58 protein-coding genes and 1 riboswitch (2 of these 59 running past the window's edge) are annotated in these 57,671 nt (G+C 36.5%); of the genes, 51 read left to right on the forward strand and 7 right to left on the reverse strand.

Annotated features, from left to right (window positions below; genetic code table 11):
- The 3 genes in view from IGJ66_RS04445 to IGJ66_RS04455 are tightly spaced (at most 14 nt apart) and all read left to right on the forward strand, a layout consistent with a single transcriptional unit that may run on beyond the window.
- Window positions 1-469 carry the 3' end of an ABC-F family ATP-binding cassette domain-containing protein gene (locus IGJ66_RS04445; RefSeq protein ID WP_430616871.1) on the forward strand. Its footprint begins 1,418 nt before the window's first position, so 469 of the gene's 1,887 nt are visible here — the last part of the coding sequence; its start codon lies beyond the left edge, outside the window; it ends in the stop codon at window positions 467-469.
- 11 nt (window positions 470-480) lie between these two features.
- Entirely contained in the window at window positions 481-1,428 is a 948-nt protein-coding gene (locus IGJ66_RS04450) for a thymidylate synthase (RefSeq protein ID WP_067484961.1), read from the forward strand.
- 14 nt (window positions 1,429-1,442) lie between these two features.
- Window positions 1,443-1,937, forward strand: coding sequence for a dihydrofolate reductase (locus tag IGJ66_RS04455; protein WP_067484963.1), 495 nt, complete (start codon window positions 1,443-1,445; stop codon window positions 1,935-1,937).
- A 95-nt stretch (window positions 1,938-2,032) separates the two neighbouring features.
- Here the strand turns inward: IGJ66_RS04455 and trhA are convergent, their stop codons facing one another.
- Window positions 2,033-2,686: a PAQR family membrane homeostasis protein TrhA gene (gene trhA, locus IGJ66_RS04460; protein ID WP_067484965.1), complete on the reverse strand. Its 654-nt coding sequence runs from the start codon at window positions 2,684-2,686 to the stop codon at window positions 2,033-2,035.
- Window positions 2,687-2,815: 129 nt separating this feature from the next.
- Here trhA and IGJ66_RS04465 point away from each other — a divergent pair, with 129 nt between their 5' ends.
- The 8 genes from IGJ66_RS04465 to IGJ66_RS04500 all read left to right on the forward strand — a co-directional run bounded on the left by IGJ66_RS04465 (window position 2,816) and on the right by IGJ66_RS04500 (window position 9,022).
- Window positions 2,816-3,658, forward strand: coding sequence for a DegV family protein (locus IGJ66_RS04465; RefSeq protein ID WP_067484967.1), 843 nt, complete (start codon window positions 2,816-2,818; stop codon window positions 3,656-3,658).
- A 169-nt stretch (window positions 3,659-3,827) separates the two neighbouring features.
- On the forward strand, window positions 3,828-4,721 hold the full coding sequence (locus tag IGJ66_RS04470; protein ID WP_095803526.1) for an SGNH/GDSL hydrolase family protein: 894 nt from the start codon (window positions 3,828-3,830) through the stop codon (window positions 4,719-4,721).
- Window positions 4,718-5,398 (forward strand): YpmS family protein, encoded by a 681-nt coding sequence (locus IGJ66_RS04475; RefSeq protein ID WP_082904106.1) that lies wholly within the window; start codon window positions 4,718-4,720, stop codon window positions 5,396-5,398. The genes IGJ66_RS04470 and IGJ66_RS04475 overlap by 4 nt, the downstream gene beginning before the upstream one ends.
- Before the next feature lie 36 nt (window positions 5,399-5,434).
- The gene (gene msrA / locus IGJ66_RS04480; protein WP_067484972.1) at window positions 5,435-5,953 is read left to right on the forward strand and encodes a peptide-methionine (S)-S-oxide reductase MsrA; all 519 of its coding nucleotides are present in this window, start codon (window positions 5,435-5,437) and stop codon (window positions 5,951-5,953) included.
- Window positions 5,950-6,177, forward strand: a complete 228-nt coding sequence (locus tag IGJ66_RS04485; RefSeq protein ID WP_067484975.1) for a YozE family protein — start codon at window positions 5,950-5,952, stop codon at window positions 6,175-6,177. Before msrA ends, IGJ66_RS04485 begins: the two co-directional genes overlap by 4 nt.
- Window positions 6,178-6,276: 99 nt before the next feature.
- Window positions 6,277-6,831 carry a signal peptidase I gene (lepB, locus tag IGJ66_RS04490; RefSeq protein WP_067484978.1) on the forward strand — a complete coding sequence of 185 codons (555 nt, stop codon included), beginning with the start codon at window positions 6,277-6,279 and terminating at the stop codon, window positions 6,829-6,831.
- A 240-nt stretch (window positions 6,832-7,071) separates the two neighbouring features.
- Window positions 7,072-7,983, forward strand: a complete 912-nt coding sequence (locus IGJ66_RS04495) for an RICIN domain-containing protein (RefSeq protein ID WP_430616872.1) — start codon at window positions 7,072-7,074, stop codon at window positions 7,981-7,983.
- Window positions 7,984-8,110: 127 nt separating this feature from the next.
- Window positions 8,111-9,022, forward strand: coding sequence for an RICIN domain-containing protein (locus tag IGJ66_RS04500; RefSeq protein WP_430616873.1), 912 nt, complete (start codon window positions 8,111-8,113; stop codon window positions 9,020-9,022).
- A gap of 146 nt (window positions 9,023-9,168) precedes the next feature.
- On the opposite strand, the gene IGJ66_RS04505 is transcribed toward IGJ66_RS04500, so the two are convergent.
- A complete protein-coding gene (locus IGJ66_RS04505) occupies window positions 9,169-9,567 on the reverse strand; it encodes a VOC family protein (protein ID WP_430616874.1) in 399 nt (132 codons plus the stop codon).
- Window positions 9,568-9,823: 256 nt separating this feature from the next.
- Between IGJ66_RS04505 and ylqF the strand changes: the two genes are divergently transcribed.
- The 10 genes from ylqF to IGJ66_RS04555 all read left to right on the forward strand — a co-directional run bounded on the left by ylqF (window position 9,824) and on the right by IGJ66_RS04555 (window position 20,776).
- On the forward strand, window positions 9,824-10,684 hold the full coding sequence (ylqF, locus tag IGJ66_RS04510) for a ribosome biogenesis GTPase YlqF (protein WP_067484988.1): 861 nt from the start codon (window positions 9,824-9,826) through the stop codon (window positions 10,682-10,684).
- A complete protein-coding gene (locus tag IGJ66_RS04515) occupies window positions 10,677-11,441 on the forward strand; it encodes a ribonuclease HII (RefSeq protein WP_067484993.1) in 765 nt (254 codons plus the stop codon). The genes ylqF and IGJ66_RS04515 overlap by 8 nt, the downstream gene beginning before the upstream one ends.
- A 58-nt stretch (window positions 11,442-11,499) precedes the next feature.
- Window positions 11,500-12,357, forward strand: a complete 858-nt coding sequence (gene dprA / locus IGJ66_RS04520; protein WP_430616875.1) for a DNA-processing protein DprA — start codon at window positions 11,500-11,502, stop codon at window positions 12,355-12,357.
- 129 nt (window positions 12,358-12,486) lie between these two features.
- A complete protein-coding gene (gene topA, locus IGJ66_RS04525; RefSeq protein WP_067484998.1) occupies window positions 12,487-14,565 on the forward strand; it encodes a type I DNA topoisomerase in 2,079 nt (692 codons plus the stop codon).
- An 18-nt stretch (window positions 14,566-14,583) separates the two neighbouring features.
- A complete protein-coding gene (gene trmFO, locus IGJ66_RS04530; protein ID WP_071869355.1) occupies window positions 14,584-15,906 on the forward strand; it encodes an FADH(2)-oxidizing methylenetetrahydrofolate--tRNA-(uracil(54)-C(5))-methyltransferase TrmFO in 1,323 nt (440 codons plus the stop codon).
- A 233-nt stretch (window positions 15,907-16,139) separates the two neighbouring features.
- Window positions 16,140-17,039 (forward strand): tyrosine recombinase XerC, encoded by a 900-nt coding sequence (gene xerC, locus IGJ66_RS04535; protein WP_430616876.1) that lies wholly within the window; start codon window positions 16,140-16,142, stop codon window positions 17,037-17,039.
- Window positions 17,040-17,071: 32 nt separating this feature from the next.
- Window positions 17,072-17,620 (forward strand): HslVU peptidase proteolytic subunit, encoded by a 549-nt coding sequence (gene hslV / locus IGJ66_RS04540; RefSeq protein WP_067485006.1) that lies wholly within the window; start codon window positions 17,072-17,074, stop codon window positions 17,618-17,620.
- 12 nt (window positions 17,621-17,632) lie between these two features.
- On the forward strand, window positions 17,633-19,030 hold the full coding sequence (hslU, locus tag IGJ66_RS04545) for an ATP-dependent protease ATPase subunit HslU (RefSeq protein WP_067485008.1): 1,398 nt from the start codon (window positions 17,633-17,635) through the stop codon (window positions 19,028-19,030).
- A 16-nt stretch (window positions 19,031-19,046) separates the two neighbouring features.
- Entirely contained in the window at window positions 19,047-19,838 is a 792-nt protein-coding gene (gene codY / locus IGJ66_RS04550; protein WP_067485011.1) for a GTP-sensing pleiotropic transcriptional regulator CodY, read from the forward strand.
- A 62-nt stretch (window positions 19,839-19,900) separates the two neighbouring features.
- Complete coding sequence (locus IGJ66_RS04555; RefSeq protein WP_071869353.1) at window positions 19,901-20,776, forward strand: aldose 1-epimerase family protein; 876 nt, start codon at window positions 19,901-19,903, stop codon at window positions 20,774-20,776.
- 55 nt (window positions 20,777-20,831) lie between these two features.
- On the opposite strand, the gene plsY is transcribed toward IGJ66_RS04555, so the two are convergent.
- A complete protein-coding gene (plsY, locus tag IGJ66_RS04560; RefSeq protein ID WP_430616877.1) occupies window positions 20,832-21,467 on the reverse strand; it encodes a glycerol-3-phosphate 1-O-acyltransferase PlsY in 636 nt (211 codons plus the stop codon).
- Between the two features lie 95 nt (window positions 21,468-21,562).
- On the opposite strand from plsY, the gene IGJ66_RS04565 reads away from it, so the two are divergent.
- The 7 genes from IGJ66_RS04565 (at window position 21,563) to IGJ66_RS04595 (ending at window position 32,000) form a co-directional block, all read left to right on the forward strand.
- The gene (locus IGJ66_RS04565) at window positions 21,563-21,991 is read left to right on the forward strand and encodes a CoA-binding protein (protein WP_067485020.1); all 429 of its coding nucleotides are present in this window, start codon (window positions 21,563-21,565) and stop codon (window positions 21,989-21,991) included.
- A 184-nt stretch (window positions 21,992-22,175) separates the two neighbouring features.
- Window positions 22,176-24,221 carry a DNA topoisomerase IV subunit B gene (parE, locus tag IGJ66_RS04570; RefSeq protein WP_430616878.1) on the forward strand — a complete coding sequence of 682 codons (2,046 nt, stop codon included), beginning with the start codon at window positions 22,176-22,178 and terminating at the stop codon, window positions 24,219-24,221.
- Window positions 24,222-24,232: 11 nt separating this feature from the next.
- Window positions 24,233-26,680 (forward strand): DNA topoisomerase IV subunit A, encoded by a 2,448-nt coding sequence (gene parC, locus IGJ66_RS04575; protein WP_067485026.1) that lies wholly within the window; start codon window positions 24,233-24,235, stop codon window positions 26,678-26,680.
- Between the two features lie 278 nt (window positions 26,681-26,958).
- The gene (gene pflB / locus IGJ66_RS04580; RefSeq protein WP_430616880.1) at window positions 26,959-29,187 is read left to right on the forward strand and encodes a formate C-acetyltransferase; all 2,229 of its coding nucleotides are present in this window, start codon (window positions 26,959-26,961) and stop codon (window positions 29,185-29,187) included.
- A gap of 81 nt (window positions 29,188-29,268) precedes the next feature.
- Window positions 29,269-30,030 (forward strand): pyruvate formate-lyase-activating protein, encoded by a 762-nt coding sequence (pflA, locus tag IGJ66_RS04585; RefSeq protein WP_067485032.1) that lies wholly within the window; start codon window positions 29,269-29,271, stop codon window positions 30,028-30,030.
- Window positions 30,031-30,116: 86 nt separating this feature from the next.
- Window positions 30,117-31,043 (forward strand): manganese-dependent inorganic pyrophosphatase, encoded by a 927-nt coding sequence (locus IGJ66_RS04590; RefSeq protein WP_071869348.1) that lies wholly within the window; start codon window positions 30,117-30,119, stop codon window positions 31,041-31,043.
- Between the two features lie 90 nt (window positions 31,044-31,133).
- A complete protein-coding gene (locus IGJ66_RS04595; protein ID WP_430616881.1) occupies window positions 31,134-32,000 on the forward strand; it encodes a DUF1803 domain-containing protein in 867 nt (288 codons plus the stop codon).
- A 37-nt stretch (window positions 32,001-32,037) separates the two neighbouring features.
- Here IGJ66_RS04595 and IGJ66_RS04600 read toward each other — a convergent pair whose 3' ends face one another.
- Together IGJ66_RS04600 and IGJ66_RS04605 are read right to left on the reverse strand one after the other, a co-directional pair.
- Window positions 32,038-32,652, reverse strand: a complete 615-nt coding sequence (locus tag IGJ66_RS04600) for a hypothetical protein (protein WP_067485039.1) — start codon at window positions 32,650-32,652, stop codon at window positions 32,038-32,040.
- Between the two features lie 159 nt (window positions 32,653-32,811).
- Window positions 32,812-33,354, reverse strand: coding sequence for a DUF2179 domain-containing protein (locus IGJ66_RS04605; RefSeq protein WP_430616882.1), 543 nt, complete (start codon window positions 33,352-33,354; stop codon window positions 32,812-32,814).
- Between the two features lie 137 nt (window positions 33,355-33,491).
- Between IGJ66_RS04605 and IGJ66_RS04610 the strand changes: the two genes are divergently transcribed.
- The 5 genes from IGJ66_RS04610 (at window position 33,492) to IGJ66_RS04630 (ending at window position 38,226) form a co-directional block, all read left to right on the forward strand.
- A complete protein-coding gene (locus IGJ66_RS04610) occupies window positions 33,492-33,890 on the forward strand; it encodes a hypothetical protein (RefSeq protein ID WP_067485042.1) in 399 nt (132 codons plus the stop codon).
- Window positions 33,887-34,663 carry an alpha/beta fold hydrolase gene (locus IGJ66_RS04615; RefSeq protein ID WP_430616883.1) on the forward strand — a complete coding sequence of 259 codons (777 nt, stop codon included), beginning with the start codon at window positions 33,887-33,889 and terminating at the stop codon, window positions 34,661-34,663. Before IGJ66_RS04610 ends, IGJ66_RS04615 begins: the two co-directional genes overlap by 4 nt.
- A 273-nt stretch (window positions 34,664-34,936) precedes the next feature.
- Window positions 34,937-35,884 carry a LacI family DNA-binding transcriptional regulator gene (locus tag IGJ66_RS04620; protein WP_075491188.1) on the forward strand — a complete coding sequence of 316 codons (948 nt, stop codon included), beginning with the start codon at window positions 34,937-34,939 and terminating at the stop codon, window positions 35,882-35,884.
- Window positions 35,885-36,001: 117 nt separating this feature from the next.
- On the forward strand, window positions 36,002-36,763 hold the full coding sequence (locus tag IGJ66_RS04625) for a hypothetical protein (protein ID WP_430616884.1): 762 nt from the start codon (window positions 36,002-36,004) through the stop codon (window positions 36,761-36,763).
- 434 nt (window positions 36,764-37,197) lie between these two features.
- Window positions 37,198-38,226 carry a zinc-binding alcohol dehydrogenase family protein gene (locus IGJ66_RS04630; protein WP_430616885.1) on the forward strand — a complete coding sequence of 343 codons (1,029 nt, stop codon included), beginning with the start codon at window positions 37,198-37,200 and terminating at the stop codon, window positions 38,224-38,226.
- A 115-nt stretch (window positions 38,227-38,341) separates the two neighbouring features.
- On the opposite strand, the gene IGJ66_RS04635 is transcribed toward IGJ66_RS04630, so the two are convergent.
- On the reverse strand, window positions 38,342-39,022 hold the full coding sequence (locus tag IGJ66_RS04635; RefSeq protein WP_071869388.1) for a YitT family protein: 681 nt from the start codon (window positions 39,020-39,022) through the stop codon (window positions 38,342-38,344).
- Between the two features lie 137 nt (window positions 39,023-39,159).
- Here IGJ66_RS04635 and IGJ66_RS04640 point away from each other — a divergent pair, with 137 nt between their 5' ends.
- The 11 genes from IGJ66_RS04640 (at window position 39,160) to IGJ66_RS04690 (ending at window position 51,033) form a co-directional block, all read left to right on the forward strand.
- Window positions 39,160-39,447, forward strand: a complete 288-nt coding sequence (locus IGJ66_RS04640) for a hypothetical protein (protein ID WP_067485057.1) — start codon at window positions 39,160-39,162, stop codon at window positions 39,445-39,447.
- Window positions 39,448-39,593: 146 nt separating this feature from the next.
- Window positions 39,594-39,974, forward strand: a complete 381-nt coding sequence (locus IGJ66_RS04645) for a hypothetical protein (RefSeq protein ID WP_071869390.1) — start codon at window positions 39,594-39,596, stop codon at window positions 39,972-39,974.
- A gap of 754 nt (window positions 39,975-40,728) precedes the next feature.
- The gene (locus IGJ66_RS04650; RefSeq protein ID WP_071869391.1) at window positions 40,729-42,270 is read left to right on the forward strand and encodes an ABC transporter permease/substrate-binding protein; all 1,542 of its coding nucleotides are present in this window, start codon (window positions 40,729-40,731) and stop codon (window positions 42,268-42,270) included.
- Complete coding sequence (locus IGJ66_RS04655; RefSeq protein ID WP_071869392.1) at window positions 42,267-43,211, forward strand: ABC transporter ATP-binding protein; 945 nt, start codon at window positions 42,267-42,269, stop codon at window positions 43,209-43,211. Before IGJ66_RS04650 ends, IGJ66_RS04655 begins: the two co-directional genes overlap by 4 nt.
- A gap of 6 nt (window positions 43,212-43,217) precedes the next feature.
- On the forward strand, window positions 43,218-44,540 hold the full coding sequence (locus IGJ66_RS04660; protein WP_430616886.1) for a dihydrolipoyl dehydrogenase family protein: 1,323 nt from the start codon (window positions 43,218-43,220) through the stop codon (window positions 44,538-44,540).
- 67 nt (window positions 44,541-44,607) lie between these two features.
- Window positions 44,608-44,712: riboswitch (TPP riboswitch) on the forward strand.
- A gap of 84 nt (window positions 44,713-44,796) precedes the next feature.
- Window positions 44,797-45,543, forward strand: coding sequence for an ABC transporter permease (locus IGJ66_RS04665; RefSeq protein ID WP_071869393.1), 747 nt, complete (start codon window positions 44,797-44,799; stop codon window positions 45,541-45,543).
- Between the two features lie 13 nt (window positions 45,544-45,556).
- Entirely contained in the window at window positions 45,557-46,552 is a 996-nt protein-coding gene (locus IGJ66_RS04670; RefSeq protein ID WP_075491180.1) for an ABC transporter substrate-binding protein, read from the forward strand.
- A gap of 11 nt (window positions 46,553-46,563) precedes the next feature.
- A complete protein-coding gene (locus IGJ66_RS04675; protein ID WP_067485077.1) occupies window positions 46,564-47,301 on the forward strand; it encodes an ABC transporter ATP-binding protein in 738 nt (245 codons plus the stop codon).
- Window positions 47,291-48,010 carry a TatD family hydrolase gene (locus tag IGJ66_RS04680; protein ID WP_430616887.1) on the forward strand — a complete coding sequence of 240 codons (720 nt, stop codon included), beginning with the start codon at window positions 47,291-47,293 and terminating at the stop codon, window positions 48,008-48,010. The genes IGJ66_RS04675 and IGJ66_RS04680 overlap by 11 nt, the downstream gene beginning before the upstream one ends.
- A 279-nt stretch (window positions 48,011-48,289) precedes the next feature.
- Window positions 48,290-48,724: a hypothetical protein gene (locus tag IGJ66_RS04685; RefSeq protein WP_067485083.1), complete on the forward strand. Its 435-nt coding sequence runs from the start codon at window positions 48,290-48,292 to the stop codon at window positions 48,722-48,724.
- A 797-nt stretch (window positions 48,725-49,521) separates the two neighbouring features.
- Window positions 49,522-51,033 (forward strand): helix-turn-helix domain-containing protein, encoded by a 1,512-nt coding sequence (locus tag IGJ66_RS04690; RefSeq protein WP_430616888.1) that lies wholly within the window; start codon window positions 49,522-49,524, stop codon window positions 51,031-51,033.
- Window positions 51,034-51,103: 70 nt separating this feature from the next.
- On the opposite strand, the gene IGJ66_RS04695 is transcribed toward IGJ66_RS04690, so the two are convergent.
- The gene (locus IGJ66_RS04695; protein ID WP_071869456.1) at window positions 51,104-51,715 is read right to left on the reverse strand and encodes a LysM peptidoglycan-binding domain-containing protein; all 612 of its coding nucleotides are present in this window, start codon (window positions 51,713-51,715) and stop codon (window positions 51,104-51,106) included.
- Between the two features lie 350 nt (window positions 51,716-52,065).
- Between IGJ66_RS04695 and IGJ66_RS04700 the strand changes: the two genes are divergently transcribed.
- From IGJ66_RS04700 to IGJ66_RS04730, 7 genes are all read left to right on the forward strand, one after another.
- Window positions 52,066-53,124, forward strand: coding sequence for an acyltransferase (locus IGJ66_RS04700; RefSeq protein WP_430616889.1), 1,059 nt, complete (start codon window positions 52,066-52,068; stop codon window positions 53,122-53,124).
- The gene (locus tag IGJ66_RS04705; RefSeq protein WP_430616890.1) at window positions 53,102-54,313 is read left to right on the forward strand and encodes a glycosyltransferase family 2 protein; all 1,212 of its coding nucleotides are present in this window, start codon (window positions 53,102-53,104) and stop codon (window positions 54,311-54,313) included. The genes IGJ66_RS04700 and IGJ66_RS04705 overlap by 23 nt, the downstream gene beginning before the upstream one ends.
- A gap of 1 nt (window position 54,314) precedes the next feature.
- The gene (locus tag IGJ66_RS04710) at window positions 54,315-54,596 is read left to right on the forward strand and encodes a hypothetical protein (RefSeq protein WP_067484153.1); all 282 of its coding nucleotides are present in this window, start codon (window positions 54,315-54,317) and stop codon (window positions 54,594-54,596) included.
- On the forward strand, window positions 54,593-55,474 hold the full coding sequence (locus IGJ66_RS04715) for a polysaccharide deacetylase family protein (RefSeq protein ID WP_067484154.1): 882 nt from the start codon (window positions 54,593-54,595) through the stop codon (window positions 55,472-55,474). Before IGJ66_RS04710 ends, IGJ66_RS04715 begins: the two co-directional genes overlap by 4 nt.
- A 120-nt stretch (window positions 55,475-55,594) precedes the next feature.
- Window positions 55,595-57,064, forward strand: a complete 1,470-nt coding sequence (locus IGJ66_RS04720; RefSeq protein ID WP_430616892.1) for a helix-turn-helix domain-containing protein — start codon at window positions 55,595-55,597, stop codon at window positions 57,062-57,064.
- Window positions 57,054-57,398: a hypothetical protein gene (locus IGJ66_RS04725; RefSeq protein WP_067484157.1), complete on the forward strand. Its 345-nt coding sequence runs from the start codon at window positions 57,054-57,056 to the stop codon at window positions 57,396-57,398. The genes IGJ66_RS04720 and IGJ66_RS04725 overlap by 11 nt, the downstream gene beginning before the upstream one ends.
- Window positions 57,398-57,671: the 5' end (the start) of an MSCRAMM family protein gene (locus IGJ66_RS04730; RefSeq protein ID WP_430616894.1), read on the forward strand. The gene runs 473 nt beyond the window's last position; the window shows 274 of its 747 coding nt (coding positions 1-274); the start codon lies at window positions 57,398-57,400; its stop codon lies beyond the right edge, outside the window. Before IGJ66_RS04725 ends, IGJ66_RS04730 begins: the two co-directional genes overlap by 1 nt.

Consider the following 57,671-nt stretch of genomic DNA (forward strand, 5'->3'; position numbering starts at 1 on the left):
TTTAGACATTGCAACATTAACTATTTTAGAAGATTATTTTCGAACATTTCCAGGTGCAGTTATCACTGTGTCCCATGATCGTTATTTCTTAGACAAAGTAGTCGATAAGTTACTTGTTTTTCAAGGCAACGGCAAGCAAGAGCTTTTTTACGGAGATATGTCTGACTATTTACAAAAGCAAAAAGAAGAAGATAAAGTAGTCATTGCTAAAGCAAAGCCAAAAGCTACACCAAAAGACGAAGCCAAAAAGAAAAAGCTCTCTTACATGGAACAAAAAGAATGGGCAACCATTGAAGATGATATCGCAGAGTTGGAAAATAAACTGGATGAACTGCAAGAAGAAATGAACCATCAAGGAGATGACTTTACACGTCTCCAAGAATTACAAAAAGAAGTGAGTTTGACAGAAGGACAACTGGAAGAAAAAATGGCTCGCTGGGAGTATCTTAGTGAGTGGGCCGATAATTAGGAGGAGAATGAATGGAACAAGCTTATCTTGATTTAGGAAAAAAGTTGTTAGAAGAAGGAAACCAAAAAGGTGATCGAACAGGGACAGGTACGCTTAGTACTTTCGGCTATCAAATGCGCTTTGATTTACAAAAAGGCTTTCCTTTATTAACAACCAAAAGAGTCCCATTTGGTCTCATTAAAAGTGAGTTACTCTGGTTTTTAAAAGGAGATACGAATATCCGTTATCTTTTAGAAAATAATAATCACATTTGGGATGAATGGGCGTTTGAACGCTACATCAAAAGTGAGGACTACACTGGTCCAGATATGACAGACTTTGGTCATCGAAGCTTAGTTGATGAAGCATTTAATGAACTTTATCAAGAACAAAGTAAACTATTTTGCGAAAAAATTATTAATGATCCAGAATTTGCAGCTGAATATGGCGACTTAGGTCATATTTACGGGTACCAATGGCGTCATTGGGAAACAAAAGATGGTCGTTTTATTGATCAGATTAAAGAAGTAATCGAAGCAATCAAAACAACACCAGATTCTCGACGTTTAATTGTTTCGGCGTGGAATCCTGAAGATGTTCCAAGTATGGCGTTACCTCCTTGCCATACCATGTTTCAGTTTTACGTCTTTGAAGGTCGTTTAAGTTGTCAATTATATCAACGAAGTGGTGATGTATTCTTAGGTGTTCCATTCAACATTGCTAGCTACGCGTTGCTTACTCATTTGATTGCACATGAAACAGGATTGGAAGTCGGAGAGTTTGTTCATACGCTAGGCGATGCGCATTTGTATTCTAATCACGTAGAACAAATGAAAGAACAGTTAAGTCGTGAAGTACGTGAGTTTCCAACATTAAGTCTGAATCCAGAAAAACAATCTGTATTCGATTTTGAAATGGATGATATCCAATTGGAAGGATACCAACCACATCCAGCAATTAAAGCACCGATTGCTGTGTAAGAAAGGATGAGAAGATGCTAGCTGCAATTTGGGCACAAGATGAAAATGGATTGATTGGTAAAAATGATCAACTTCCTTGGCGATTACCGAATGATTTGAAATTTTTTAAACAAACAACTGAATCAAATATTTTAGTAATGGGAAGAAAAACGTTTGAAGGTATGGGCAGTCGACCATTGCCAAATCGCCAAACAATTGTCCTTACGCATGATAAAAATTATCAAGCAGAGGGCGTAACCATCATGCACGAGTTAGAAGAAGTCCTTGCTTTTGAAAAAGAAGCAGACGGAATCGTCTTTATCGCTGGTGGTGCTGCTATTTACCAAGAATTTTTACCTTACTGTAGTATATTGTATCGCACCGTGATTCAGCACGCATTTGAGGGTGATACTTATTTTCCTGCCGTTAATTGGGAAGACTGGTCACTAATCAATGTCAGCACAGGTGAAGTGAACGACGTCAATCCGTATGCACATCAATTTGAAACGTACCAACGAAACGAAAAATAATGTCGACAAGCAAATTTAATTTTGTTTGTACGCATAAAAAAAGAACTTTACGCGAATTAGGCGCAAAGTTCTTTTTTTTTACCTATTTTAAAAAATCAAGTGAAAAATAAAACAGAAAAGTACATAAAGCCTGCACCTAACATAACAAAAAGGTGCCATACGACGTGCATGAAGCGAACGGATTTCAAACTATAGAAGAAGGCACCCACTGTATAAGAAAGTCCACCTAAAACCATTAGCGAAATTCCTACTAAACCTAGTGAATGGTAAAGGGGAACTGCAGCAATCAAACAAAGCCAACCCATCACGATATAAATAAAGGTTGAAACTTTTGATACCGTTTCCTTTTTGTGTAAGGTTAGTGACTTATAGACGATTCCTGCAATCGCGAATACCCAAATCAAACCAAAAAGCGTCCAACCTAGCCAACCCTTAACACTTAGGAGGCAAAATGGTGTATAGCTTCCGGCAATCAATAGGAAAATGGAGCTATGATCAAAGACCTGAAAAACACCTTTTGCTTTGGTAAAAATCAATGAATGAAACAACGTTGAAGTTAAAAATAAAAGAATCATCATTGATCCGTAAATCGCATAAGTGACAACATGAAGGGGAGAATGAAGATGCGCGCCTTTGACGAGTAAAATGACTAAGCCAGCGATACTTAGTCCAGCACCAATTCCGTGAGTGATTGCATTAAAAACTTCGTTGACAATCAAGTAACTGCGACTAAATTTTGTTTTTTCCATGAAAACGGCTCCTTTGTTTGACGTATTTAATGAAAAATCATTGTTTGTCTGTTATACTAAAAAAAGAAATTGCCTTGAATGTAAGTTTAACATGAATAAGGCAGCTGTTAAAGGAAGAGTGAGAAAACAATGACAAATGTAAAAATTGTAACAGATTCTTCTTGTACAATGGAAAAAGATGTACGAGACACTTTAAATATTCATGTCATGCCACTATCAGTAATGATTGATGGCGTTATGTATCCTGATGACGATCAGTTAGATGGAGAAACATTCATGCAGATGATGTCTACTGCTAAAGCTTTACCAAAAACGAGCCAACCACCAATTGGCGAATTTGTTTCATTATATGATGAATTGGGTAAAGATGGTAGCGAAATTATTTCCATTCACATGACAAAAGGATTAAGTGGAACTGTGGAAGCTGCGCGTCAAGCGAGCAATTTAACTAAAAGTAAAGTAACAGTTATTGATAGCGATACAACAGATCAAGGTTTGTCTTTCCAAGTCATTCAAGCAGCAAAATTAGCAAAAGAAGGCAAATCTTCAACTGAAATTTTAGCTGAAATCAAAAAAATTAGCGACAACACCAAATTATATATTGGAATTGCTACCTTAGATAACTTAGTCAAAGGTGGACGAATCAGTCGTGCGACAGGGCTGCTGTCAAGTATGTTGAATATTCGTGTGGTCATGAATTTTACTCATGGAGATTTGATTCCAGTTGCCAAGGGCCGAGGAAAGAAAACTTTTGACAAATGGTTTGATAGTTTGAAAAAAGAACTAAAAGAGTTACCTAATGTTCATCAAATTGCGATCTCCCACGCTGATGCAAAAGAATTAGCATTAGAGTTCAAAGAAGGTCTACAAGAACTATTTCCTGAAATGCATATCCCAGTTTTACAGACAAATCCAGTAATTGCTACACATGCGGGTAAAGGTGCTTTTGCGATCATGTATTATGTCGATTAACAACTTATAGAGTAAGAAAAGAACTAGTTGAGTGGCATGTTCATTTCACTAGTTCTTTTTGTGTGCATTTTTTGAAAAAAAGATAAATTCCTATGATTTGTTTCGAAAGACTACCTTTTTCAAATAACTTTTGATAAGATTAGACACAATTGAAGACAGAGGTGAGAAAATGAAATTACTCAAGAGATATGGATTATTTTTTATTCCAATCGTCATTGCAGTCATCGTTTTCGCTGGATTATCACTGAGTATTCCGAAAGCAGAACCCTTAGTAAAGCCATCAGTTGCGACTAAAAAAACGTCGAACATGAAAAGTAAACTTCATTATGTAGCGATTGGTGATTCTTTAACCGAGGGAGTGGGAGACCAAACCAAACAAGGTGGTTTTGTTCCGCTAGTTGCAAATGATTTACGAGAAGATTATCAGCTGAAGACTGTTGAAACAGAAAATTATGGTGTCAATGGCGAACGAAGTGACCAGATACTTAAGCGAGTGAAGGAAAAAGAAACAATTCAAACAAATATTAAGACCGCTGACATTATCACATTGACTGTGGGTGGAAATGATTTGATGAAGGTGATTCAAAATAATTTTTTTGGGTTAACAACACGATCTTTTAAAAAACCTTTAAAAAACTATCAAGAAAATGTGACTGAACTTTTAGCAGAGATTCGAGAGCTAAACCCAAATGCGCCAATCTATGTTCTAGGTATTTACAATCCTTTTTATTTGAACTTTCCAGAAATCACAGATATGCAAACGATTGTAGATAATTGGAATCAAGGAACAGAAGCCATAGTCAAAGAAACGGATCACTGCTATTTTATTCCAATCAACGATTTACTATATCAGGGGTTAGATCAAAAAGTTGGTGTAGCTGAAGAACAAACAAATACAACAGATAGTATGGCAGAAAGCTTGAATGATATAAAAAATAATGTTTTGTATGAAGAGGATCATTTTCATCCAAACAACTTGGGCTATCAATTGATGGCAAATGCAGTAAAAGAAAAATTAGTTGCAACCAAAGAACAGTGGCTGATAAAGGAGGGTGACAAATGACAGAATCAGAAAATCCAAAGAAATCAGAAGTAGAAGTGAAAGAACCCTTGAACGAAAAACAAAGTCAAGCATCGAATTATTGGCGAATGGCTTTCTTGATTCTATTAGGTGTCGTGGTTGGTATCACCATTTTTCTAGGCGTTCGAATTTTTTCGAGCCAACCTGAGTACAAAAACATGCCAGAAATTACGGCAATCGAAGGCGAACCAGTCCTGACAATTAATTCAAATAAAGAAAAAGTCAATCAGTTGATTAGTTTTTTCTTAAGTGATTTTCAAAAAGAAGGCGACATTGAGTATAAATTTTATTTAGAAAATGAAGCCATGTTAAATGGTCAGTTTGAAGTATTAGGTTTTCCAGTGAATTTTTATCTCTATTTTGAACCTTATGTTATGGAAAATGGAAACGTTCAGCTGAAAGCAAAAAGTTTATCCATCGGCACATTAAGTTTGCCAATCAAAGATGTGATGAACATGGTTAAACGTAATTATAATTTACCTAAATGGGTCGAGATTGATACGAAAGACTTAACAGTCATGCTTCGACTAGATAAATTTAGAATGCAAAATGGCATGTATATCAAAGCAGATAAAATAAATTTAGTAGACGATGATATTCGTTTTAGTCTATACTTACCCGCAAGTGAAGAAACAACAAAAGAAAGTTCAAATCAATAAGTGAAATCAAAATAGATAAATAAAAGGAGGGCTTTGATGGAACGTGCAATTTTTGCAGGTGGCTGCTTTTGGTGTATGATTCAGCCATTTGACAGTTTACCAGGTATCTACTCAATTATGTCAGGATATACTGGCGGACAACTGGCTAATCCAACCTATGAACAAGTGAAGAGCCAAACAACTGGCCATACAGAAGCAGTTGAAATCATTTATGATCCACAAGTGATTTCCTATCAAGAATTAGTCGAGCTTTATTGGGAACAAACCGATCCAACTGATGCGTTTGGACAGTTTGAAGACCGAGGAAGTAGTTATCGACCTGTCATTTTTTATTCAACAAAAGAGCAACAAACGATTGCAGAAAAAAGCAAACAACGCTTAGCTGAGAGTGGTCGTTTTACAGAAAAAATTGTGACGACCATTGAGCCAGCACAGCCATTTTATTTGGCTGAAGTTGATCATCAAGACTACTATAAAAAGAATCCAGAAAACTTTGCACGCAATCATGCAAGAAGAGCGGCTTTTGTCGAGGAAAATTGGGGGAATCATCAGTGAATCGAAGTTTTTACCATTATTTAATGACTCTTCGTGGACCAAATCAGCTAGATCAAGTGACTGAATTTGCAAATGAAGCAGGAAAAGATATTCAATTTCCAAAACATAGTTCAGACTATGAAGAACTCTCTGATTATTTGGAAATGAATGTGGACTATTTAACTTCCATGGATGTATTTGATGCGGCTTGGGAACAATATTTGGAAAACAATCATGCTTCTTAAGCTTTTGTTTGTCTTTGAAAAAAAGATTAATTTCATCTCTTAGTCGCAATTTGTTTGAAATTTTTCTATAATAAAAGCAGAACTACAAATGAGGGATGAATGTTGACAACAAAACAGAAGTGGACGAATCGTTTTTGGTTAGCTGTGAAATATTTACTGATTTCGATTTTTCTGGCATTTATTTTACGTGGCTTTCTTTTTATTCCAGTACCGGTTGAAGGAAATTCAATGGAAAATACGTTGAGTCAAGGAAATATGACGGTGATGGAGAAATTTACCGAGATCAAACGATTTGATGTCGTCGTTTTTCAATTGGCAGATGGCACGATTTATATCAAACGAGTGATTGGCTTACCAGGTGAAACGATCAGCTACCAAAATGATACATTACAAATCAATGGAAAAGATATCAAAGAACCATTTTTAAGTAAAAATATCCAATCAGATCATGAGACTGCACCGTATACGACCGATTTCACCTTGCAAGGATTGACTGGGGAAGAAAAATTAGCTGAAGATAATTATTTCGTAATGGGGGACAATCGACGAATTTCAAAAGACAGTCGTTCTTTTGGTACGATTTCTCGTGAAGATATCTTGGGTAAGGCACGTATGGTGTACTATCCTTTAAGTGAAATCAAATGGATCAAATAATTGATGGCTTGAAATAGTATCAGTCAAAAAGACAATTGAATGAGATCAATTGTCTTTTTTTTGTTTTTTTAAATATAGCTAAAGTTATTTTTTGACAGCTGATAGCTGAGTGTGTTAACGTTTTCTTAGAGGGATAAAAAAATTTTTTGTTGTTTTATCTTATCTTTTTTAGAGGAGGTGAAAGTTGAAAAGAAAGACGAGAAAATTTGTTAAATAATAAAACAAAAAAGGAGTAAGAAAATGAAAAAGATTATTGTAGTATTTTTTGCTTTGTTCCTATTGCTTCCTCAAACAATGGTAAATGCAAATGAAATGGAACAAACAGCAGTAGGAACAAGTAGTATGGCAAATAACCAAATGGAATATGAAATTACTAGAAATATTTTGGTAAGTTCATTTACCGAGGATTGGAAAGTCGAAAGAATGAGAGTAACCAATTATGCAATTGAATTTGATGCTAATATGTGGGATTTTGGAGAATATAGTAATCAAGTACGAGAGACACAGACTTTATCCAGTGGACCAGAAGGTAAATATAAAACAGATGGAGAACGAATCCTTCGTGAAAAGAAAAATGGTCGAAACTACTACACCTTTCGATTTAAAAGAAACCAATACATAAACGGTTCTAATACAGTTATCCATATCAAGTCAATTGTAGATTTTGACTTTTTGTACAACGAGCTGATTATTAAGCTAGATACAAAAATACCAGAAAATTATAATGACTTACTGGTTTCCATTCAAAGTAAAATTGATCCTTGGAAGGTCGTTGATTGGGATTTAACACATAATAAAGCAATTAGCTACCACAACAATGGCAATAACAATCAAAAATGGTACCTCAAATATAATGAAGCGAAAAATGCGTATAGTATTCATAGCTATAAACAAACTACTTATAGCTTAATAGAAAATAGTAATGGCGCAGTTGTTGTCCAAGCAAATGTTAGCAATAATGATAGCGCACTCTGGCAGTTGATTTTGGAAAGCACTCATACAAATGGAAAAACTTACTTTTTGAAGAATCTAAAAAGTGGACATGTAATGGATATTCAAAAAAGCAATCTAGATGGTGGAAATATCATCACCTTTAATAAGACAGGGACAGAAAACCAAAAATTTATTTTACACATTGAGGGGAGAAAGTAATTTCTGGATAAGCTGGAAAATTGAAAAATTTGTATTTAAAAGAGAAGATGCAAGTAAGGTATCTCCTCTTTTGCTACTTGAACATTTAGTTGGTCGGTAGAAAAAAACTAAAAAAAGGAGAAAGAAAATGAAAAAGATGATTGGATTGTTTTTTACTTTATTTTTATTGTTTCCTCAAGTAATGGTTCACGCAAATGAAGCAAGTCAAGTAGTTGACGCAAAAAGTAGTGAGAAAAACCAACAAATGGAATATACAATTACTAGAAATATTATGGTAAGCTCATTTACTGAGGGGTGGGGAGTCGAGGGCATGAGAGTAACAGAAGATGCAATTGAATTTGATGTTAACATGGGAGACGAACTTTACCAGTTTGGGAACCCAAGTGAGGTACAGACTTTGTCCAGTGGACCAAGAGGTCAGTATCAAGTGGATGGCAAACGAATTCTTCGCGAAAAGAAAAATGGGAAACGCTATTACACGATTCGATTTGACAAAAGCCAATACATAAATGGTTCTAATACAGTTATCCATATAAAGACAATTGTAGATTTTGACTTTTTTTACAACGAGCTAGTCATTAATCTAAATACAAAAATACCAGAAAATTACAATGACATACTTGTTTCGATTCAAAGCAAAATGGATAATTGGAAAGTTATTGATTGGGATGAAACACATAATGTAGCTGTGAGTTGGAACAATGATGGCAATAGTAATCAAAAGTGGTACTTAAAATATCATGCAGCGAAAAATGCTTACAGTATCCATAGTTATAAACAAACTTCATATAGTTTGTTAGAAAATAGTGATAAAAAGGTTGGCGTCAAACCTAATGTTAGTAATAACGATAGTGCACTGTGGCAACTGATTTGGGAAAGTAGTCAAACCAACGGCGAAGCATTTTTCTTGAAGAACGTAAAAAGTGGACATGTAATGGATATTCAAAAAAGCAATCTAAATGGTGGAAATATCATCACCTTTAATAAGACAGGGACAGAAAACCAAAAATTTATTTTACACATTGAGGGGAGAAAGTAAGGATTGTGTTTGAAGCAAAAGAAGGAGAGAAGCAGGTGATCGTTGACTAACTTTAAAAACATGATTTGAAAGCAAAGAAAAGAAATCACTCCAACGTTACATTGTTGGAGTGATTTCTTTTTGTTTATTTTTATCCTTTTTTAGCTTTACATTGCCATCCAAGAGGGTTCTAACATATTTCCATCTAGGTCTTGTACTTCAAGGCCAAACATTTGATCTTCTGGAATACCCATGTCCACATGATAATAAGACCCACCATTTTCTTTTGCTGTTTCGGCAAATTTTTTGACTGCTTCTGCATTAGGTAGACTGAAAGCAATCAGTGCGCCACTGGTTGTCTGTGCATCTGCAATTTTACGTTCGTTGATAAATGTTTGATAAAATTCATGATTCAACAACATAATCCAAAAGTGATCATCCCATACCATAGAGCTTGCTTGTTCTGTCGAAAATTCTTGATTTTGCTCAAAGCCGAGTTTCGTATAAAATTCCGTTGACTTCTTTACATCTTTGACTGGAAAATTGACAAAAACCATCGTACTCATTTTTTTCGACCCCTTTCTATATTCTTATCATCTACTGTTTGTAAAACGCTGTCAAAAATTCTGCTTCGTTTTTTTCTTGGTAAAATAAATTTTGGAAAGGCATGGCGCTAAGAAAACAAACGATGCTTTCTTTTTTTTAGTTCAATTTATGCTAAAATAGCTTGTAAGTGATCAAACTGTGAACAACAGAATGAAAAAGCACATTCTATTTGAGTTCCAATCAGTGAGATTGATATATCAAGGAGGAAACACAACTATGACCATTCAATGGTTCCCAGGACACATGGCGAAAGCTCGTCGTGAAGTTTCTGAAAAAATGAAATACGTTGACATCGTTTTTGAGTTAGTGGATGCGCGTTTACCGTTGTCATCAAGAAACCCGATGCTCGATCAAATTATTCAACAAAAACCACGTATCGTTTTATTAAATAAAGCTGATTTGGCTGATCCACAACAAACAAAGCAGTGGCAAGAATATTTCAAAAAACAAGGTCACGCTGCATTAGCAATCAATGCACAAGAAAACAAGGGCGTGAAGGGACTGATTCCGACCGCCAAAGAAGTGTTAAAAGAAAAAAGAGCAAGAGATGCTGCTCGAGGATTGAAACCCCGTGCAATTCGAGCAATGGTTTTAGGAATCCCTAACGTTGGAAAATCGACATTAATGAATCGCTTAGTTGGAAAAAAAATTGCACAAACAGGGAATAAACCTGGAGTGACGAAAGGGCAACAATGGTTACGTCATGGAACGGAACTAGAATTATTAGATACACCAGGAATTCTTTGGCCTAAGTTTGAAGATGAAGAGATTGGGAAAAAGCTGGCATTGACTGGTGCAATCAAAGATCAATTACTTCACTTAGATGATTTGGCCATCTATGGCTTGGACTTCTTTGCCCGTTATTACCCAGGAAGAATTCAAGAACGTTACCATTTAACAGAAGAGCAGGAGCAGGGTCTTGCGCCAGAAATTTTGATGGCGGTCACGGCTAAAAGAGGCTTCAGAGATGATTACGCTCGTGGAAGTGAACTAGTTGTGTTTGAAATCAGAGATGGCAGATTAGGTCGCTACACGTTAGATCGCTGTGAAGAAATGGGGCAAGAAGTGAATGAGTGAGTCGATTCAAGCCATTAAGGAAAAATTAACAACAATCACTTCCTTGACTGATCCTTCACTTGAATATTTGAAGCAAGATCCGCGAAAAGGGGTACAACAAGCACTCAACTCTTTAGCAAAGCGGCTTGAAAAAGAGGCTAAAATCAAAGAAAAGTATCAAGAAATGTTTGTTTTTGAAAAACAAGGATATGCCAATGGTCATCAATGGATTGCTGGCATTGATGAAGTTGGTCGTGGACCATTAGCTGGCCCTGTCGTTGCAGCAGCAGTTGTCTTATCGAAAGATGAAGAAATTCTTGGCTTAAATGACTCTAAGCAGCTATCTGAGAAAAAACGTGAATTACTTTATCAGGAAATTCAAGAGAAAGCTTTGGCTATTGGAATCGGGATTGTTGACGAAAAAGTGATCGATGAAGTAAACATTTATGAGGCAAGCAAGTTGGCAATGATTCAAGCAGTTGAAAAATTAACTGTCCAGCCAACCTACTTGTTGATTGATGCGATGAAATTAGATTTGCCCATTCAACAAGAAAAACTAATCAAGGGAGATGCACGCTCTGTTTCGATTGCTGCAGCGAGCATCATTGCTAAAGTTTATCGCGATCGTTTGATGGCAGATTATGACCAATTGTATCCAGGCTATGGATTTGGTCACAATGCGGGCTATGGAACAAAAGAACACTTGATTGGTATGGAAAAACAAGGAATTACACCAATTCATCGTCGGACATTTGCTCCAGTCAAAAAATATTTATAAAAATTTAAACACACCTTTTGCGTATCTTATTAAAAAGAAAGCAAGAGGTGATTTTTTTATGGAAAAAATAAAAGAATATTTATTACGTTTGACTTACGCAAAAGGGATTAGTAGCCAGGGGAAGTGGCAAATACTTCAGTACTTATTGGCAAATCCAGAAGTACGCTTAACAATAGAAGAGATTTGTAAGATTGCCTCTATTACGATTCATCGTGAACTGTTTCGACAAAGCTGGTTGGAGGTCGAAAATCACTGGGAAACAATCAAACAAAACCAACAGTATATTACTTGTTTGGACCCATGCTATCCCTCACAATTATTAAATTTGACATATCCTCCCATTCTATTATTTTATCGAGGGGACCTATCGTTATTGACGTATAAAATGGTGAGCGTTGTTGGAGGAAGACGATCGTCAGTTCTTGCAAAGAAAACAGTTCTTCAGCTCTTACGTCCAGTGATTGCTGAGGGTTACGTGATTGTGAGTGGCTGTGCCAAGGGAATTGATACATATAGTCACTGTGCGGCAATTAAAGAAGGTGGACGAACGATTGCTGTTGTTGGAACAGGCTTGAAAAAATTTTATCCAAGAGAAAATGAACAACTACAAAGGAAAATTGCTGAGGAGCATTTGCTGTTAAGTGAATATCCGCCAGAAGCAGGACCAAGGAGACACCGCTTTCCGATGAGAAATCGAATCATTGCTGCCTTATCACTGGGTACTTGTGTAATCGAAGCAAGGAAAAAGAGTGGCTCACTAATAACAGCACAGCAAGCATTAGATTTAGGCAAGGCTGTTTTTGCCGTCCCTGGAAATGTTTTAACAGAACACTCTGAAGGCTGTCATCACCTCATTCAAGATGGGGCAATTTGTACGATTTCAGGACAGGATATTTTAGCAGAATTGAAAGAATAACATCACATTTCCCATTTGCTTTCCTTGACAAACGATTTCTGAATGGATATGATTAGCTACGATTTGTAGGAAACCTCTAGTATAAGTATATATAGTAGGAACTCGACAATGAAAGGAGTCCATTCAAGAATGGCATATAAATATTTAGTGATTGTAGAATCACCAGCAAAGGCCAAAACAATTGAAAAATATTTGGGCCGAAATTATAAAGTAATGGCAAGTGTAGGCCATATTCGTGATTTACCAAAAAGTAAAATGGGAATTGATGTCGAAAATAATTATGAACCTCATTATATTTCTATCCGAGGAAAAGGCGATGTTATTAAAAGTTTAAAATCTGCGGCTAAAAAAGCGCAGAAAGTTTATCTCGCAAGTGACCCGGATAGAGAAGGAGAAGCGATTGCTTGGCATCTAGCCTATTTATTAGGATTAGATCTTGAAGACAAAAATCGTGTTGTTTTCAATGAAATCACTAAAGATGCTGTGAAAGCTGCGTTTAAAGAACCTCGTTCAATCGATGTGGATTTAGTTGATGCACAACAAGCACGCCGCGCATTAGACCGATTAGTTGGCTATTCGATTAGTCCAATCCTTTGGCGTAAAGTGAAAAAAGGATTAAGTGCAGGACGCGTTCAATCTATTGCTTTAAAAATTATCATTGATCGTGAGCAAGAAATCCGCGAATTTATTCCAGAAGAATACTGGAGTATCGATGGAAACTTTAAAAAGGCACGTAAGAAATTCAAAGCAAACTTCTGGGGAATCGATGGCAAGAAGAAAAAATTACCAGATGCAGAAGCTGTGAAAGAAGTCACTGCTAGAATTGATGGCCAAGACTTTGAAGTGAAAAAAGTTGAAAAGAAAGAACGTAAAAGAAATCCAGCCAATCCATTTACTACGAGTAGTTTACAACAAGAGGCTGCACGTAAATTAAATTTCCGCACAAGAAAAACAATGATGGTTGCACAACAACTATATGAAGGAATCGCATTGGGAAAACAAGGAACAGTTGGTTTGATTACCTACATGCGTACCGACTCAACGCGGATTGCTGACACAGCCAAAGCAGAAGCAGCTTCATTTATCCAAGAAACATATGGTGATGAATTCTCTGCTCACGGAAATAAAAAGGTAAAAAATGCTCAAGGCGCACAAGATGCCCATGAAGCAGTAAGACCAACTAGTGTTTTGCGCACACCTGATGAAATCAAACAATATTTAGATAAAGACCAATTAAAATTATATACATTGATCTGGTCACGTTTTGTTGCCAGTCAAATGACACCAGCGATTTTAGATACAATGAAAGTTACTCTAGACCAAAACGGTGTCATCTTTATTGCCAATGGTTCAAAGGTCAAGTTCAAAGGATTCATGCAAGTTTATGTTGAAGGTCGCGATGATGGTAAAGAAGACAAAGAAAACATCTTGCCTGAATTAATTGAGGGAGACATTGTTCAATCTGTGGACATCGAACCCAAACAACACTTTACGCAACCACCAGCAAGATTTAGTGAAGCAACGCTTATTCGAGCATTAGAAGAAAACGGTGTGGGTCGTCCATCAACTTATGCGCCAACATTGGATACGATCCAACGCCGCTACTATGTCAAACTGACACAAAAACGTTTCGAACCAACGGAGCTAGGAGAAATCGTTAACTCATTAATTGTTGAATTCTTCCCTCAAATCGTTGATATCCATTTCACAGCGGAAATGGAAAATGACTTGGATAAAGTGGAAGAAGGAAAAGAAGCTTGGGTCCAAGTAGTTGATCGTTTCTATAAACCTTTTGAAAAAGAATTAAGTAATGCAGAAGAAAAAATGGAAAAAATTCAAATCAAAGATGAACCAGCTGGATTTGATTGCGATGTCTGTGGGCATCCAATGGTGATTAAATTAGGAAAATATGGTAAATTTTACGCATGTAGTAATTTTCCAGAATGTCGTAATACCAAACCAATCGTGAAAGAAATCGGTGTTACTTGTCCCGTATGTCATGAAGGCCAAGTGATTGAACGTAAATCCAAGAAAAACAGAATTTTTTATGGTTGTTCTCGTTTCCCAGATTGCGAATTTACTTCTTGGGATAAACCAGTAGGCAGAAATTGTCCGAAATGTGATCAATATTTGGTTGAGAAGAAAGTTAAAGGTGGCAAACAGGTTGTCTGTGTAAATGGCGACTATGAAGAAGATGTTCAAAAATAATCGAAAAGAGGTTTTTACTTGAAAACTGTAAATGTAATTGGTGCCGGCCTTGCCGGAAGTGAAGCAGCTTGGCAAATTGCACAAGCTGGAGTTCCTGTTCGTCTATATGAAATGCGTCCAGTTAAATCGACGGAAGCACATCATACTGAAAATTTTGCGGAATTAGTCTGTTCTAATTCTTTAAGAGGAAATAGTTTAGCAAATGCTGTTGGCCTATTGAAAGAAGAAATGCGTCGCTTGAATTCCGTAGTGATTACTTCGGCTGACGAAACAGCTGTTCCTGCTGGTGGCGCATTGGCAGTTGACCGAGATTCATTTTCAGAAACGATTACTCGAAAAGTGAAAGAGCATCCACTAGTAACGGTTATCAATGAAGAAATAACCAAAATACCAGAAGGCATTACTGTTATCGCAACCGGGCCGTTAACTTCTCATCCATTAGCAGAAGCAATCAAAGAATTTAATGGTTCAGATGGTTTTTATTTTTATGATGCTGCTGCACCAATTATTGATAAATCAACGATTGACATGGACAAAGTATATTTGAAATCACGTTATGATAAAGGTGAGGCAGCTTACTTGAACTGTCCAATGACAGAAGAAGAATTTACTGCGTTCCATGATGCGTTGGTTCATGCAGAAGTCGCAGAATTAAAAGCATTTGAAAAAGAAAAATATTTTGAAGGTTGTATGCCAATTGAAGTAATGGCACAACGTGGATTTAAAACGATGCTATTTGGTCCAATGAAGCCAGTTGGACTAGAAGATCCCAAAACGGGCAAACGCCCTTATGCTGTCATTCAATTGCGCCAAGATAATGCAGCTGCTTCTCTTTATAATATTGTTGGCTTCCAAACTCACCTAAAATGGGGCGAGCAAAAACGAGTATTCCGCATGATTCCTGGTTTGGAAAATGCTGACTTTGTACGTTATGGTGTCATGCATCGTAATAGTTTTATGAATTCACCAGAATTATTGAAACCAACTTACCAATCAGCGAAGCGCGAAGATTTATTTTTTGCAGGTCAAATGACTGGTGTTGAAGGGTACGTGGAAAGTGCAGCTAGTGGGTTGTTAGCTGGAATCAATGCTGCACGACTTGCAAAAGAAGAAGAGCTTGTTGTCTTCCCACAAGAAACAGCGATTGGAAGTATGGCGTACTATATCACGCATGCCGAAGGAAAACATTTCCAACCAATGAATGCAAACTACGGGTTGTTCCCAGAACTACCTGAACGAATTCGTGATAAAAAATCACGTTATGAAGCATTAGCAAACCGAGCATTAGCAGCTAATGAAAAAGTGATTGCAGAATTAGCTTCGCTTATTCCTGCAAAATAAAAAAAAACGAAGCGACTTAGTAAGTTATGATTGAGCTATTCATAATTTACTAAGTTTTTTGTCGCGTAAAATGAATGCTTCACTGAAAAATTAGCGAGAAAAATGAAAACAAAACGAAAAATTGTGCGAATTGTGAACAAACTTAGAAATATTGATTAAATTCTGACAATTTATTTGTTTTTTTATAAGGGCTATGCTAAATTTATTTCTGGGATTGTAAGGAAGGTGAAAAAATGGCAGAACAAAGCTGGGAAGAAAAGTTTCTACGCTATTTGATTGTTGAACGAGGATACTCGGATAAGACGCGTCAAGCATACAAGGAAGATATTGATGACTTCAAAGATTTTCTAAAAGAATCTGGTGAGGAAAATTTGTTGAGTATTGATTACTTAGATGTGAGAGTCTATTTAGGTTTTTTATCAGATAAAGAATACAGTAGAAACACAATTAGCAGAAAAATTGCCAGTTTGCGTTCATTTTATCAATATCTTTTAAAAGAAGAACTGATCGAGGAAAATCCTTTTTCTTATGTCCATTTAAAGAAAAAAAATATTCGGTTACCGCGCTTTTTTTATGAAAATGAAATGCAGGCTTTGTTTGAAAGCGTTGCTGGGGATAAACCGTTGGACTTCAGAGATCGAGCAGTACTAGAAGTTTTATATGGTTCTGGTATCCGCTTAAGTGAATGTAGTGGGTTAAAGGTTAAGGACATCGACTTTCAAGCAGAGGTAATGTTGATTCATGGAAAAGGAAACAAAGAAAGATATGCGCCACTGGGATCCTTTGCTCAAGAAGCTTTACAAGAATATTTTGAAAAAAGTCGTTCGTTCTTGATGAATAAATACCATAAAGAGCACGATTTTGTTTTTGTTAACCACCATGGTGATCCAATTACACCAACTGGAATCGAATATATACTAAATCAGATAATCAAGAAAAGTAGTTTAGATAGTGATATTCATCCTCATATGTTGCGTCATACGTTTGCAACGCATTTATTGAACAATGGTGCAGATATGCGGACAGTTCAAGAATTATTAGGGCATGCGAATTTGTCTACAACTCAGATTTATGCCCATGTGACGAAAGAAAGTTTACAAAAAAACTATCGCTCTTTTCATCCACGAGCGTAGCAAGGATATTATTTTATTAGGAGGGTCTACAAATGGTAGAATCACAATTTCATTCAACCACGATTTGTGCAGTTGAAAAAGACGGAAAATTTGCAATGGCTGGAGACGGTCAAGTAACAATGGGAGAATCTGTTGTTATGAAAGGAACAGCTCGCAAAGTTCGCAGAATTTATAATGACGAAGTTGTTGTTGGTTTTGCTGGAAGCGTAGCAGATGCCTTTACTTTGGAAGAAAAATTTGAAGGTAAACTGAATGAATATAATGGCAATCTACAACGTGCGGCTGTTGAGTTAGCACAAGAATGGCGAACACAACAATCCATGCAGAAATTAGAAGCAATGTTGATTGTTATGAATGATAAGGAAATGCTGTTAGTTTCTGGAACAGGTGAAGTGATTACACCAGATGATGGTATTTTAGCCATTGGTTCTGGCGGAAACTTTGCGTTAGCCGCTGCACGTGCAATGAAAAATTATGCACAAAATGAGATGAGTGCAAAAGAGATTGCTGAAAATGCGTTGAACATCGCAGCGGATATTTGTATCTTCACAAACCATAATATCATTGTAGAAGAATTATAAGAGGTGATTAGAATGAATGAATTAAGACAAACACCAAGACAAATCGTGAGTGAGTTGGATCAATACATCGTGGGACAAGAAGCAGCTAAAAAATCTGTGGCTGTCGCTTTACGAAACCGCTACCGTAGACTCCAGTTAGATGAAAAAATGCAACAAGATATTACCCCTAAAAATATGCTGATGATTGGGCCAACAGGGGTTGGGAAAACAGAAATTGCTCGTCGACTTGCAAAAATCGTCAATGCGCCATTCATCAAAGTGGAAGCAACTAAATTTACAGAAGTTGGTTACGTTGGCCGAGATGTAGAATCAATGGTTCGTGACTTGGTCGAAAACGCGATTCAAATCGTTGAGAAAGAACAATACAGTCGTGTGTATACAAAAGCCAAGAAAAATGCTGAAAAACGGTTAGTGAAAGTTTTAGTACCTGGTATCAAGAAGGAACAAAAACAATCAACAAACCAATTTGAACAAATGATGAACATGTTCAATGCCTCTGCACAACAGGCTGAACCACAAGAAGAAATCACCGAAGACATTCGAGTTAATCGTCGCACCGTCTTGGAACAATTGGAAAAAGGCTTGCTGGATACGCGTGAAGTGACAATCGAAGTGGAAGAACAAAAGAAGTCCGCGCCAATGATGAACAATGGCTTGGAACAAATGGGCATTGATTTGAATGAGACATTAGGCGCGTTAACACCGACTAAAAAAGTAGAAAGAACAGTCACAGTAAAAGAAGCACGCGAAATTTTAATTCGTGAAGAATCTGCTAAACTTGTGAAAGATGCAGATATTCATAGCGAAGCAATCAAATTGGCTGAGTCAAGTGGTATTATTTTTATCGATGAAATCGATAAAGTGACTTCAAAATCACAACAGTCTGGTGAAGTTTCTCGAGAAGGTGTACAACGCGACATTTTACCAATTGTTGAAGGCTCACAAGTCAACACGAAATATGGTACGTTACAAACAGATCATATTTTATTTATTGCTTCAGGTGCCTTTCATTTATCCAAACCAAGTGATTTGATTCCAGAATTACAAGGACGCTTCCCGATTCGCGTCGAATTAGATGATTTGTCAGCGGAAGATTTTGTGAAAATTTTGACAGAACCTAATAATGCATTGATCAAACAATATATTGCATTGATTGAAACGGAGAATGTTTCCGTTACGTTTACTAAGGAAGCAATCGAACGAATCGCGCAAATTGCTTTTGATGTGAATCGCGACACGGATAACATCGGTGCACGCCGTTTACACACAATCTTGGAAAAATTATTAGAAGATTTATTATTTGAGGCACCAGATATGCAGATGGGTGAGATTACGATTACAGAAGCATATGTCAATGACAAATTGGTTTCAATTGCACAAAATGAAGATCTAAGCCGCTATATACTTTAAGAATCGGAGGACGACTATGACGGATTTGCTAACGAAAACCCGAAAGATCAACAAACTTTTACAACAAAAAAATACCTTTGATATGGATGCTGATTTACCATATGACAAAATGGCAGTGACACTAGGTGGAGTGTTGGACAGTAATACGTATATCATTGGTAGCGATGGCGTGCTACTTGGTTATAATGAACGTCATGATGTGAATAATGAACGTGTGAAAACTATGTTCGTTGAAAAACAATTTCCACTTTCTTACACAGATACCGTAGATCAACTAGTTAAGACAGAAGCAAATATTCCAATCACTAGTGAAATTACAGCTTTTCCAGTAGAGTCAAGAGAAAAATATCCATTTGGCTTAACGACAGTCGTACCGATTTTTGGTGCGGGAGAACGTTTAGGAACAATTATTTTGTCACGAATGGAACAAGCATTTACTGACGATGATTTAGTTTTAGCGGAATATGGGGCAACAGTTGTAGGAATGCAAATTCTTTACCAACAGTCACGTAGCATTGAAGAAGATGTGCGAAGTGCCACAGCTGTGCAAATGGCAATCAATACTCTTTCTTACAGTGAATTAAAAGCAGTTCAAGCAATTTTCCATGCGCTTGATGGCGACGAAGGTCGTTTGACGGCGTCAAATATTGCCGATGAAATCGGAATTACTCGTTCCGTGATCGTTAATGCTTTGCGCAAATTGGAGTCTGCAGGTATCATTGAATCACGTTCTTTGGGAATGAAAGGAACCTACTTAAAAGTCCTTAATTCACGTTTTAAAGAAGAATTAGCAAAACATAGCTACTAAACTGAATCTTATTTTTCAGTTCACTGAGGGCAGTAGCAATTTCAAAAAATGGGGGAGTCACAATGACCGTAATTATTCAAAATGATCAGCTTATTGCTAAAATAGCTGAACATGGAGCAGAACTAATTAGCTTACAATCAAAAGAGCATAATCTTGAATATATTTGGCAAGGGGATCCAGAATTTTGGGGACGTCATGCACCGGTTCTTTTCCCATTTGTTGGTCGTTTGAAAAATGACGAATACATGTATCAAGGGAAAACGTATTCGATGGGGCAACATGGTTTTGCAAGAGATATGGATTTTGAAGTTATTGAGCAAGGACCAGAGCAAGCAAGTTTTCTGTTGAAAAGTACACCAGAAACGAAAAAAAATTATCCGTTTGATTTCGAATTAGTCATCACGTATGAATTAGGTGGCGACGGAATAACTGTTCATTACCAAGTGGAAAATGTTGGAGAAGAAGAAATGTATTTTTCAATTGGTGGGCATCCAGCGTTTAATGTACCATTGGAAGAAGGCTTGTCGTTTGATGATTTTTATTTAGCCTTCTCGCCAAGAAAATCAAGATTACGTTTACCATTGGCAGGACCTTATATCGATTTAGATCAACGAACATTGGGGCAAACAAATACGAACTTGGCATTAGATCGTGAGTTGTTTGACCAAGATGCACTTGTTTTTGAAACGAAAGGACTAAATGCCTATTCGATTCGTAGTGAAAAATCACGCCACAGTGTGACATTAAGCTATAAAGATATGCCTTACGTTGGTATTTGGTCACCTTATCCAAAAGAAGCGCCGTTTGTTTGTATCGAACCTTGGTGTGGGATTGCGGATACGGTGAATAGTAATGGAAGTCTGATGGAAAAAGTGGGAATCAATCAATTAGGTGCTCATGAAATTTTCCAAACAAAATACTCAATCACCGTGAAATAAACAAAAAAGTGAGCTACGACAAATGTCGCAGTTCACTTTTTTTGAGAAAGAAAAACTATTTTTTTTTGCTGCTATTTAAACCAAAAGGAATTCGACTTTCAGTTTTGTTTTTGATACGTTGAATGTTTTCTTTGTGACGAAGAAAAATAAAGGATGACACTAAGAAAGCAATGATAGTTAACAGCCAATTATGTTCAGGTAAAATAACCGGTGCAATATACGGTAAGAAAATCGTTGATAAAGTAATCAACACAGCACTGATCATACTGCTTAAGCTTACCATGCTGGTGAAGTAAAGACTTACGACAAAAATTGTTGCAGAGTAGACGAAGAAAATGGGACTGAAACCTAGGAGCATGCCGGCGCTGGTTGCGACTGCTTTTCCGCCTTTGAATTTTGCAAAAATCGGAAAAGTATGACCGAGGATTGCACAGACCCCAAACCAAAGTGGATTGATTGTCGTGATGTGAAAAATAATTGGCAGACAAGTTGCCAGTGTTCCTTTTAAGATGTCCATTAGTAAGACAACGATTCCTGCTTTTTTGCCTAATACACGAAAGGTATTGGTCGTTCCAGTGTTTCCACTACCATATGCGCGAATGTCTTTGTTGAAAAAGATTTTTCCAATCCAGACGCCGGAAGGAATAGAACCGAAAAGATATGCTACAATAAGTAATAAGATCAATTTCATTTTTTTTACCTCTTTCAAGTTGAAAACTAATGTTTATTTTAGCATGAATGAGTAGTAGGAACAATCGAAATTCACGAATGAAAGGAATGAGTAGGATGGCAGTTGAAAATCCAACCCAAGAAACAATTTTTGATTATTTAAAGTCAGCAAAAAATATTGCTGTTGTCGGTTTGAGTAATAAACCAGAACGAACAAGTTACCAAATCGCGAAGTTATTACAAGAAAAAGGATATCAAATTTTTCCTGTGAATCCAATTTTGGCTGGACAAGAAGTACTAGGTGAAAAAGTTTATGGTCATCTGACAGAGATTACAGAACCAATTGATATTGTTGATATTTTTCGACGTGGTGAATTTTTACCTGAAGTAGCACAGGACTTTTTGCAAACAGATGCAAAAGTTTTTTGGGCACAATTAGGAATTGAAAATGAAGAGGCAGCAAAATTATTACAAGCTGCCGGTCGAAAAGATATCGTGATGAATCGTTGTATAAAAATTGAACTAGCTAAAATGGACGATAACTAGTCTGAGCAAGTGCAACGACCAAATAAATAAAGTTTTAATGTGCGAAAGGTGTTAATTAAAAGCAGGTTGGGTGACTGTTTCTCTTGATTTTTTCCCAACCTCTTTTTTTTCGCAGTTTTTTTTAGTATGATTAGTTCGATGCGGTCTTTTAAATTCCGCAAGTATTATTGAAGGAGCGTTTGCCTTGGCAAAAAAAGTAATCAATGAATATAATGATGCTTCTATCCAAGTTCTTGAGGGATTGGAAGCAGTTAGAAAACGACCAGGGATGTATATCGGTTCCACTGATAGCCGAGGCTTACATCATTTAGTGTATGAAATTGTTGATAATGCAGTCGATGAAGCTTTATCAGGCTATGGAAATGAAATTGATGTAGTGATACATAAAGATAACAGTATCACTGTAGTAGATAGCGGTCGCGGAATGCCAGTTGGAATGCATGCTTCAGGAATTCCAACGGTTGAAGTGATTTTTACAGTGCTACATGCTGGAGGAAAGTTTGGTCAAGGAGGTTATAAGACCTCTGGTGGACTGCATGGTGTCGGTGCCAGTGTGGTAAATGCCTTATCAAAATGGTTGACTGTAACTATTGTTCGTGATGGTGTTGAATACCAACAAAAATTTGTAGACGGTGGTAAGCCACAGGGGACATTAAAAAAACTTGGTAAAACAAAAAAAGCAAATGGAACCACGGTTCATTTCTTACCGGATGATACGATCTTTTCAACAGTGAAATTTTCATATGAGATATTATCAGAGCGTTTGCGCGAGTCCGCTTTTCTTTTGAAAGGCGTTCGAATTACGTTAAGTGATCTTCGCGATGAAGAAGAGGTTACAGAAGTTTTTCATTATGAAGAAGGAATCAAAGAATTTGTCGAATACTTGAATGAAGAAAAAGATACATTGACACCTGTTGTCTATTTTTCTGGTGAAAAAGACGGTATCGAAGTGGAAGTTTCTTATCAATACAATGATGGCTATTCGGAGAATATTTTGTCTTTTGTTAATAATGTACGGACGAAAGATGGCGGTACGCATGAAGCAGGAATGAAAACAGCGATGACGAAAGCTTATAATGAGTACGCTCGTAAAGTTGGACTTTTGAAAGAGCGAGATAAGAACTTAGAAGGTAGCGATTTTCGTGAAGGCTTAGCGGCGGTTTTATCAATTCGTGTACCAGAAAACTTATTACAGTTTGAAGGTCAAACCAAGGAAAAATTGGGTACGCCAGTTGCTCGAACAGTCGTTGATAATGTCATTGGCGAACAAATGGGCTTTTATTTACAAGAAAACAGTGAAATGAGCCAAATGTTGGTCAGAAAAGCAGTGAAGGCTCGTGAAGCGCGAGAAGCTGCACGTAAAGCGCGAGAAGAAAGCCGTAATGGTAAAAAACGCAAAAAAGGCGAATCTTTGTTATCAGGTAAATTGACCCCTGCACAATCGCGTAATCCTAAAAAGAATGAGCTTTATCTAGTCGAAGGAGACTCTGCTGGCGGATCTGCCAAGCAAGGACGAGATCGTAAATTCCAAGCAATTTTGCCACTTCGAGGAAAAGTAATCAATACAGAAAAAGCGAAAATGCAAGACATTTTGAAAAATGAAGAAATCAACACCATGATTTATACGATTGGTGCAGGCGTAGGACCAGAATTTTCTGTTGAAGATTGTAACTACGACAAGATCATTATCATGACCGATGCAGATACGGATGGTGCGCATATCCAAGTGCTATTGTTAACTTTCTTCTATCGCTATATGAAACCATTAATTGAAGCCGGAAAGATCTATATTGCTTTACCACCTTTATACAAAGTTTCAAAAGGCCAAGGGAAGAAGCAAGTGGTTGAATATGCTTGGACAGATGAAGAATTAGCTGCAGAAATCAAAAAAGTTGGGAAAGGTTATTCATTGCAACGGTATAAAGGGTTAGGTGAAATGAATGCCGACCAATTATGGGAAACAACGATGGATCCAACTTCACGGACATTAATTCGTGTTCGAATTGATGATGCGGCACAAGCAGAACGACGTGTGACGACATTAATGGGGGATAAAGTTGAACCTCGGAGAAAATGGATTGAAAGCCACGTCCAATTTACAATGGAAGAAGACGGTAGTATTTTAGATAAAAAAGAAGACACTGAAATGACAGCTTCAACTTCAAGCGAACGATTAGATGAAGAGCATGAAGAGATTGAAAAGCCAATTCAGTTGTTTGATGTAGAATAGGAGGTCACCTGATGGAAAATCGACAAGAAATCCAAGAATTAACCTTAGAAGAAGTAATGGGTGACCGATTTGGACGTTATTCAAAATATATTATTCAAGAGCGTGCTTTACCCGACATTCGTGACGGGTTAAAGCCAGTCCAACGTCGGATTTTATATGCAATGAACAAAGATGGAAATACCTATGATAAAGGATTCCGTAAATCTGCGAAATCAGTCGGAAACATCATGGGTAACTATCACCCACATGGAGACAGTAGTATCTATGAAGCAATGGTTCGGATGAGCCAGGACTGGAAGCTTCGAGAAGTGCTGATTGAAATGCACGGGAATAATGGTAGTATGGACGGCGATCCTCCAGCGGCAATGCGTTATACAGAAGCGCGTCTGTCTAAACTAAGTGGTGAAATGTTAGCGGATATTGAAAAAGATACGGTTGATATGGTTTGGAACTTTGATGATACTGAAAAAGAACCAACTGTTTTACCCGCTAGATATCCGAATTTATTGGTGAATGGTTCAACTGGTATCTCAGCAGGGTATGCGACCGAGATACCAACGCATAATTTAGGAGAAGTCATTGATGGAACTATCTATCTGATTGACCACCCTAATGCAAGTTTAGATAAACTAATGGAGTTTATCCCAGGACCTGATTTTCCAACAGGAGGAATCTTGCAGGGAAAAGATGAAATCAAAAAAGCTTTTGAAACCGGACGGGGAAAAGTGATTCTACGTTCTAAAACCAAAATTGAAGCAATCAAAGGAAGCAAAGAACAAATTGTCATTTCAGAAATTCCTTACGAAGTGAATAAAGCAACCCTTGTGAAAAAAATTGATGAAGTGCGTTTAAATAAAAAAGTAGATGGAATTGCTGAAGTTCGTGATGAGAGTGATCGAACAGGTTTGCAAATTGTTGTGGAATTAAAAAAAGATGCAAACGCACAAGGGATCCTAAATTACTTATTTAAAAACACGGAACTACAAATCAACTACAACTTTAATATGGTAGCCATTGATCATATGACACCACATCAAGTTGGGCTAAGAGATATCTTAAGCAGTTATATCGGACATAGAAAAGATGTCATTACGAAACGTAGCCAGTATGATTTGGCAAAGGCACAAAAACGTCAACACATTGTGGAAGGCTTGATGAAAGCATTATCGATTTTAGATCAAGTGATTACGACAATTCGTGAAAGTAAAGATAAACGTGATGCAAAGAAAAACTTAGTGGATGTTTTTCAGTTTACTGAAGAACAAGCAGAAGCAATCGTGATGCTGCAACTTTACCGTTTAACAAACACCGATATTACTGATCTTCAAAAAGAATCTGAACAATTGATTGCGCAAATTACGGAACTAAATAAAATTCTTTCAGATGACAAAGAGCTGTTTTCATTGATGAAAAAAGAATTACGTGAAGTGAAGAAAAATTATGCAACGAAACGTATTACAAAAATCGAAGATGAAATCGAAGAAATAAAAATTGATACGAAAGTGTTGGTTGCGCAAGAAGACGTAGTCGTTAGCGTAACGCGTGAAGGTTATGTGAAACGAAGCAGCTTGCGTTCTTATAGTGCTTCGAAGCCAGAAGAGATTGGTATGCGTGAAGGCGATTATCTTTTGTATACTGGTGAATTAAGTACATTAGATCATGTCTTGTTTGTGACGAACAAAGCGAATGTGATCTATCGTCCAGTCCATGAGTTACCAGATCTAAAATGGAAGGAAGTTGGTGAGCACATTTCACAAACGATTTTGAATTTATCAATGGATGAATCAATTATCGCAGTGTTCCCATATACGAAAATCCAACCAGAACAAACCTTTATCTTTATTAGTAAAAATGGCATGATCAAACAGACTAGAATGACTGAGTTTGAACCATGGCGTACGTATAAGAGTCGTCCGCTCAGCTCAATGAAACTAAAAGATGAGGACGAGTTGGTAGCTGTTTATTTGGAAGAAGGACAAGCGGATTTAGACGTCTTTCTAGTTACGCATCAAGGGATTGGCTTACGGTATCCGCTAGTTGAAGTACCAGTCGTCGGTGCAAAAGCAGCAGGAGTGAAGGCAATCAATCTGAAAGATGATGACACAGTCATCAATGGCTTATTAGTTTTTGCTGAAGGCGATACACCAATCGTAATCGTCACACAAAGAGGAGCCGTCAAACGAATGCTTGCACAAGAAATCTCGCAAACATCACGTGCAAAACGTGGTGTGCAAGTTTTAAGAGAACTAAAGAAAAACCCTCACCGAGTTATTTATATGTCTGAAGGAACAAGTCGTGAGCTAACAATCGTGAATCAAAAGGGCAAACAAGTGGAATTTAATCCAACTGATTTTCCAATTGGTGATCGTACGTCGAATGGTTCATTTGTGTTGGACGAAAAGCAAGGCGGAGAGATTATTGCTGTACTTGAAGCACCCGTCCCAAAAATCGAAGAATAACTGTATCATTTTTTCTTGAAAGAGCACGAACTGTAGTAGTACAGTTCGTGCTCCTTTTTTCATTTGTAATATCGAAGAAATCTTACTTTTTTATTAAAAGATGAAAGTGTTCACAATGCCTAATGCTTGGTATTAAAGCATTGTTTAAAGATACATCAATTAAAATCTAAAAATTGTTAAAGAAAAAACAAGAAAACCCTTGCAAAGATGACGCTCTGTGTTATACTAATCACGTAAAAACTGTTACATAAAACAGAAACTTTTAGGAGGTCCATACAATGGAGCAATGGAATGGATTTAAAGGAAAAACCTGGAAAGAAGAAGTAAACGTTAGAGATTTTATCCAAGAAAACTATACCCCTTATGACGGTAATGACGAATTTTTAGCTGGCCCAACAGAAGCAACAACAAAACTTTGGGATCAAGTAATGGAATTGAACACACAAGAGCGTGAAGCTGGTGGCGTATTAGATATGGATACTAAAGTTGTATCTACAATTACTTCACATGGTCCAGGCTACTTGAACAAAGATTTGGAAACGGTTGTTGGATTCCAAACAGAAAAACCATTCAAACGCAGCTTACAACCATTTGGTGGAATCAGAATGTCTGAACAAGCAGCTGAAGCTTACGGATTTGAAATTGATTCAGAAGTTTCTCACATTTTCCGTGACTATCGTAAAACACATAACCAAGGCGTTTTCGACGCATACACACCAGAAATTCGTGCAGCACGTCGTTCAGGTGTTATCACTGGTCTTCCAGATGCTTATGGACGTGGACGTATCATTGGTGACTATCGTCGAGTAGCACTTTATGGTGTAGATTATTTGATTAAAGAAAAACAAGTTGATTTATCTAACTGTGGTATTGGTATCATGTCAGATGATATTATTCGTCAACGTGAAGAATTGAACGAACAAATTCGTGCGTTAAGCGAATTGAAAGAACTCGGCAATATCTACGGATTCGATATTTCAGAACCTGCTACAAATGCAAAAGAAGCTTTCCAATGGTTATACCTTGGATATTTAGCAGCAATCAAAGAACAAAATGGTGCGGCAATGTCATTAGGACGCACATCAACATTCTTAGACATCTATATAGAACGTGATTTACAAAATGGCGTTATTACTGAAGAAGAAGCACAAGAAATCGTTGACCATTTCGTTATGAAACTACGTCTTGTAAAATTTGCTCGTACACCGGATTACAACGCTTTGTTCTCAGGTGACCCAACTTGGGTTACAGAATCAATCGCCGGTATGGGTGAAGACGGACGCCACATGGTAACTAAAAATAGTTTCCGTTTCTTACACACATTATCAAACTTAGGACCAGCTCCAGAACCAAACTTAACTGTTCTATGGTCAACTCGTTTACCACATAACTTTAAAACTTTCTGTGCTAAAATGAGTATCCAAACATCAGCTATCCAATACGAAAATGACGATGTTATGCGTAAACATTGGGGCGATGACTACGGAATTGCTTGTTGTGTATCAGCTATGCGAATCGGTAAACAAATGCAATTCTTTGGAGCTCGTGCAAACTTAGCGAAAACATTGTTATACGCAATCAACGGCGGGGTTGATGAAAAATCAAAAGCACAAGTTGGACCTAAATATCAACCAATTACTTCAGAAGTTCTTGATTACAATGAAGTAATGGAAAAATACGACGTTATGATGGACTGGATTACTGAATTATATGTAAATACATTGAATATCATTCACTATATGCATGATAAATATTCATACGAACGTATTGAAATGGCTTTACAAGATACAGACATCTTGCGTACAATGGCAACTGGTATTGCTGGATTCTCAGTAGCAGTTGACTCATTATCAGCAATCAAATATGCAACTGTTCGTACAGTTCGCGATGAAAATGGAATTGTTGAAGATTACGAAATTGAAGGCGACTACCCTAAATATGGTAACAATGATGATCGTGTAGATGAAATTGCTATTCAATTATTAAAAACATTCATGACAAAAGTTAAACGTAACAAAACTTATCGTAATTCAACACCAACAACGTCAATTCTTACAATCACTTCAAATGTTGTGTATGGTAAGAAAACTGGTAATACACCTGATGGCCGTCGCGCAGGCGAACCATTTGCACCAGGTGCTAACCCAATGCATGGTCGCGATACACACGGAGCATTAGCAAGCTTGTCTTCAGTAGCAAAATTACCATATGAATATTCATTAGATGGTATTTCAAATACATTCTCAATCGTACCTAAAGCTTTAGGTCGCGACGAAGAAACGCAAGAAGAAAACTTGGCAACAATGCTTGATGGTTATGCGAAGAAAATGGGTCACCACTTGAATATCAACGTGTTCAACCGTGACACTTTATTGGATGCCCAAGAACATCCAGAAAAATATCCTCAATTAACTATCCGTGTTTCTGGATATGCAGTAAACTTCATCAAGTTAACACGCGAACAACAAAACGATGTAATTGCACGTACAATGCACGAATCAATGTAACAAAAGTCAAGGAGGCGGATGGACTGATTCAGTCGATTCGCCTTTTTTTACTCGAAAAGTCATTATTAGGAGGACACGTCTATGACAACACCTGTAACAGGTTTTATTCACTCAACTGAAAGTTTTGGGTCCGTTGATGGCCCTGGTATCCGTTTTATCGCATTTATGCAAGGATGTCGGATGCGTTGTCAATTTTGTCATAATCCAGATACTTGGAATATTGGCGGTGGTGTTGAACGTACAACAGACGATGTGTTAAATGAAGCACTTGCTTACCGAGAATTTTGGGGAGATAAAGGTGGTATTACCATTAGTGGTGGTGAGCCATTACTGCAATTAGATTTTTTAATCGATCTTTTTAAAAAAGCAAAAGATCAAGGGGTTCATACAACGATTGATACCTGTGGCAAACCATTCTCCCGCGAAGAACCGTTTTTCAGTAAATTTGAAGAACTAATGGAATACACGGATTTGTTATTATTTGATATCAAACATATCGATAACGATCAACATAAGATTTTGACAGCAAATGGGAACCAAAATATTTTGGAAATGGCAAAATATTTGTCAGAAATCGGTAAACCAGTTTGGATTAGACACGTCCTTGTTCCTGAACGTAGTGACTACGATGAGTATCTGATTCGGTTAGATGAGTTTATTAAAACGTTGAACAATGTTGATAAGGTGGAGATTCTTCCTTACCACACTATGGGTCGATATAAATGGGAAACATTAGGCTTGAAATACCCACTGGATGGAATTGAACCACCAACGAAAGAGCGTGTAGAAAACGCAAAACAACTACTGCATACAGAAGATTACCAAGGATATTTAACTAGATAGTTTTGAAACGGAAAAGGAAGTTAGTATTGCTCTTTTCCGTTTTTTTGCTATTATTAAATAGGAGAAAGAACAAAGGAGCGAATGACATGTCAAAAATTTTAGTTTTTGGACACCAAAATCCAGATACCGATGCAATTGGAGCGGCGATTGCATTCTCACATTTACAAAATGAATTAGGCAAACAAACAGAAGCTGTAGCATTAGGAACGCCTAATGAAGAAACACAGTTTGCCTTGGAATCATTTGGTTTAGCGGCACCTCGCGTAGTAGAGTCAGCGAAAGCAGAAGATGCAGCTGTCATGTTGGTTGACCATAATGAATTTCAACAAAGTATTTCAGATATTGCTGAGGTAACGATTTTATCAGTAGTTGATCATCATCGTATCGCAAATTTTGAAACAGCTAATCCTTTATACTACCGTGCAGAGCCAGTAGGTTGCACAAGTACAATCGTTTTAAAAATGTACAAAGAAAATCAAGTAAGCATTCCAAAAGAAATAGCAGGAATCATGCTTTCTGCTATTGTTTCTGATACATTGCTATTCAAATCACCAACTTCTACACCAGAAGACGAAAAAGCAGCGCAAGAACTTGCAGAAATCGCAGAAGTGGATCTAAATGTTTATGGTTTAGAAATGCTAAAAGCTGGTACAAAATTAAGTGATAAATCAGCTGCAACTTTGCTTGATTTAGATGCAAAAAGTTTTCCAATGGGTGAAAAAAACGTCCGCATTGCCCAAGTTAACACGGTTGATTTGAATGAAGTAATGGATCGTCAAACTGAGTTAGAAGCAGCAATGGCTGAAGAAATGACTACAAATGATTATGATTTGTTTGTCTTAGTCGTAACAAATATTTTAGATAGCGACTCAGAATTATTAGTTGCTGGAGATGACAAAGAAAAAGTTGAAGCAGCATTCCAAACAAAATTAACAAACAATCGTGCATTTTTAAAAGGTGTTGTTTCTCGTAAAAAACAAGTTGTTCCTCAATTAACAGAAGTTTTTAGTTAATTTACTGATCTAGCTGAGTCGAGTATAAACTACGACTCAGCTTTTTTTATCACGAATAAAAGATAAAATTTAAATGGAATGAGGGAGCAAATGAATTATTTTTATTCACCAAAAAATAAAGTTTATCAAAAATTGGTGGCTGATCCGCTGTTCTCACCAGTTATTACTTATTTAAATGAACAGCCTGAGCCGGTCATTTTGAGAGAATTAAAAAAAGTATTTCCTCAGCGAAAGTTTGAACACTTTTTGGATCAACTAATTGAAGCTGGACTAATTCTGCGTGAGGAAAGAAGGTATAAGTTAAACTTTCCCATCTTTACAGAAAATGAAGCTAGCTATCAAGAAATCATAGCTAATCAAGTACAACGATTAAGTGAACAGTTGTCTAAATTTTCCCAAGTGGAACAACAATTCATCGTGGGAGAAACACTTTGGTCCACTTGTTTTGAAGAAGACAATCAGGCTTTTTATGGTTATGAGGGAAAAGGGGAAACGACACGAAAAACAATTGCCGGAAATGAAGACTATCAATTTGTTTCGATTTCTACTACAGAAAATTTTCCAGTAACATTGGCTAATTATTTCTTCGTTCAAAAAAATAAACCTACGCAGTTCCCCGATTTCTTTTCATTAGCAACTTTGCTGGGAGATGTGAATGAATCCTATTATTTTGATCAAGTAGAAGTAATTATTGAGCGCGTTCGATTAAATAAATTTAAAAATCGTCGTCCAAATATTTTTTTGGAATCCTTAATCCAAACGAAGACAATTCAAGCAGAACCAACGTTTGAATTACTGTTACCAGTTCTTGAGAGTAAAAAAGAGTTGACTGCCATCCAGTTTACTGAGAGTGTTGATTTAACAGAATCGGAACTTGCTTTTGTTAACAGAAGAATTTACGAAGAAGTGAAAAAAACACTTGGTTTAACGGTGTATTCTTATATCAAGGCAAAATAAAAAAGACAGACAAACGTTCAATCGTTTGTCTGTCTTTTTACTTATAGGATTTGTTTCGTTGATATTGCCACATTAGAAATGCTAAACAAATTACAAATAAGAAATCAAAGCAATTACTTACATCTTGAATAATCGTTGTTTGAATTGTTGGTGCAAATGCCAGAAACAAAAAGGCAAAGAAATTATAACCAAAACAAATGAGTGAGACCCAGCAGAAAAAAGGACTTAATTTTAATTCTTTAAAAACCAATGCGAAGAAAAAGAAAGAAAAAATTGCTAAGGTGACAACCAAGCCATTTAAAATGAAAAAGAACAGCGAATTTTGATTAAAGGTGTACAGTAACACAGCTAAAAAGGAAAACAATTTTAGTGCGATAAAAATAAAGGAAGCTTCTGCTAATGCTTCTGTTTTTTCTAGGTAGACGTAGCGTGAAAAAAAGATTGCAAACAGAAGCGATGATAAAGAAGATAAGATAAGTAAACCAGCGCTTTGGTCTAGCGTATTAAGCGTTGAGTAATCTAGTAAGAGCCATCCCAGCGCATGATTTGGTGCATCAGAAGTTGTAGAAAAGGTATGTAGTGCAAAGAATAGGATTGCCGAGAGTCCAAATAGCGAAGCTAATTGGAGATAAATCATTGTTTTTCGATTCATTCAACTTGTTCTCCGATACTGAAAATGATAGTTTGCATATATTATCATAACAAAACAATGAGCTTTTGTCGAGGTTTAGACAAAAATAAACCGGTTCAAACAAGTAATATTGTCTGATCCGGTAGGAGAAAACACTTTTGATTTTTCAATTAGTAAAACTTAATTTTTCTGACGTTTCCGAACTTTTTTTGTCCAAAATCCACCAGAAATATATTTTGGTTCGTAGGAAATAATGAATGCACGTTCTTCAACTGTTTTAATCAAGTTATATAGTTCACGTTCACTTTTACGAGGGGAAAGAATTTCTAAAACTAAACGTTCACCTTCAAGCCCCATTGCAGAAGTCTGTGTAACACCATAGCCATTTTCTCGTAAAGTTCGAGGAAGGTTTTTATCTTCCGAAGTATTCGTTGGTAAAATTGTTGTAACCATGATGTAGCCAAGCGCTAATTTATCTTCGATTAAGATGCCAACACTTATCCCCACAGCATAGCCCAGTGCGTAAACAAATAGATTTAAAGGATTATCTAAACGATCAAGGACCAGCGAAAGTCCCATAATATAAATGATTATTTCAACCATACTAACAAGTGGTGCAATTAAACGATATCCTTTCATTGTCAGCATAAATCGTAGGGTATTTAGCGTAATATACGCAAAATTGATAATAAAAATCATCAGTAACATTTTTGGATCAACCATCAAACCACTCCTCCTATATCTTTCTTCTCTACAATAGCAAAAAAAACAAAAATTGGGAAAAATTTAAAGTATCTTCATTTGAAATAAATTAAAAAAGGATTATAATTATATTATAAAGACAGTGAGTAGGTGATGCAATGAAAAAAATCAATCAACTGATTTGTGTTAGCCATCTATTAAGTATGATCTTTAGTGTGTATTTAGCTGTTTATGCTGTTCAAGAAACGTTTGAGGTAGAAAATCTGTTCTTTCCGTTATCCATTATTGATTACTTCCTGATAAGTGTTATTTTCTTTTTAGTACTTTTTATTGGAAGTATGTTTGGTGGTGTAGCGAGTTTTCTTCGTTTTTCGATTTATCCGTTATTAACTCTGATCTTAGGAATAATCGGAATCGTTGCTCTTTTTTTATTTCCACAATGGTATTTAAGGCCAGCTTTACTGCTTTTTGGTAGTGTTAGTTTTTTTCAATTTTTAAGTAGTAGCTGGTTATTTTTTCAACATATAAATTTAATTAAGTTAGGTGACTCGAAATGAACCCAATCATGATGAAACGTAATGTGAAAGCAATTCCTGTGTTAGAAGTTGTTTTAGAGGAACTAAAACAGACAAAAATCCCAGTGGTCATTTATTATCACGGCTGGCAGACAAGTAAGGAATTAGTTTTGACACAAGGCAGAAAGATTGCTCAATATGGGATTCGAGTTATTTTGCCAGATGCAATGAATCATGGGGAGCGAAAACAACCGGTATCCTCCATTCCTTCATATACGTTTTGGAATAGTATTTATGGTAATTTATTTGAATTTGACACACTAATAGAACATCTTGATAAACGTGGACTTTTACATGAAAAAATAGCTGTAGGTGGTGTTTCAATGGGAGGGATGACTACTTGTGCATTACTTAGTCAGCATCCTAAGCTAATTGCAGGAGCCTGTCTAATGGGTTCTCCTGCGCCCCTTGCTTATGGACAAGGAATTCAAGCCCGTGCAAAAGAATTCGGCTTTCGTTTACCTAAGGACTATTTTGAATTGATTTCTTGGGTAGAAAGATATGATTTATCTTTAAGCCCTGAACGTTTAGCAGAAAGACCTTTGTTTTTCTGGCATGGAAAGGAAGATGAAAAAATTCCTTTCAAGCAAACCGCTGATTTCGTGAAGGCGAATCAATGGACCAAAGCGGGACGACAAATTATTTTTCATTCTTCAGAAAAGCAAGGTCATTTAGTTGAAATTCCATTGATGGAAGAAGCTGCTGAATTTTTTTACAAGTGTTTGATTAAAGAAAATCATGAAGGAAAGATGTAAGAGAATAGTATTTAGTAGTGAAAATAGAATGAGGATTTTTGAATAAAGAGCTGACTTTTTTGAGCAAAGTACTTATCTTTAGAAAAATGAGGTTGGAAATTTCTTTGATTCCAATCTCTTTTTTTTTGACTTTTTTGTTTAATGATAGAAAAGATATGGAAACTTGACTATAAAATGAGATGAATTTCGGTATAATAGAAGTTGAAATAAATTGGTCTATGTCCTTCATCGTGAGCTGTATTCGCGAAATTTTTGTTAGAAAGAGGTAGAGCTATGACAACTCTAGCAGACGTAGCAAAATTAGCAAATGTTTCAAAGATGACTGTATCAAGGGTTATCAATCATCCTGAACAAGTCACTGATGAGCTGAAAGAACTGGTTTTTTCAGCGATGGCTGAATTGAACTATCGCCCTAATATTGCGGCAAAAGCACTTGTTTCTAATCGATCACAAGTAATCAAATTGTTTATTTTAGAAGAAATCGACACAACAGAACCGTACTATATGAACTTGCTGATGGGAATCGCGAATCGAATTGGTCGAGCACATTATTCATTACAGTTAGTGACAACGAGTGGCTTCGATGTGGGTGCTTGTGACGGCTACATCATTACAGGAATGCGTGAAAAAGATTTTGATTGGATTGCTCGTCTGGAGAAGCCGGTCGTTTTATTTGGAGAAAATGATTTTGGCTATGATTATGTAGATAGTGATAATCAATACGGCACAACGAAAGCAACTGAATATGCTCTATCAAAAGGATATGAATCAGTGGTTTATATTGGAATGGATGTGGCAGAGCCTTTTGAACGTGCCCGAGAAGCAGGATACTTAGCCGTTATGAAGGAACAAAATTTGCCGACAAAAACCGTTCGTTTTCCCAATCATTCAACAAAGACGGAAGAATATATTGATACGCATTGGGATGAATTTGATAAGAATACTTGTTTTGTTTGTAGTTCAGATCGTTTAGCTTTGGGTGTTGTCCGTGGGATTATGAAAGCTGGCGGGAAACTTCCGGAAGAGTATGGGGTAATCGGCTTTGATGGCGTCTTTTTAGATCAGATTAGTTCTCCTAAGTTAACAACGGTGAAGCAAGATATTATTCGGATGGGAGAAGCTTGTGGTGAAATGCTGTTGAAAAAAATTGATGAAAAAGGGGCAAGTCAAGGGTATCGGCGATTTTTTCCAGAAGTTATTTTGCGTGAAACGACCAAATAATACAAGTTTTCTTTAAAAAGAGCGTATGATTTCTGAAATTTATCAGCGCATTATTACTGAAATGGTTGAAATTATGCTATGATTGAGAAAAGTTCCGTTTTGAAAAGGATGAGTTAAATGAAAGAAATCAAGCGAAAGCATTTTCGTTTTCCCGCTTATGATGATGAAACTGGAGTAAAATTAAGTACTGAGTCTAATCGCGTTTTATTTGATGGTGTCGATGATTTGATGAGCAAAACAGATCAGCATCCGCAACAGCGTTATGGTCGGACAAAAGAGTTTCACTTTGATGAGAGCGAACGAGAACAGACACACCAGCGAAAACAAAGACGTACGATGAGTGGAACGACAAAAGGTACACCACGTCAAGAAAAGTTGGAACATTATAAAGAGAATTTACCAGAATATGGAAAGCACTATCAGCCTAAGACGACATCGACTGGTCGGAAGCAGCTTTTTGGTGAAAAAAATCACGTTCAAACGAATCAACAGGTGACATCACCTACACGTAATACAAAATCTTCAACAACAAATAACATCACTCATGAGCGTTCTTATTTTGTACCAAAATTTATTCCAGCATCCATTATTCCAGACCCTAGAGAAACACAGGTGACGGAAAATGATTTGATTCAATCAATGAAAAAAGAAGAAGATGCGTACTTGCTATTTGATATTGAGCCAACGCCGTATCAAGAGAAAAAAGGGGATAAAACGGTCAAGTCTTTTCACAAAGGTGAAGAAGAAACAAAAATGAAGGCAACAAATAAAAAGACAACTAAAACAAAAAAAGCACATGGTGTGTTAGAACGATCACTTCATGGATTGATTGAAGATCAAGGCAATTCATTGACAGAAAATAGTTATTTCAAGCAATAACAATGGATGATTGAAAATGATGAAAAGAGCAATGATGCAAATCATCGCTCTTTTTGTGTTTTGTTAACTATCTGTGAAAGTGGTTTGGGTAGTGTTTGTTAGTCGGTGGCGGAACGGATTTTATGCGATAACCTTAGATGTTTACAATTACTTGAATGTAGGTGAGCTACAACCTTATCCGCGGTGTTCCCCAAGCAGCTCCTCGAGATAGCTTGCACTCACTTCAAAATATGAAAAGCTATTTTGAGTGCTTGCTCGCTATCTGTTCGGATCTGAACGCTTGAAGCCACAACCTTATCCGCGGTGTTCCCCAAGCAGCTCCTCGAAATAGCTTGCACTCACTTCAAAATATGAAAAGCTATTTTGAGTGCTTGCTCGCTATCTGTTCGGAGCTAAGCGGTTTGAACCACAACCTTTAGAAAGTAGGGGAAATCATGACAAAACAAATGAAAAAAATTGGCTTTTATCAAGGATTACCAATCGAAGAAAAAGATAGCTTCATCAAAATAATGGACGTTTTACCTGTTGCGACTGGCCACGATTTATTAGTAGCAGTTGACGCGATTTCTGTTAATCCAGTTGACACGAAGCTTCGTCAGGGGGCGGCAAAAAAAGAGCAATTAACCGTTTTAGGTTTTGATGCAGTTGGACGAATCCTCGCAGTAGGCGATGCTGTTGAAAAGTTTCAAGTGGGCGAACGCATTTTTTATGCAGGAAGCAGCAAACGTCCAGGAAGTAATCAAGAGTTTCAATTAGTTGATGAAAGAATCGTTGCTAAAGCACCCAATTCTTTATCAGATGAAAAAGCAGCTGCATTACCATTAACTAGCTTGACAGCTTTTGAATTATTATTTGAAAAATTTCAATTAACACCACAAGCGAAAGCAAATGTAGGAAAGAAAATATTAGTCATCAATGGTGGGGGTGGTGTTGGTTCCATTTTGACTCAACTTGCTAACTGGAGTGGTCTTGAAGTATTTGCAACAGCCAGTGTTAAAAATTTTGAATGGCTTCGTAACAATGGCGTGGATCATCCCTTAGACTATCACAAAGATTTAAAGGAACAATTAATTTCTTTAGGGACGAATCGAGTCGATTATGTGGCCGTATTGTATGATGTGCTACCTTATTTCCAGCAACTACCAGAGCTTGTTCAGCCTGGAGGACGAGTAGGTTCAATCGTGGGTGTCAATCAGCCACTGCCAATTGGTGAATGGAAAAATCAATCAATTAGTTTTGACTGGGAGTACATGTTTGCGAAAACAGATTTTGACTATAAAATTGAGACACAAGGGGAGATCTTAGCAGAAATTGCTACTTTGATTGAGCAGAAAGTAATTCATAGTCATGTGGGTAAAATTTATCAAGGAATTTCTGTCGCCCATTTGAAAGAGGCAACAAAAGATGTCGAAGAGGGGCACGTTCAAGGAAAAGTGGTCTTAACTGGCGGTTTTGTTGACTAAATAGATAAAAAGAGAGCTAGGATATCTGTAGGGCATCCAAAAGTTAGGTTAAAAAAGCAAACTTTTGAGATTCAGTACATTCCGAGCTCTCTTTAAATTTGATAAAAGAATTGTATTAAATGGGTTCTTGATATTCAGGTAATTCTTCAAAAGGCGTTGTAGTTTCTTCTAAAGTCACCATTGAATCTTTCGCTGATTGAAAGAAATCAGGAAGCTGGACGTATTTTACTTTGTTTAACGTATAAGCTAAAACAGAACAGCTCAGTAAAGTATATAAGAAGTGTCTAAGATCAAGATATAAAAGGGACACTACTAAGATAACAAAAGTGACCAAGAAAAGACTCTTTCCGATTTTAACATGAAAATATTTTTCAATTGCTTGATATAAAATATCCGTTCCGCCCGTACTGCCCCCAAAGCGAAAAACTAATCCACAACCGATTCCAGAAAGCAGACCAGTCATCAGACTATTAATGAACAAGTTCCCAACGGCAAACTGTATATGAAGACTTTCCCATAAATGTAAAAAGAAAACCAACGCAAATGTTCCAACAATCGTACGAAGAAATGCGTGTTTTCCAAAAATAAATAATGAGATCAGTAATAATGGTAAATTAAAGACTAATGAAGTGATTGAAGGTGCAAATCCAAAAAGATTATTTAGCAGTAACGCAATACCTGTCACCCCGCCATCAGCAAGTTTTGAAGGTACATTGATTCCTGTTACAGCAAGCCCGTAGATCCCAGCACCTAAAATAATTCCACCAAGGTCTGTAAATAAATGTAGTTTTTTCATCTCTAACCCCTTTTCTGTTTGAAAATTTTCAGCAACCCCTATATTATACAAATAGAATCAATTCTTCAAGGGGTAAAAAGAAATTTTTTATCATCAGAAAACTTTTTCTTAGGCAAACAAAAATAAAGGAGAAGATTATGCGAGCTGCTGACTTATTAACTATATTGACAAATCCACCACAAAGCAAAGAATATCAAGGGATTTTCTTAATGACTAAAAATCATAAACGGCCAGTTACAACAATTGAAATCACACAAAAAAATGAAGTGATTTTACATTTTAATCAACAAAAAAACGTGCTGACAATGAAAGAAATCTTAGTTGGACTAATGATGAATCGTGAAAAAAATATCTACTATCAAGTGGATAATGAAATTATGCCATTATATGGTGTGAAAGAAACAGGAACAGAATTAATAATTTAAATAAAAAAATAAGCGTATGAAGCGTTGTTTTTTTAAAATGATATTTTCCGATGGGACGGTAAAATTTGAATAGATTTAAAGCAATAGATTTTGTTATTATTTAAATCGGGGAAAGCAATTACGTCACATAACGAAGGGGGGATGAAATGAGTCAGAAAAAGCTAATGATCGTTACGACATTTCTGTTAGCTATTTTCTTGATAAGTCCAGTAGCATTTGCCACACAGGGGAGCGAAGCATCACTTACTGTGCACGGAACGATTTATAGACGACCACTGGGGGAAACGATGATCAGTATGCGAGAACAATTGCCAAAAACAACAGATGTTCATTCGGCAGCATTGGTTTGGTTGGGGATATGTCTAGTCTGTATTTCATTCATCGGTTACCTGCTTGGACGAGAGGAAACGAACTTTTTTGGGGATAAGAACAATGTCATAAAAACAATCCAAAGTAGTTACCAATCTTTTACTAACTATGTAAGAAACGTCATTAAAAAAAGAGCTTTGTACATAAAACGTAGTTAAGCGTTTATCTTATCGTTCTTTGTAGGAAATTGTCAAAGAGCATAGGAGCACATAATGGAAATGAGTTATTTTTTTATAGAAAGTTTATCTGATGATTAAGTTGAAGTAACCTTACCTAGTTATGATGCCAAGTAATGCATTTCTGTAGGAAAAATGTGGGTACGAATATCAACATGGTAAAAAGAAATAAAAAAATTAAAAAGAAGTTAGGTTAAGAAAGAAATCCCCCAAAGATTCCTCTCTCATCCTAGCTTCTTATTTTGCTATTAGCGGACGTCCGTTGAATCTATGGTAGCAATGACTTAACAATAATGCCAATAATTATACTTGTGAAAAAAGTCACGGCAAAAAAACATAAAATAAATGACGCATTTTTTTGTCAAAAAAGTAAAAACGTCTTGTTTTTTAACAGTTATGCGCAGAAAACAACTTTTTTTTACATTTCTCACAAAAATTTAGTCTGCTCACCTATAATTGTAAAGGAACAAGCCAGTAAAGAAAATTATCTCCCCCACGAGATTTCCACTTTATTGGCTGTTTTTCTTCTTATTGATTTGTTGGACTGAACTGCAGAGGCAGAAGAGTCCTAAAAATTCCCCATCATTTTGTTGTTTTTTAGCTAAAACAAAAAGACCAGAAAGATCATTATGATTTTTCTGGTCTTTTTGGTGTAGTAAGGCAACATATTTGGGGAAAGTATTTGAGAGGTTTATACTTAAAAGATGACAAAAATTAATTGAGAAAGAGGAGACAAATGAATCAGTTTATTCAAATTCTTAGTGAACGGAAAGCAGAATTGCTAACGGCTACGTTCCAACATTTATCGATTTCTTTTTTTGCGTTGCTCATTGCAGCCTTGATTGCGATTCCTCTCGCAATTTGGTCAGTGAGTCATAAAAAATTAGCAGAAGTTTTATTACAAATTACTAGCGTATTACAGACAATTCCTTCATTGGCTTTATTAGGTTTATTGATTCCGTTTGTTGGAATTGGAACAGTTCCAGCCTTGATTGCTCTAGTTATTTATGCGTTACTACCTATTTTTCAAAATACGTATATCGGTTTAACTGAAATTGATCCATCAATTGAGGAGGCCGCAATTGCCTTTGGAATGTCTCGGATACGTCGCTTGATTAAAGTAGAATTACCCATTGCGTTACCAGTGATTATTTCGGGTATTCGTACAGCTTTGGTTTTGATCATCGGAACAGCCACTTTAGCGGCATTAATTGGTGCAGGTGGCTTAGGAACGTTTATCTTGTTGGGAATTGACCGTAACACACCTGTGTTAACATTGATCGGTGCAATTAGTTCAGCATTGCTAGCTATTATTTTTAGTAGTTTGATTCGTTTGTTGCAACGTGTTCGACCAATATACACCTTGATTGTGCTAGCCTTGACGATTGGCGTACTTGGAGGTATATCAGCATATCAAACATTTTTTGTGAAAGAAGAGTCTGTAGTAATTGCAGGAAAACTCGGTTCAGAACCAGAAATTTTGATTGAGATGTATAAAGAACTGATTGAAGAAAAAAATCCGGATCTTGCTGTCGAAGTAAAACCAAATTTTGGAAAGACGAGCTTTTTATTTAGCGCGTTGCAGAATGAGCAAATTGATATTTATCCAGAATTTACTGGAACAGTTTTAGAAAGCTTAGTCAAAGTTCCTGATGCAATGAAAGAAACAAAGTTGTCAGAAACAGATACGTATCAACAAGCAAAGGAATTGCTCCATCAACAAGAAGCAATGACTTTCTTACAGCCAATGGCTTATCAAAACACGTACGCATTAGCAGTGAAAGAATCCTTTGCCAAAGCAAATCAGCTAGAAACAATTTCGGATTTGATCAAAGTGAATGACCAGATCAAAGCAGGTTTTACCTTAGAATTTATTGATCGTAACGATGGTTATCGGGGGATTCAATCAGTTTATCATCTAGAGTTTCCAAGTGTTCAAAGTATGGAGCCAAGTCTTCGTTACCAAGCAATCAAAAATGGCGACGTTAATGTGATTGATGCTTACTCGACAGATAGCGAGTTGAAAGAATATGGGTTAGTTGCTTTAAAAGACGATCGCCAACTATTTCCACCTTATCAGGGTGCGCCTTTGATGAAGGAAAATTTTGCTAACAAACATCCGGAAGTCGTGAGTGCCTTGAATCAACTTGGTGGAAAGATCACCGAAGAAGAAATGATTGACATGAATTACCAAGTCAATGTTGAAAAAAGAGAACCAGCACAAGTTGCCCATGATTTTTTAGTGACGATTGGGTTAAGCAAGGAGGCTGAAAAATGACAGAAATCATCGAGTTTCATCAAGTTCAAAAAAAATTTGCTGACAAAGTTGTGATTGACCAACTGGACTTCGTTGTTCATCCAGGTGAGATCTTTGTGTTAGTTGGTCCTTCTGGTAGTGGGAAAACAAGTACGTTGAAGATGATTAATGGTTTGATTAAACCAACAAGTGGTGAGATTTATTTTAAAGGTCAGAAACTAACTAGTTACAATTTACAAAAATTACGTTGGAAAATGGGGTATGTTTTACAACAAATTGCGTTGTTTCCAACCATGACCGTCAAGCAAAATATTGAAGTGATTCCAGAGATGTTAGGTTGGGAAAAGGGAAAACGGGAACAACAAGTAGACCAATTATTGGAAAAAGTGGGGCTTTCTCCAGCGGATTATCGGGACCGTTTTCCTCGGGAATTATCTGGAGGTGAACAGCAACGAATTGGGATTTTGCGTGCAATTGCTGCGAACCCAGAAATCATTTTAATGGATGAACCTTTTAGTGCTCTTGATCCTCTTTCACGCACTTCATTACAAGAGTTAGTGCTTTCCTTACATCAAGAATTAGGAACGACCGTCGTTTTTGTTACCCACAATATGGAAGAAGCAGTCAAACTGGGAAACCGAATTGGTGTTATGAAAGATGGTCGATTGATTCAATGTGATACGCCAGAAAAACTGTTGAAGCAACCGAATAACGCGTTTGTTCAAAGCTTTTTTGAAGAAACTAGCCAAAAAGAAATTTTGGTAGAAGAACTGATAGCGTTAGGCTTTTATGCTAAAGAAATAACAGATAAAAATGTTCCTGTGGTTGAGTTAACGACGCCGCTAACTCAAGTTTATGAGAAATTAGCCCAAGCACCAATTGTTCAAGTCCTCAATCAAGGAACTTTAGTTGGGGAGTTGTCTGGTCAAGATGTCTTTGCCTTTTTAAGTCGAAAGGAGTAAAAAATGATGAAAGAGTATGACACAATCGTAATTGGTTCAGGAGTAGCAGGGTTAAGTGCCGCTTACGAGTTAAAAGCAAAGCAGCAGCAAGTGTTAGTAATTGAAGAAAATTTATGGGGTGGGACTTGTCCAAATCGCGGCTGTGATCCTAAAAAAATCTTAATTGGTGGGGTGGAAGCACGCAATCGGATCAAGCAATTACTTGGAAAAGGCTTTTCTGAAGTGCCGCCATTAAATTGGCAAGAACTCCAGTCTTTTAAACGAACTTTTACGGACCCTGTTTCTGCAAATCGCCAAAAAGAATTAAGCCAGGCAGGAATTGATCATCTGACTGGAACAGCAAGTTTTCTGGATGAAGAAACAGTTGAAGTGCTGGGAAAGACATTTCGTGGAAAACATTTTGTGCTTGCAACGGGACAACGTCCGACCATTTTACCGATTGAAGGAAAGGAATTTTTGCAAACAAGTACCGATTTTCTAGCGCTTGCTGAGCTACCGAAACAATTGATTTTTATTGGAGGAGGCTATGTTTCCTTTGAACTGGCAACGATTGCTCGTGCGGCTGGCAGTGAAGTGACCATTGTGCATCACAATCAGCGACCGCTAAAAGAATTTGATGAAGAGTTGGTTCAAGAGACAATTGTCCAAATGAAAAAAGCTGGCATCCAGTTTGCTTTTGATGTGGATGCACAAAAAATCACGCGCCAAAATGAGAAATTACAGTTGATTGCTGGAAAAGAAATCTTTGAAGCAGATGCGATTTTTTGCGCAACAGGTCGCCAGCCAAATGTTGAATCTTTACATTTAGAGCGTGCCAATGTCGATTTTACGAAAAAGGGGATCATTGTGAATGAGTGTCTTCAAACAACAAATCCACAAATTTTTGCTTGTGGAGACGTTATCGAAAAACAGTTGCCAAAATTAACACCTGTTGCGACTTTTGAAGGCCAATACGTTGCACAAAAAGTGACACAACAACAGCAAAAAACAATCAACTATCCTGTCATTCCGACAATTGTTTATGGTAGCCCAAAGATTGCGACTGTTGGAACAACGAAAATTGAAGAGGATAGGCAAGTTGAAACAGTGACTCAAGAAATGACAAGCTGGTTTACCTACCATCGAGTGAATGAACCATTAGCCAAAGTAAAGTTATGTTTCAATAAAGAAAACTTTTTGATTGGCGCAAGTGTTTTGAGTGAGCAAGCAGATGAACTGATTGATTTTCTAACGATAGCAATCAATCAACGGTTGACGAAGGAAATCGTGGATCAATGGATTTTTGGCTATCCGACACTTGCTAGTGATTTGCCTTATCTATTGAAATAGGAAAGGAATAAATTAAGCAGAAGTGCTTGTTGCACCAATTTTGTTATGCTACACTAAAAAAAATGAATACTTGTTTCTGGGGATGTCGTAAACGGCATGAGAGTAAGTTGTGAACTTAGACCCATTGAACCTGTCAGTTAATACTGGTGAAGGGAGAAACATAGCAAACGCTTGTTTAAGTGGGACCTATGTTGCGTCCACAGACAAGCGTTTTTTTGTTCCAGTGTTAAATTTGATTCATTTAGGAGGTGAACAATTGAAGAAACATTTATATCCAGCAATCAGTGTCGGTGTTCTGCTACTGATTTGGCAAGTCAGTGTTCAGCTGTTACAGACACCAACCTTTATTTTGCCTAGTCCGATTGCCGTTTTTCAAGCACTGCTTGCTGATAGACAGACGCTGTTTTTTCATTCACTCACGACTTTGAGCGAGGCACTGTTAGGATTAGTAATTGCAGGAATCATTGCCTTTTTTACAGCATTATTGATGGACTTTTATGAGTTACTAAAGACCGCAATCTATCCCATTTTAGTAGTATCACAAACGTTACCAATTATGGTTTTGGGACCGTTACTCACGTTGTGGTTTGGTTTTGGACTGGCGCCGAAAGTGATTTTAGTTATTTTGATGAGTTATTTCCCAATGGTCGTTTCTTTTGCGGATTCATTGAGTAAAGCATCAAGGGAACAAATTATTTTTTTACGAACAATGGGCGCCAGTAGGGGACAGATCTATCGAATCTTCAAAATTCCTGAAGGGCTTGCAGGTTTCTTTTCTGGGCTAAAAGTTGCAGCGACTTATTGTGTTAGTGGCGCAATCGTTGGGGAATGGTTAAGTGCGCAGTCCGGATTAGGTTATTACATGATCCGTGTAAAAAACAGTTATCAAATCGACAAGGTTTTTGCAGCAATTCTTTGTGTAATCGTTCTTAGTTTATTGCTTAATGGATTGAGTGTGCTCATGAAGAAAAGTTATTATTATTGGTTATATACTAGAGGATAGGAAGAGGAAGAAAATGAAAAAAATGTTATGGCTAGTACCAGCTTTGTTATTATTTACCGCATGCGGAGCAAATAAGCAAGAAACAAGTACTACGGATTCAACAAAAAAGTTAACGGATGTCACTCTCGTGTTGGACTATGTACCAAATACAAATCATACAGGTATCTATGTTGCAAAAGAACAAGGTTATTATAAAGATGCTGGCTTGAATGTGAACATCATTGAGCCAGGAGATGATTCGACAAGTATCGGCTTAGTGGGCGCAGACAAAGCACAATTTGGTGTGAGCTATCAAGAAGACATCACCTATGCACATGCTGACGGACAAGCTATTCCAGTTAAGGCGATTGCGACAATTATGAAGCACAATACTTCTGGATTTGTTGCAGCAAAAGATAGCGGGATAACGAAACCAAAAGACTTTGAGGGAAAAACCTATGCAGGTTGGCAAAGTCCTAGTGAAGAAGCAGTATTAAAAGCAGTCATGGAACACGATAACGCAGATTTTTCTAAATTAACGATTGTTGGAAGTACCGGGGAAGGACCCGAAGCTTTAGGAAAAGGTGTCGACTTACAATGGTATTTTGAAGGTTGGGATATGGTTAAAGCAAAAGAAGCAAAAATTGAATTGAACTATCTTCCGTTAAGAGAACTGGATGAACGCTTAGATTATTATACTCCTGTTATCATTACGAGTGATAAAATGATTGCACAGGAACCAAAAGTAGTTCAAAAATTTATGGATGCAACGAAAAAAGGTTATCAAGAAGCAATTAAGCATCCACAAGCAAGTGCAAAAATTTTGCATAAGTACGCGTCAGACAACGAACTAAGTTTCTTGGAAGAATCACAAGCATTTGTTTCAGAAAACTATACTGATGAGCCAGAAAAATGGGGATTGATGCAAGAAAAAGTATGGGATAACTATACTGATTTCATGAAAGAGAATGGATTAATCAAAGAAAAAGTAGAGGCAAAAGAATTATTCACGAACCAATTTATTCAATAGGAGGAAAAAATGTGGCAATTGAAATCAATCAGTTAACTGTAACGATTGATAACTTAGAGATTTTAAAAGAAATTGATCTTATTGTTGAAAAGAATTCTTTTGTATCAATCATTGCGCCAAGTGGAGCTGGTAAATCAACCTTGTTGAAAGTTTTAACTGGGGTAATATCACCAACTTCAGGAGAGATTTTCGTCGATGGTGAGCCAATTATGGGATTAAACACAGCGTTTAGTTACATGCCACAAGAAGATTTATTATTACCATGGGCTAGTGTTTTTCAAAATGTTACATTGTATCAAAAAATCAATCATCAAAAAATTGACCAAGAAAAAGTAATGGAAGAACTACAATTATTTGGATTGAAAAAATATAGTGGTTTTTTACCAGAGCAACTTTCTGGTGGTATGAAACAGCGAGTTGCATTGTTGCGAACAATGATGAACCCAGCTGACTACTTGTTGTTAGATGAGCCATTTGGTGCGTTGGATGCGATGACTCGAAGTCAGATGCAAGATTGGCTACTTCAGCTACCGAAACAAAAAACGAGAACCACGTTACTAGTGACCCATGATATCGAAGAAGCTATTTATTTATCCAATCGAATCATAGTGCTGTCTGCTCGGCCAGCGCGAATCATTGCAGATATCAAGTTACCAGAAAAGCATCGAACAAGAAGCTGGCTTGGAGAACAAGCAACATTAAAGCAAAACATCTATCAGTTGTTAGAAGGTGAAACACATGTTGATTGATGGACATTGCCATTTGGCAGGAAGTACAGAATTAGCACAGCGACAACAAAAATATCAGATTTTGACGATTCTTAATTGTGATTCGCCGGAAGAATGGGAAGAAAACCAACGATTAACCAAAGTGGGAGACCTTCAACTGTTAAGTTTTGGGGTTCATCCTTGGAAGGCAGATCAATATCGATTTGAAGCCGTTCTACCTTATTTAGAAAAAGCGAATATAATTGGTGAAATCGGATTAGATAGTGTGTGGACAGAAGTGCCGCTGGCAACCCAACTTACTATTTTTGAACAACAACTAATTTATGCAATGGAACGGCAAAAGCCAGTTGTTTTGCATACAAAAGGATGCGAAGCAGAAATTTTATCATTGATCAAAAAATATCCCAATCGTTACTTGATCCATTGGTATTCGAGCATGGCGCTTCAAAAAGCTTATATCGACTTTGGTTGCTATTTTACCATTGGGATTGATTTGATGCGAAATAATGCAGTGAAAGAATTAGCAAAAAAAGTACCACTTGATCGCTTGTTGATTGAAACAGATGGTTTGGCGGCCATTGAATGGGCATTAGATCGAAAAGTACAGGTTGATGATTACGTGGCGATTTTAAGGTGTCACTTACAATCATTAGCTGAATTAAGAAATATTGAGTCAACGATTCTGGCAGAGAAAATGACGAAGAATCTGCAAGTATTTATTAACGGCTAAATGTAAGATTCAAGTACTTCGCCAAATGTTAGTGGTCATGTTGGACAATAACGAGGTTATCAGTTTTCGCTTCTGTTAAAATGAAGAAAAGCTTGTCTCGTGGAAATTCTTTTAGTGATCAAGTTTGATTGATGCACTGCAAGAAAATACTTTCTACTTTGTAAAAGGCTGTGACAAGTTTTTGTCACGGCTTTTTTTGAGGGCGTATGCAGAAAGGAGAATGGCCAAAACATCCGTTCATAAAAAGAAAAAATTATTCATGAGTGAGGGGGAAGTAAGATGCAAAATTCATTTGAAAAAAATATCGACCAGTTATCTCAAGAACAAAAGGAGTTATTATTTTTAATTCACTTAGCAATGGAAGAATTACAAGTTGTAGGGGAAGAAAATCAATCAATGAATCGTTTGCTTACACAATATTCTCTTAAAGAAACCTTGTTCGTTTTTGAACTTTATGCGTGTAATGTTCAATATGACATCAATAGAAACATGAGTAATAAAATTTCAATGACCAAATTTCACGAGTTGTTGCCAGACTATTCAATTTATGAGAAAAAATACCAGTATGAGTTATTAGGACAGATGTATCAGGAAGTTCGTTCGAATAAAAAAAGTGTCCATTTACAAGAAACAAGAATGCAAAAGGACTTGATCACACAGCTGAACGATGCGAGAATGCGAAAAAAATTAAAGAAGATGGCAGCAAGTTGGTAATCTTCAATGTTCATTTTTATTTATGAGAATATTATTAAAAAATAAAAGAATAAAAGAAAAAATTGGCTGATGAATAAAAGGACGATACATAGCAGAATTTGATTGAGTAATAAGGGGACTTATTACTCGATTTTTTTGTTTTTATAACAATTTTAAATTATAATATTTGATTTTTCACTCTGTTTTGTTATAATAATCACATGCAAAGATAATAATTTTAATCTTTCTATAATTTTTTACGGTGATTTTCCGAATGTTTCGAAAAAAACGCTATATAAGTTAACTTTATAATTATGCTGATTTGCTTGCAAGATTACTAAAAAATTTTAAGTGGGGTGTGCCGATCTTACAATTAGAAGGTTTGTTGCTTGAAAAGCAAATAATGAATAACGAATTTTTTGAAAAAATAAAGGGTAATTTTGACTATTTGTTATGCGGGAGAAAAAATGGATTTAGTCAGTTGTATAGCCTAGCAGTCGGTAAAAATTGATTTTGTAAAACGCTTTATAGCAATTATAATTCTACAGGAACTAAGAACTGGTTGGATGCTTGATTGTTATTTTTTACTGACTCTATTTTCAGGAGAATCAACATTTTTTATCTGTAAAGGGAAAGGCAGTTTGTTCCTTTTGGACATAGTTAAGTAGAAATAAGTAAACAATTCTTGATAAACATAAGTTCCTTTCAATTGCTGGTTTCTTATTTTATGGAACCATTTGAAGTGAAGGTATCTTTCAATCATGTGGTTCGCAGGATTGAACAATGTTACATATTTATTTATAGAGTGGGGTGTAATAATGAGAGCTTGTCTAGATAGTCGATTAAGTCGACAATTAGCAATTCTGGAAACCTTGTGGGATTCCGAATGGATGACCAGTGAGGAGTTAGCCGAACGAACAGGGAATTCTGAAAAAACGATTCGAACAGATATTCCAATTATCAATAAGTATATTTATCCTTTAAGTATCGAGACCTCATTTAAACTGGGGATATTTTTAAAAAAAGATGTAACTATTCCGAAATCATACATATATGCAGCTATTTTAAATGAAAGTTCAGAATATGATTTACTTGAACAAATCTTTTTTGCAGATAATCTAAAAAAGATCGATTTGAGTGAACAATTGTATACTTCTGAATCACAAATTACACGCTGGTTATCGAAAATCAACCAATCTTTGGAAAATTATGAGTTAAGAATCGATAATGCGTTACAAATCAATGGTGATGAACAAAAAATTCGTACGTTCTTCTCTTGTTTCTTTCTGGAAAAGTATGGTTCCCCAGAAAAAAAATTTCCTTATGAGCAAGTTCAAGTGATTGATCGCTTGATCGAAGACTTTTTGAAGGAAAATATTGCAATTGTTTTTGCAAATTCCAAACAGCATTTTTCTCTTAGTCGCCTGAAGTTTCAATTACTAATTAGTATTGAACGGATGAAGAGAAAACATGAGATTCAAACAGAAAAATTAGTTAATGGATTTTCATTCTTGATGGTTGAAGCTAGTTTGTGTGAGGAATTTAAAGCAATATTTGGCTTGGAACTAACGAGTCATGTATTACAACAACTATTCCAAGAATATTTTTATCCATTTTATCCTTCTCGAGTGAAACAAGGACATGAAGAACTAAGTCCACTAAAAATCAAAAATAAAATCGAAGAAATCATTGATGAATTATCGAAGGTCTACCATGTCGAGTGTGATTACCGAGATAAAATCGTTCGTGATATTTACTGGACGACATTTCAAATTTGCGGGCCAACCTATATTTTGCATGACAAGAAAAAAGAGTTTTTTGAGGGTATTTTAGCGGATAGCCCAGACTTGGCACAATTTTTACATAAAAAGTTTCAACAGATTTTTTCAGAAGTGGAGCTTTTCAAACAAAGAAAAGTAGATGAGATGGTTCACCAAGCCATTTTTGAATTGATGACTTCTTGGGCAAGCTTACGCTTGGGCGTGCGCCAATCCACTATCACGGTGACCGCTGCATTGATGTTAGATACGACTTATGAACATATGAAAATGGTTAAAGAAGAGATCGAATTTTATTTCCGGCATAAAATCAAAATTGATATTATTGACCCTTATGTAAAACTCGATCGTGCCAATTTTTCCAACTATGATTGTCTACTGACAGATACGTATACAAGTAACACCTATCCAATTCCGACAATTGGTATTTCAAATTACTTAAATGATGATACGATCTCCAAACTACTGGACTTTGTTTATTTAAAAAGGGAAGAGTCCAAAGAGGTTTTTGCAAAAAGCCATTTAAATAGTATTGGTTTATTAAAGGGATGATGAAGTTATTTGTCAAAATAAAAAAACGGACACCCACTGGGCTGTCCGTTTTTTGTTTTGACTTTTTTTCTTAGTACCAACCGTTTGCTAACCAGAATGATTGAGCAGCTTCCCAAGAACCATAACGTGAAGAAACATAAGCGTCTGCTACACGTTCTTGATTGGCAGCTGAGTAGTCACCGTTCAAGTATGATGAATCTAATTGGTAACGACCGATGTAGCGACCGTTAGTTGCTGTATAAGAACCGCTTGATTCTCTTTGTGCGATCCATTCTTTTGCAGAGTTAGAAGTAGTAGCGACTGCCTCTGTTGTTTCAACTGCTGGAGTTGCTTGAACTGTTTCTTGAACAGGTGCTTGAGCAACTTCTTGCGTTGTCTCTTGTTGAACAGGTTCAGCTTGAACTGCTTCTGTTTGAGGTGCAACATCTGTTGTTGAGCCTTGCTCTGAGGTTGGAATAGTTAATGTTTGACCTGCAAAAATCAGATTGATATCTGAAATTGAATTAGATTGAGCAATATGGTTAATCAAGGAGTTATCGCCAACATATTTTTGTGAAATAGTTGATAATGAATCGCCTGATTGAACAGTGTACGCTTCGTCTGCGTGTGTTGTTGTTCCCATAAATAATGCAGCGCCGGCAGCCAGAGTTGTTCCTAATAGTACAGTTTTAAGTGATTTCATATAAAATAGTTTCTCCTTTTGAGTTGTTCGAATTTTGTTGTTGTGATCAACTTGGACTACTTTAACATGGAAAAATATTTCATAGGTAAAAGGTTCATGACAATTTGTGACAAAAGTCGCTTTTTTGTAATCTTTTTAGTAACGTACGTAAAATGAATGATTGGAAAGCTTGCTAAATCAAGAAATTACTTGAAATGTTTCTGACTTTAGGCTTGTTTAGTTACGAAAAAATCGATTATCCAAAATTTTTTTTATAGAAATAAAAAGTATGGATTTCAATTTTGTTTTGGTAGTAAAACAAAATGAAAAACTCGTTATAATTCATTTTGTAATTATTTTTGGAGGTGCTTATGAAACGGAATTATTCGATTGACTTGATTAAAACAATGGCTGCCTTTTTTGTGGTAGCTGTTCATTTCTTATTAAATAGTGGTTTTTATGATCAAACGATTCAAACAAATCTTACCCTTTTTTGGATGATGACAAGGCAAGTGACAATAACTGCTGTGCCATTGTTTTTATTGTGTACAGGTTTCTTGATGAATCGTAAGAAACTTTCTGTTTCCTATTTATTGAATCTGTTTCCTGTTTTGTTCTTGTATGTCAGCATTTCTTTAGTTGGCTGGCTGAGAATGGTTGTGATGGATGAAGGCGTGAGTTTGACTGATGCACTTTTTGGTATTTTGGATTATTCAACCAATACTTATTCTTGGTATGTGGAAATGTATATAGGGTTGTACTTGATGATTCCCTTACTAAATTTGATTTGGCAAGCAAATCAGAATCAGTTTTTCCATCGATATGTTGTTGGGGTATCGCTTTTTTTATTTTTTGGGCCATCTTTGTTGAACTCATTCGGAAAAGTGGTTCCAGATTTTTGGATTGATGCTTATCCAATTGGCTATTATTTCATCGGTGCCTATTTATTTGAATATCAAGAACAGTTTAAAAAGTTTAAGAAAACTTGGTTACTTTTACTCATAGCTATTTTCGCATTCTTTGTCTTAGACGTGATACTTGATTATCAGACAACGTATCAAGATTTTGCTGGGAATCAATACAACGGCTTTGAACCACTGATTGTTAGTTTTTTGATTTTTGTGTGTTGTTTGCGCATACCAGTAACGAAAGGATTTCAATTGCCTATCAGAAAGTTGAGTCAATGGACGCTTGGAATCTATCTGATGTCAGACGTTACAGACCAACTCGTTTATCCGATTGCAAGAATGTTGTTGCCAACGATGGAGCAGCGCTTGACCTATGGTTTTGTAATCATCTTAACTAGTTTCAGTGCAGCAGTTCTTTTTAGTTATCCATTTGAACGGAGCAGCGAATGGCTACGACGAAAGTTGCGGGGCGGACAATCAGCAGAAAGGAAAGACCAACATGTTTCTTCTAAAATTCATTGATTATTATACGATTGGTTATCCAATTCTGATGTCTATTTTATGGTCGGTTGGCGCATACTTTTCGAGAATCAAGTACACCAAGCAAGAATCATTAAAAAGTTATCCAAAAGTTTCAATCGTTTTATCTGCTTACAATGAAGAAGAAACGATTCAAGAAGCGATGTCTGCTTTGGAACAACTTGCATATCCCAACTTGGAAATCATTGTGGTTGATGATAAAAGTACAGATAATACGTTAATGCTCCTTGAACAAATCAAACAAGGATTTTCTAAAGAAAAAGAATTGAGAATTCTTGCCCAACAAAAAAATGGCGGGAAAGCAACTGCGCTGAATACAGCTTTGGAAATGGTTAGTGGAAAGTATTTGCTGGTATTAGATGCAGATGCTTTGTTGGCACCAAACTCAGTGGAAATCTTAGCTGCAGAGTTAGAGAGCAGTTCGATAATTGGGGCGGTGACAGGGAAGCCGGTGGTACGTAATCGCTCAACTTTGTTAGGAAAATTACAGACGTTGGAATACGTTGGAATCATTGACGGAATCAAGCGCACGCAAACATTTATGTTAGGTGCAATCATGACAGTTTCAGGCGTAATCGTGATGTATCGCGTATCAAGTTTAAAAGAGGTTGGTGGGTTTAATCCCGAGGTTATGACGGAGGATATTGATGTCACTTGGAAACTGCATCGCGCAGGTTGGCGCGTGACATATAACTGCCGCGCACTTTCTTATATTTTAGTCCCAGAACGTTATTTTAGTTTATTGAAACAAAGAAAACGTTGGTCGATTGGTGGATTGGAAGTGCTTCTCGGGAATTTTTCATGGGTCATGGGGGGTGGCGATTTAAACTATAAGTTGTTACTCGGCGAAATGATTTTGAGCCATCTTTGGGGCTGGACATTTGTGTTTAGCACGTTTAATTATCTCGTTGCAACTTATTTTCGACAGGAATTACATGTCGCAGGTGGTGTTGTTGTTTTGTTCATTTTATTGTCTATCTTACTATTTTGGATTGGTGCCAATGGCGATGAGAATGATAGTCAGCTCAAACTGCAAGACAAACTAACTGTTCCTGTTTATTTGATGTTTTATTGGTTAACCAATCTTATTAGTGCAATTTCTTCGGAATTTGCTGTAATCACAGGGAAGACAAGTAAAGGAAAATGGGAAAGTCCAGATCGAGGTGTATAAAATGGATCATTTGATTATTCGAAAAAAGATGTTTACGCGTAATTTACTTTCGACAATGTATTTATTGATTGCGTGGTGGTTATTTTTAGCGTTATTGTTTTTGATGTTTTGTTCATTGTTAGGTTATTATTCTGATGCTATTGGCGCCATTTTTTTATTGGTTGACTTTCCGTTGACCCAAATAACAGATATTTTGCATCTTATTTTTGCTTTACTGGCGATTTTTATTGTGCCAATTTTGATTGGAATCGTCGCACTGAAAACAACAGGAGGTACGCAATGAAACGAGTGAACCGATTACTTACCAGTTTATTGAGCTTTTGTCTGATTGGTGTTGTTAGTTTTCTACTTTTTAGCCAGACAAAACAACTAGTGGAAAGTGAAGTGAGTACTGGTTTTTCTTATGCTCCTTTATCAGATGAAGATGGAGTGATCGTTTTATGTTATCATCGTGTACTAGCAGATAATTTTGTGGTTGAGGCAGTTTCAAAAATGTCAAAAAATACCCAACTTCATCAATTTAATGTACCATTGAGTGATTTTACTCAACAAATGCAGGATTTAAAGGAAAGAAAAGTACCTGTTTTAACAATGGATCAATTACTCGAAAAACGTGCAAAGAAAGAGTTAACTGGGCGAAATGTGGTGATTACATTTGATGATATCGATGTTACGTTACCAAATAACGCTTTTCCAGTTTTAGAGAAAGAGAAGTTCCCCTTCACCGCTTTTGTGATTACAGGCGAGACTGGAAATAATCTTTCTGGCTCGCAGATGGCCAGTTGGTCACAGATAAAAAAGTTGGCGGCTTCGCCCTTAGCCACATTTGGCGTGCATACCAATGATTTACATTATCAAGAAAAAGGAAAACCCGTATTGTCGACTAACTTACCAAAAAAAACAATGATTGATGACTATAAAAAAAGTCAAGAAATCTTTAAACAGGAACTTGGGTATCAAGCTGATTATTTTGCTTATCCTTACGGGGCAAAAAACAAACGACTAACAGACTACATGAGTCAAAATCAAATCAAGGGTATCTTCAGTTTAGAAACTGGTGTTGTTACGAATGAAACGTTGACTACTGACATGCCGCGATTGATAGTCACTAAAGAAAATTGGCCGACATTATTACATTGGCTAGATAACGATACAAATTAAAAAAATTGCAAAAAATAATGAAGCTGATACTTCTTAGCGAGTTTCTCGTACAAACAAAAAAGAGAAAGGAGTTAACTAAAAAGCGTTATATTAAGATGCAGGAAAATTCAGGAGGGTGTTATGACGATTAACAAATTAGATTTACTCAGCGATTCAGCTCGGTACCAACTCGATATCTTACGCATATTTGACATGCGTAAGGGGCAATTCACTTCAGTTGAACTGTTAGTTGAGTTACTAGGAATCTCAAAGTTTAAAGTGAATAAGTATATTGCTGAACTTGAACAGGCATTAGTTGCAGCAACTAATGCCAAAGTTGTGCGATTATCGAAAGGTGAGATCGATATTCCAGACCTTTCCAATGAAGTGATTCGGCAGTTACAACTTTATTATTTGAAGCAATCTGATTTGTTTTTGCTCTTTCACGAAATGGTTCAATTTGGATCCACACCAGAAAAGTTTTCACAAAAACATTTTTTGAGTCGTTCAAAAGCATATCTGATCAAAAGTGAACTAGAAGATATTTTGGCACCAGGTGGTATTCAAATCAATGAAGGAACGTTAGTTGGAGACGAAGCCAAGGTTCGGCGAGAAATTTTTGATATTTACTATTATTTTTTCAATGGCTTAGAATCACCATTTGAGTCTTCACTTCGGCAAAAGACACATGAAGTGTTGGAGGTAATCATCCACACCTTGAATTTAGAAATGATTATGACTCGGATTGCTAAATTAGAATTGTTTTTGAGCATTACACTCTTACGCTTATCAAAACGAAGTTATGTGAATACAGTTGAAATTGAATTTGAAGATGTCTATGCAAAAGAAATTCGACAACTGCTTGTACTTGTTCAAAATAAATTGCAAAAGATCACTGTGATTCCAGAAGAAAAACAAGAAAATGAACAACTATGGCTTTTGGTTTTTTTATTAAGCGAGGAATGTCTTTCACTAACGACACAGCAAAAAACAATCAGATGGAACCAAAATTTAACTGAGTTGACTACCTTACAGGTCGATTATTTATTTCAAACGTTGAAGCTTGTTTTATCAACGGAACGAAAAACAGAAAAAATCGTAGAACTACAGCAGGTTTTGGAACTAACAAATTTTAAGTTGGCATTTGCCAATCATTCTCGACTGACATTTATTTCAGAGGATCAAGAGCGTTTCTTCGCTGAATTATATCCACAATTTCATCAAGTGGCTAAGAAATTTGTTGAATTAGCAAAAAATAGTGATATTTACGATCAAGGATTATTGACGAATGGTAGTCTGTATTATGATTATATTTTCGCCATTATTTCGGTTATTCCACAAAAGTATTTATCTGATAAAGTTTACGTTTGTGTGGATTTTTCGAGAGGATCAGCGTATACAAAATTCATTGCGGAAAATATTTTAGCTTTTCAAAACTTGAATATTGTGGTTCAAAAAAAGGTCAACAATCAGACACAACTATATGTTAGTGATTTGTTGATTGATAAGTTGAACTGTCCGCAGATTATCTGGAAAAATCCACCAAGTGATCATGATTGGTTGTTGTTTGGCGAGATGGTAATTAAAGTGAGGAATGAAAATGAAAGTTAAATCCTTAATAGTTAGTGGTATGTTGGCGACGACTTGTCTGTATCAAAGTGTTATTTTGAGTGGGCTGGTCGATCAACCAATCCGGGACAAGAAAATTGAGTTGTCAAAAGAAAGCCTAGTGAATGATATTCAGGTGGAAAATAACGGAGAGACAGTCGTTTTTAAAAATCATCGCCGGATAAAAAGAAATGAATTGACAATGCTGGAAAATCGAATTTCGGCTATGGAAAAGAATCCGCAGGTACCTTCAGGCGGAGGCGCAAGTCAAACCTTGATTGGCCAGCGAATGGCTCGATTGAGTGGAAGCTTGGTTTATGGAATGAGGCAAGAATAATGAAACGCACGATTTATCAAGGGGTTTCGCTAATGTTGGGGGCCGTAAGTTTGTTCAGCCCGCTTTTATTAGTGACTGCTACAAGCACCACGCAAAAAATAAATCGACAGACAAGCGCGCAATCTGTAGTAGAAAAACAAGTTTATGGAAATCAAGCACAACTTGATTTAGGTGATGGTCAAAAAGTTCTCTCTAATAAAGCCTTTATCACGATGTACCGCAAGTCCTTGAAAAAAGAAACCTATTCAAAAGAACTTTTAACTGTCGACCAGT

The sequence above is a fragment of the Enterococcus sp. DIV0176 genome (assembly GCF_050528535.1).
Lineage (GTDB): Bacteria > Bacillota > Bacilli > Lactobacillales > Enterococcaceae > Enterococcus_B > Enterococcus_B thailandicus.

Bases quoted from the DNA above. Each gene is read 5' to 3' on its own strand.
- IGJ66_RS04645 (WP_071869390.1), top strand. From the start codon at position 39,594: ATGAGTCAGAAAAAGCTAATGATCGTTACGACATTTCTGTTAGCTATT.
- hslV (WP_067485006.1), top strand. From the start codon at position 17,072: ATGGTAGAATCACAATTTCATTCAACCACGATTTGTGCAGTTGAAAAA.
- IGJ66_RS04655 (WP_071869392.1), top strand. From the start codon at position 42,267: ATGACAGAAATCATCGAGTTTCATCAAGTTCAAAAAAAATTTGCTGAC.
- IGJ66_RS04495 (WP_430616872.1), top strand. From the start codon at position 7,072: ATGAAAAAGATTATTGTAGTATTTTTTGCTTTGTTCCTATTGCTTCCT.
- IGJ66_RS04685 (WP_067485083.1), top strand. From the start codon at position 48,290: ATGCAAAATTCATTTGAAAAAAATATCGACCAGTTATCTCAAGAACAA.
- IGJ66_RS04595 (WP_430616881.1), top strand. From the start codon at position 31,134: ATGAATTATTTTTATTCACCAAAAAATAAAGTTTATCAAAAATTGGTG.
- IGJ66_RS04470 (WP_095803526.1), top strand. From the start codon at position 3,828: ATGAAATTACTCAAGAGATATGGATTATTTTTTATTCCAATCGTCATT.
- IGJ66_RS04455 (WP_067484963.1), top strand. From the start codon at position 1,443: ATGCTAGCTGCAATTTGGGCACAAGATGAAAATGGATTGATTGGTAAA.
- IGJ66_RS04690 (WP_430616888.1), top strand. From the start codon at position 49,522: ATGAGAGCTTGTCTAGATAGTCGATTAAGTCGACAATTAGCAATTCTG.
- IGJ66_RS04630 (WP_430616885.1), top strand. From the start codon at position 37,198: ATGACAAAACAAATGAAAAAAATTGGCTTTTATCAAGGATTACCAATC.
- codY (WP_067485011.1), top strand. From the start codon at position 19,047: ATGACGGATTTGCTAACGAAAACCCGAAAGATCAACAAACTTTTACAA.
- IGJ66_RS04725 (WP_067484157.1), top strand. From the start codon at position 57,054: ATGAAAGTTAAATCCTTAATAGTTAGTGGTATGTTGGCGACGACTTGT.
- ylqF (WP_067484988.1), top strand. From the start codon at position 9,824: ATGACCATTCAATGGTTCCCAGGACACATGGCGAAAGCTCGTCGTGAA.
- hslU (WP_067485008.1), top strand. From the start codon at position 17,633: ATGAATGAATTAAGACAAACACCAAGACAAATCGTGAGTGAGTTGGAT.
- IGJ66_RS04715 (WP_067484154.1), top strand. From the start codon at position 54,593: ATGAAACGAGTGAACCGATTACTTACCAGTTTATTGAGCTTTTGTCTG.
- IGJ66_RS04565 (WP_067485020.1), top strand. From the start codon at position 21,563: ATGGCAGTTGAAAATCCAACCCAAGAAACAATTTTTGATTATTTAAAG.
- IGJ66_RS04450 (WP_067484961.1), top strand. From the start codon at position 481: ATGGAACAAGCTTATCTTGATTTAGGAAAAAAGTTGTTAGAAGAAGGA.
- msrA (WP_067484972.1), top strand. From the start codon at position 5,435: ATGGAACGTGCAATTTTTGCAGGTGGCTGCTTTTGGTGTATGATTCAG.
- IGJ66_RS04660 (WP_430616886.1), top strand. From the start codon at position 43,218: ATGAAAGAGTATGACACAATCGTAATTGGTTCAGGAGTAGCAGGGTTA.
- IGJ66_RS04500 (WP_430616873.1), top strand. From the start codon at position 8,111: ATGAAAAAGATGATTGGATTGTTTTTTACTTTATTTTTATTGTTTCCT.
- dprA (WP_430616875.1), top strand. From the start codon at position 11,500: ATGGAAAAAATAAAAGAATATTTATTACGTTTGACTTACGCAAAAGGG.
- IGJ66_RS04720 (WP_430616892.1), top strand. From the start codon at position 55,595: ATGACGATTAACAAATTAGATTTACTCAGCGATTCAGCTCGGTACCAA.
- IGJ66_RS04670 (WP_075491180.1), top strand. From the start codon at position 45,557: ATGAAAAAAATGTTATGGCTAGTACCAGCTTTGTTATTATTTACCGCA.
- IGJ66_RS04700 (WP_430616889.1), top strand. From the start codon at position 52,066: ATGAAACGGAATTATTCGATTGACTTGATTAAAACAATGGCTGCCTTT.
- pflB (WP_430616880.1), top strand. From the start codon at position 26,959: ATGGAGCAATGGAATGGATTTAAAGGAAAAACCTGGAAAGAAGAAGTA.
- lepB (WP_067484978.1), top strand. From the start codon at position 6,277: ATGTTGACAACAAAACAGAAGTGGACGAATCGTTTTTGGTTAGCTGTG.
- IGJ66_RS04620 (WP_075491188.1), top strand. From the start codon at position 34,937: ATGACAACTCTAGCAGACGTAGCAAAATTAGCAAATGTTTCAAAGATG.
- IGJ66_RS04705 (WP_430616890.1), top strand. From the start codon at position 53,102: ATGTTTCTTCTAAAATTCATTGATTATTATACGATTGGTTATCCAATT.
- IGJ66_RS04625 (WP_430616884.1), top strand. From the start codon at position 36,002: ATGAAAGAAATCAAGCGAAAGCATTTTCGTTTTCCCGCTTATGATGAT.
- IGJ66_RS04600 (WP_067485039.1), bottom strand. From the start codon at position 32,652: ATGAATCGAAAAACAATGATTTATCTCCAATTAGCTTCGCTATTTGGA.
- xerC (WP_430616876.1), top strand. From the start codon at position 16,140: ATGGCAGAACAAAGCTGGGAAGAAAAGTTTCTACGCTATTTGATTGTT.
- IGJ66_RS04615 (WP_430616883.1), top strand. From the start codon at position 33,887: ATGAACCCAATCATGATGAAACGTAATGTGAAAGCAATTCCTGTGTTA.
- IGJ66_RS04515 (WP_067484993.1), top strand. From the start codon at position 10,677: ATGAGTGAGTCGATTCAAGCCATTAAGGAAAAATTAACAACAATCACT.
- IGJ66_RS04475 (WP_082904106.1), top strand. From the start codon at position 4,718: ATGACAGAATCAGAAAATCCAAAGAAATCAGAAGTAGAAGTGAAAGAA.
- IGJ66_RS04465 (WP_067484967.1), top strand. From the start codon at position 2,816: ATGACAAATGTAAAAATTGTAACAGATTCTTCTTGTACAATGGAAAAA.
- parC (WP_067485026.1), top strand. From the start codon at position 24,233: ATGGAAAATCGACAAGAAATCCAAGAATTAACCTTAGAAGAAGTAATG.
- plsY (WP_430616877.1), bottom strand. From the start codon at position 21,467: ATGAAATTGATCTTATTACTTATTGTAGCATATCTTTTCGGTTCTATT.
- IGJ66_RS04555 (WP_071869353.1), top strand. From the start codon at position 19,901: ATGACCGTAATTATTCAAAATGATCAGCTTATTGCTAAAATAGCTGAA.
- trhA (WP_067484965.1), bottom strand. From the start codon at position 2,686: ATGGAAAAAACAAAATTTAGTCGCAGTTACTTGATTGTCAACGAAGTT.
- IGJ66_RS04680 (WP_430616887.1), top strand. From the start codon at position 47,291: ATGTTGATTGATGGACATTGCCATTTGGCAGGAAGTACAGAATTAGCA.
- IGJ66_RS04710 (WP_067484153.1), top strand. From the start codon at position 54,315: ATGGATCATTTGATTATTCGAAAAAAGATGTTTACGCGTAATTTACTT.
- topA (WP_067484998.1), top strand. From the start codon at position 12,487: ATGGCATATAAATATTTAGTGATTGTAGAATCACCAGCAAAGGCCAAA.
- IGJ66_RS04640 (WP_067485057.1), top strand. From the start codon at position 39,160: ATGCGAGCTGCTGACTTATTAACTATATTGACAAATCCACCACAAAGC.
- IGJ66_RS04590 (WP_071869348.1), top strand. From the start codon at position 30,117: ATGTCAAAAATTTTAGTTTTTGGACACCAAAATCCAGATACCGATGCA.
- IGJ66_RS04650 (WP_071869391.1), top strand. From the start codon at position 40,729: ATGAATCAGTTTATTCAAATTCTTAGTGAACGGAAAGCAGAATTGCTA.
- IGJ66_RS04610 (WP_067485042.1), top strand. From the start codon at position 33,492: ATGAAAAAAATCAATCAACTGATTTGTGTTAGCCATCTATTAAGTATG.
- IGJ66_RS04505 (WP_430616874.1), bottom strand. From the start codon at position 9,567: ATGAGTACGATGGTTTTTGTCAATTTTCCAGTCAAAGATGTAAAGAAG.
- IGJ66_RS04605 (WP_430616882.1), bottom strand. From the start codon at position 33,354: ATGGTTGATCCAAAAATGTTACTGATGATTTTTATTATCAATTTTGCG.
- IGJ66_RS04635 (WP_071869388.1), bottom strand. From the start codon at position 39,022: ATGAAAAAACTACATTTATTTACAGACCTTGGTGGAATTATTTTAGGT.
- pflA (WP_067485032.1), top strand. From the start codon at position 29,269: ATGACAACACCTGTAACAGGTTTTATTCACTCAACTGAAAGTTTTGGG.
- IGJ66_RS04695 (WP_071869456.1), bottom strand. From the start codon at position 51,715: ATGAAATCACTTAAAACTGTACTATTAGGAACAACTCTGGCTGCCGGC.